Annotated in this window: 54 protein-coding genes, 1 tRNA gene and 2 pseudogenes (2 of these 57 only partly in view); 30 read left to right on the top strand and 27 right to left on the bottom strand. The window is 57.6% G+C overall.

Annotation, left to right across the window (positions count from 1 at the left end):
* On the bottom strand, positions 1–905 hold the 5' portion of the coding sequence (locus tag MKS11_RS10070) for a DMT family transporter (protein WP_101865453.1). The gene continues 34 nt to the left of window position 1, outside the view; 905 of the gene's 939 nt are visible here — the first part of the coding sequence; the start codon lies at positions 903–905; its stop codon lies beyond the left edge, outside the window.
* Between the two features lie 163 nt (positions 906–1,068).
* On the bottom strand, positions 1,069–1,242 hold the full coding sequence (locus MKS11_RS10075) for a general stress protein (RefSeq protein ID WP_002898708.1): 174 nt from the start codon (positions 1,240–1,242) through the stop codon (positions 1,069–1,071).
* A gap of 87 nt (positions 1,243–1,329) precedes the next feature.
* Here MKS11_RS10075 and MKS11_RS10080 point away from each other — a divergent pair, with 87 nt between their 5' ends.
* From MKS11_RS10080 to MKS11_RS10090, 3 genes are all read left to right on the top strand, one after another.
* The gene (locus tag MKS11_RS10080) at positions 1,330–1,551 is read left to right on the top strand and encodes a hypothetical protein (RefSeq protein ID WP_004204497.1); all 222 of its coding nucleotides are present in this window, start codon (positions 1,330–1,332) and stop codon (positions 1,549–1,551) included.
* A 127-nt stretch (positions 1,552–1,678) separates the two neighbouring features.
* Entirely contained in the window at positions 1,679–2,275 is a 597-nt protein-coding gene (wrbA, locus tag MKS11_RS10085) for an NAD(P)H:quinone oxidoreductase (protein WP_002898704.1), read from the top strand.
* A 20-nt stretch (positions 2,276–2,295) separates the two neighbouring features.
* The gene (locus MKS11_RS10090) at positions 2,296–2,523 is read left to right on the top strand and encodes a YccJ family protein (protein WP_008805934.1); all 228 of its coding nucleotides are present in this window, start codon (positions 2,296–2,298) and stop codon (positions 2,521–2,523) included.
* A gap of 65 nt (positions 2,524–2,588) precedes the next feature.
* Here the strand turns inward: MKS11_RS10090 and agp are convergent, their stop codons facing one another.
* Positions 2,589–3,836, bottom strand: coding sequence for a bifunctional glucose-1-phosphatase/inositol phosphatase (agp, locus tag MKS11_RS10095; RefSeq protein ID WP_023317888.1), 1,248 nt, complete (start codon positions 3,834–3,836; stop codon positions 2,589–2,591).
* 152 nt (positions 3,837–3,988) lie between these two features.
* Here agp and MKS11_RS10100 point away from each other — a divergent pair, with 152 nt between their 5' ends.
* Complete coding sequence (locus tag MKS11_RS10100; RefSeq protein ID WP_004201482.1) at positions 3,989–4,438, top strand: helix-turn-helix domain-containing protein; 450 nt, start codon at positions 3,989–3,991, stop codon at positions 4,436–4,438.
* Positions 4,439–4,553: 115 nt separating this feature from the next.
* A complete protein-coding gene (locus MKS11_RS10105) occupies positions 4,554–5,342 on the top strand; it encodes an SDR family oxidoreductase (RefSeq protein WP_064183046.1) in 789 nt (262 codons plus the stop codon).
* Between the two features lie 19 nt (positions 5,343–5,361).
* On the opposite strand, the gene MKS11_RS10110 is transcribed toward MKS11_RS10105, so the two are convergent.
* Complete coding sequence (locus tag MKS11_RS10110) at positions 5,362–5,583, bottom strand: hypothetical protein (RefSeq protein WP_004201478.1); 222 nt, start codon at positions 5,581–5,583, stop codon at positions 5,362–5,364.
* 256 nt (positions 5,584–5,839) lie between these two features.
* Here MKS11_RS10110 and MKS11_RS10115 point away from each other — a divergent pair, with 256 nt between their 5' ends.
* Positions 5,840–5,962, top strand: a complete 123-nt coding sequence (locus MKS11_RS10115; RefSeq protein WP_002898600.1) for a small membrane protein — start codon at positions 5,840–5,842, stop codon at positions 5,960–5,962.
* A 117-nt stretch (positions 5,963–6,079) separates the two neighbouring features.
* Here the strand turns inward: MKS11_RS10115 and MKS11_RS10120 are convergent, their stop codons facing one another.
* Both MKS11_RS10120 and MKS11_RS10125 read right to left on the bottom strand, forming a co-directional pair.
* Positions 6,080–7,471 (bottom strand): APC family permease, encoded by a 1,392-nt coding sequence (locus MKS11_RS10120; RefSeq protein ID WP_048294462.1) that lies wholly within the window; start codon positions 7,469–7,471, stop codon positions 6,080–6,082.
* 353 nt (positions 7,472–7,824) lie between these two features.
* Positions 7,825–9,246, bottom strand: coding sequence for a glutamine synthetase family protein (locus MKS11_RS10125; RefSeq protein ID WP_023317884.1), 1,422 nt, complete (start codon positions 9,244–9,246; stop codon positions 7,825–7,827).
* Positions 9,247–9,471: 225 nt separating this feature from the next.
* On the opposite strand from MKS11_RS10125, the gene puuD reads away from it, so the two are divergent.
* From puuD to MKS11_RS10145, 4 genes are all read left to right on the top strand, one after another.
* A complete protein-coding gene (gene puuD, locus MKS11_RS10130; RefSeq protein WP_025999163.1) occupies positions 9,472–10,224 on the top strand; it encodes a gamma-glutamyl-gamma-aminobutyrate hydrolase in 753 nt (250 codons plus the stop codon).
* Positions 10,225–10,249: 25 nt separating this feature from the next.
* Positions 10,250–10,807 (top strand): HTH-type transcriptional regulator PuuR, encoded by a 558-nt coding sequence (gene puuR / locus MKS11_RS10135; protein WP_002898590.1) that lies wholly within the window; start codon positions 10,250–10,252, stop codon positions 10,805–10,807.
* A 321-nt stretch (positions 10,808–11,128) separates the two neighbouring features.
* Complete coding sequence (gene puuC / locus MKS11_RS10140; protein ID WP_048294461.1) at positions 11,129–12,616, top strand: aldehyde dehydrogenase PuuC; 1,488 nt, start codon at positions 11,129–11,131, stop codon at positions 12,614–12,616.
* A 2-nt stretch (positions 12,617–12,618) separates the two neighbouring features.
* Positions 12,619–13,899, top strand: a complete 1,281-nt coding sequence (locus tag MKS11_RS10145; protein WP_004201473.1) for an FAD-binding oxidoreductase — start codon at positions 12,619–12,621, stop codon at positions 13,897–13,899.
* Here the strand turns inward: MKS11_RS10145 and MKS11_RS10150 are convergent.
* Positions 13,896–14,858, bottom strand: coding sequence for a LysR substrate-binding domain-containing protein (locus tag MKS11_RS10150; RefSeq protein WP_008805923.1), 963 nt, complete (start codon positions 14,856–14,858; stop codon positions 13,896–13,898). The genes MKS11_RS10145 and MKS11_RS10150 overlap by 4 nt on opposite strands.
* An 82-nt stretch (positions 14,859–14,940) precedes the next feature.
* Between MKS11_RS10150 and MKS11_RS10155 the strand changes: the two genes are divergently transcribed.
* Positions 14,941–16,026: a tartrate dehydrogenase gene (locus MKS11_RS10155; RefSeq protein WP_048294458.1), complete on the top strand. Its 1,086-nt coding sequence runs from the start codon at positions 14,941–14,943 to the stop codon at positions 16,024–16,026.
* A gap of 819 nt (positions 16,027–16,845) precedes the next feature.
* Here MKS11_RS10155 and ptsP read toward each other — a convergent pair.
* Positions 16,846–19,347 (bottom strand): phosphoenolpyruvate--protein phosphotransferase, encoded by a 2,502-nt coding sequence (gene ptsP, locus MKS11_RS10160; RefSeq protein WP_087771411.1) that lies wholly within the window; start codon positions 19,345–19,347, stop codon positions 16,846–16,848.
* Between the two features lie 309 nt (positions 19,348–19,656).
* Between ptsP and MKS11_RS10165 the strand changes: the two genes are divergently transcribed.
* The 5 genes from MKS11_RS10165 to MKS11_RS10185 are packed head-to-tail and all read left to right on the top strand — an operon-like array spanning position 19,657 to position 24,620.
* Positions 19,657–20,733, top strand: a complete 1,077-nt coding sequence (locus MKS11_RS10165; protein ID WP_004201464.1) for a PTS fructose transporter subunit EIIC — start codon at positions 19,657–19,659, stop codon at positions 20,731–20,733.
* Between the two features lie 20 nt (positions 20,734–20,753).
* Complete coding sequence (locus MKS11_RS10170; protein WP_004201463.1) at positions 20,754–21,074, top strand: PTS fructose-like transporter subunit IIB; 321 nt, start codon at positions 20,754–20,756, stop codon at positions 21,072–21,074.
* A 50-nt stretch (positions 21,075–21,124) separates the two neighbouring features.
* A complete protein-coding gene (locus MKS11_RS10175) occupies positions 21,125–23,422 on the top strand; it encodes a formate C-acetyltransferase (protein WP_087771410.1) in 2,298 nt (765 codons plus the stop codon).
* A complete protein-coding gene (locus tag MKS11_RS10180; RefSeq protein WP_049092231.1) occupies positions 23,388–24,263 on the top strand; it encodes a [formate-C-acetyltransferase]-activating enzyme in 876 nt (291 codons plus the stop codon). The genes MKS11_RS10175 and MKS11_RS10180 overlap by 35 nt, the downstream gene beginning before the upstream one ends.
* Before the next feature lie 15 nt (positions 24,264–24,278).
* The gene (locus tag MKS11_RS10185) at positions 24,279–24,620 is read left to right on the top strand and encodes a PTS fructose-like transporter subunit IIB (RefSeq protein WP_004201460.1); all 342 of its coding nucleotides are present in this window, start codon (positions 24,279–24,281) and stop codon (positions 24,618–24,620) included.
* Positions 24,621–24,633: 13 nt separating this feature from the next.
* On the opposite strand, the gene MKS11_RS10190 is transcribed toward MKS11_RS10185, so the two are convergent.
* The gene (locus tag MKS11_RS10190; protein WP_284109520.1) at positions 24,634–25,401 is read right to left on the bottom strand and encodes a phytanoyl-CoA dioxygenase family protein; all 768 of its coding nucleotides are present in this window, start codon (positions 25,399–25,401) and stop codon (positions 24,634–24,636) included.
* Between the two features lie 261 nt (positions 25,402–25,662).
* Between MKS11_RS10190 and MKS11_RS10195 the strand changes: the two genes are divergently transcribed.
* Positions 25,663–26,496 carry a helix-turn-helix transcriptional regulator gene (locus MKS11_RS10195; protein ID WP_032455802.1) on the top strand — a complete coding sequence of 278 codons (834 nt, stop codon included), beginning with the start codon at positions 25,663–25,665 and terminating at the stop codon, positions 26,494–26,496.
* A 17-nt stretch (positions 26,497–26,513) separates the two neighbouring features.
* Here the strand turns inward: MKS11_RS10195 and MKS11_RS10200 are convergent, their stop codons facing one another.
* The 4 genes from MKS11_RS10200 to MKS11_RS10215 form a co-directional block, all read right to left on the bottom strand.
* Entirely contained in the window at positions 26,514–27,413 is a 900-nt protein-coding gene (locus MKS11_RS10200) for a GGDEF domain-containing protein (protein WP_017899473.1), read from the bottom strand.
* Positions 27,414–27,657: 244 nt separating this feature from the next.
* Positions 27,658–28,686, bottom strand: a complete 1,029-nt coding sequence (locus MKS11_RS10205) for an ABC transporter ATP-binding protein (protein WP_087771407.1) — start codon at positions 28,684–28,686, stop codon at positions 27,658–27,660.
* A 1-nt stretch (position 28,687) separates the two neighbouring features.
* Positions 28,688–30,262, bottom strand: coding sequence for an iron ABC transporter permease (locus MKS11_RS10210; RefSeq protein WP_048294453.1), 1,575 nt, complete (start codon positions 30,260–30,262; stop codon positions 28,688–28,690).
* Positions 30,263–30,283: 21 nt separating this feature from the next.
* A complete protein-coding gene (locus MKS11_RS10215; RefSeq protein ID WP_023317875.1) occupies positions 30,284–31,300 on the bottom strand; it encodes an iron ABC transporter substrate-binding protein in 1,017 nt (338 codons plus the stop codon).
* Positions 31,301–31,700: 400 nt separating this feature from the next.
* Here MKS11_RS10215 and MKS11_RS10220 point away from each other — a divergent pair.
* Together MKS11_RS10220 and MKS11_RS10225 are read left to right on the top strand one after the other, a co-directional pair.
* Positions 31,701–32,312, top strand: a pseudogene (locus tag MKS11_RS10220) (CSS-motif domain-containing protein); the annotation flags it as partial.
* A 162-nt stretch (positions 32,313–32,474) separates the two neighbouring features.
* Positions 32,475–33,236, top strand: a pseudogene (locus MKS11_RS10225) (EAL domain-containing protein); the annotation flags it as partial.
* A 43-nt stretch (positions 33,237–33,279) separates the two neighbouring features.
* On the opposite strand, the gene MKS11_RS10230 reads toward MKS11_RS10225, so the two are convergent.
* The 4 genes from MKS11_RS10230 to MKS11_RS10245 all read right to left on the bottom strand — a co-directional run bounded on the left by MKS11_RS10230 (position 33,280) and on the right by MKS11_RS10245 (position 38,273).
* Complete coding sequence (locus tag MKS11_RS10230) at positions 33,280–33,621, bottom strand: STAS domain-containing protein (protein ID WP_048295782.1); 342 nt, start codon at positions 33,619–33,621, stop codon at positions 33,280–33,282.
* Positions 33,622–33,685: 64 nt separating this feature from the next.
* The gene (locus MKS11_RS10235) at positions 33,686–36,112 is read right to left on the bottom strand and encodes a glycogen/starch/alpha-glucan phosphorylase (RefSeq protein ID WP_101865449.1); all 2,427 of its coding nucleotides are present in this window, start codon (positions 36,110–36,112) and stop codon (positions 33,686–33,688) included.
* 301 nt (positions 36,113–36,413) lie between these two features.
* A tRNA-Ser gene (locus tag MKS11_RS10240) sits at positions 36,414–36,501 on the bottom strand.
* Between the two features lie 119 nt (positions 36,502–36,620).
* A complete protein-coding gene (locus MKS11_RS10245; RefSeq protein ID WP_048294450.1) occupies positions 36,621–38,273 on the bottom strand; it encodes an ABC transporter substrate-binding protein in 1,653 nt (550 codons plus the stop codon).
* Positions 38,274–38,541: 268 nt separating this feature from the next.
* Between MKS11_RS10245 and yccA the strand changes: the two genes are divergently transcribed.
* A complete protein-coding gene (gene yccA, locus MKS11_RS10250) occupies positions 38,542–39,201 on the top strand; it encodes an FtsH protease modulator YccA (RefSeq protein ID WP_002898458.1) in 660 nt (219 codons plus the stop codon).
* 87 nt (positions 39,202–39,288) lie between these two features.
* Positions 39,289–39,618, top strand: coding sequence for a sulfurtransferase TusE (tusE, locus tag MKS11_RS10255; protein ID WP_004201447.1), 330 nt, complete (start codon positions 39,289–39,291; stop codon positions 39,616–39,618).
* Here tusE and yccX read toward each other — a convergent pair.
* The 3 genes from yccX to MKS11_RS10270 are packed head-to-tail and all read right to left on the bottom strand — an operon-like array spanning position 39,615 to position 41,305.
* Positions 39,615–39,896 (bottom strand): acylphosphatase, encoded by a 282-nt coding sequence (gene yccX / locus MKS11_RS10260; RefSeq protein WP_004201446.1) that lies wholly within the window; start codon positions 39,894–39,896, stop codon positions 39,615–39,617. The genes tusE and yccX overlap by 4 nt on opposite strands.
* A gap of 48 nt (positions 39,897–39,944) precedes the next feature.
* On the bottom strand, positions 39,945–40,733 hold the full coding sequence (locus MKS11_RS10265) for an AraC family transcriptional regulator (RefSeq protein WP_004201445.1): 789 nt from the start codon (positions 40,731–40,733) through the stop codon (positions 39,945–39,947).
* Between the two features lie 17 nt (positions 40,734–40,750).
* Positions 40,751–41,305, bottom strand: a complete 555-nt coding sequence (locus MKS11_RS10270) for a YbhB/YbcL family Raf kinase inhibitor-like protein (protein ID WP_017899466.1) — start codon at positions 41,303–41,305, stop codon at positions 40,751–40,753.
* A 190-nt stretch (positions 41,306–41,495) separates the two neighbouring features.
* On the opposite strand from MKS11_RS10270, the gene rlmI reads away from it, so the two are divergent.
* Entirely contained in the window at positions 41,496–42,698 is a 1,203-nt protein-coding gene (gene rlmI, locus MKS11_RS10275) for a 23S rRNA (cytosine(1962)-C(5))-methyltransferase RlmI (RefSeq protein ID WP_017899465.1), read from the top strand.
* 59 nt (positions 42,699–42,757) lie between these two features.
* Positions 42,758–43,075 (top strand): heat shock protein HspQ, encoded by a 318-nt coding sequence (gene hspQ / locus MKS11_RS10280; RefSeq protein ID WP_017899464.1) that lies wholly within the window; start codon positions 42,758–42,760, stop codon positions 43,073–43,075.
* Between the two features lie 27 nt (positions 43,076–43,102).
* Here the strand turns inward: hspQ and MKS11_RS10285 are convergent, their stop codons facing one another.
* A complete protein-coding gene (locus MKS11_RS10285) occupies positions 43,103–43,516 on the bottom strand; it encodes a CoA-binding protein (protein WP_004201441.1) in 414 nt (137 codons plus the stop codon).
* Positions 43,517–43,670: 154 nt separating this feature from the next.
* Between MKS11_RS10285 and mgsA the strand changes: the two genes are divergently transcribed.
* Positions 43,671–44,129: a methylglyoxal synthase gene (gene mgsA / locus MKS11_RS10290; protein ID WP_004201439.1), complete on the top strand. Its 459-nt coding sequence runs from the start codon at positions 43,671–43,673 to the stop codon at positions 44,127–44,129.
* 11 nt (positions 44,130–44,140) lie between these two features.
* Here the strand turns inward: mgsA and helD are convergent, their stop codons facing one another.
* Positions 44,141–46,195 (bottom strand): DNA helicase IV, encoded by a 2,055-nt coding sequence (gene helD, locus MKS11_RS10295; RefSeq protein WP_087771555.1) that lies wholly within the window; start codon positions 46,193–46,195, stop codon positions 44,141–44,143.
* A gap of 124 nt (positions 46,196–46,319) precedes the next feature.
* On the opposite strand from helD, the gene MKS11_RS10300 reads away from it, so the two are divergent.
* Both MKS11_RS10300 and yccS read left to right on the top strand, forming a co-directional pair.
* Positions 46,320–46,766: a YccF domain-containing protein gene (locus MKS11_RS10300; RefSeq protein ID WP_004201437.1), complete on the top strand. Its 447-nt coding sequence runs from the start codon at positions 46,320–46,322 to the stop codon at positions 46,764–46,766.
* A 17-nt stretch (positions 46,767–46,783) separates the two neighbouring features.
* Positions 46,784–48,919, top strand: a complete 2,136-nt coding sequence (yccS, locus tag MKS11_RS10305; protein ID WP_004201435.1) for a YccS family putative transporter — start codon at positions 46,784–46,786, stop codon at positions 48,917–48,919.
* 10 nt (positions 48,920–48,929) lie between these two features.
* On the opposite strand, the gene MKS11_RS10310 is transcribed toward yccS, so the two are convergent.
* Entirely contained in the window at positions 48,930–49,526 is a 597-nt protein-coding gene (locus MKS11_RS10310; RefSeq protein WP_048323585.1) for a TfoX/Sxy family DNA transformation protein, read from the bottom strand.
* Between the two features lie 348 nt (positions 49,527–49,874).
* Between MKS11_RS10310 and sulA the strand changes: the two genes are divergently transcribed.
* Together sulA and ompA are read left to right on the top strand one after the other, a co-directional pair.
* The gene (gene sulA / locus MKS11_RS10315; RefSeq protein WP_017899460.1) at positions 49,875–50,384 is read left to right on the top strand and encodes an SOS-induced cell division inhibitor SulA; all 510 of its coding nucleotides are present in this window, start codon (positions 49,875–49,877) and stop codon (positions 50,382–50,384) included.
* Positions 50,385–50,736: 352 nt separating this feature from the next.
* Entirely contained in the window at positions 50,737–51,807 is a 1,071-nt protein-coding gene (gene ompA, locus MKS11_RS10320; protein ID WP_004201430.1) for a porin OmpA, read from the top strand.
* Positions 51,808–51,990: 183 nt separating this feature from the next.
* Here the strand turns inward: ompA and matP are convergent, their stop codons facing one another.
* On the bottom strand, positions 51,991–52,443 hold the full coding sequence (gene matP, locus MKS11_RS10325) for a macrodomain Ter protein MatP (RefSeq protein WP_002898404.1): 453 nt from the start codon (positions 52,441–52,443) through the stop codon (positions 51,991–51,993).
* Between the two features lie 185 nt (positions 52,444–52,628).
* Between matP and MKS11_RS10330 the strand changes: the two genes are divergently transcribed.
* Both MKS11_RS10330 and fabA read left to right on the top strand, forming a co-directional pair.
* Entirely contained in the window at positions 52,629–54,386 is a 1,758-nt protein-coding gene (locus MKS11_RS10330; protein ID WP_087771558.1) for a Lon protease family protein, read from the top strand.
* Positions 54,387–54,455: 69 nt separating this feature from the next.
* A complete protein-coding gene (gene fabA, locus MKS11_RS10335) occupies positions 54,456–54,974 on the top strand; it encodes a bifunctional 3-hydroxydecanoyl-ACP dehydratase/trans-2-decenoyl-ACP isomerase (RefSeq protein WP_004201428.1) in 519 nt (172 codons plus the stop codon).
* 68 nt (positions 54,975–55,042) lie between these two features.
* On the opposite strand, the gene rmf is transcribed toward fabA, so the two are convergent.
* The 3 genes from rmf to pqiB all read right to left on the bottom strand — a co-directional run.
* Positions 55,043–55,210: a ribosome modulation factor gene (rmf, locus tag MKS11_RS10340; protein WP_002898396.1), complete on the bottom strand. Its 168-nt coding sequence runs from the start codon at positions 55,208–55,210 to the stop codon at positions 55,043–55,045.
* A 252-nt stretch (positions 55,211–55,462) separates the two neighbouring features.
* Entirely contained in the window at positions 55,463–56,026 is a 564-nt protein-coding gene (pqiC, locus tag MKS11_RS10345) for a membrane integrity-associated transporter subunit PqiC (protein WP_004201425.1), read from the bottom strand.
* On the bottom strand, positions 56,026–56,444 hold the 3' end of the coding sequence (gene pqiB, locus MKS11_RS10350; protein WP_023320078.1) for an intermembrane transport protein PqiB. 1,219 nt of this gene lie beyond the right edge of the window; 419 of the gene's 1,638 nt are visible here — the last part of the coding sequence; its start codon lies beyond the right edge, outside the window; it ends in the stop codon at positions 56,026–56,028. The genes pqiC and pqiB overlap by 1 nt, the downstream gene beginning before the upstream one ends.

The following is a 56,444-nucleotide window of genomic DNA, read 5'->3' on the forward strand; positions in this document are numbered from 1 at the left end:
GGCTGCGCATCGTCATTCTTTGACATCTGCGGCGGCGGTTTGCGCTTCCACTTCAGCTCGCTCACCAGCACTCCCGCGAGGATAAAGACGCAGCCAAGGAGGGCCAGCAGCGGCAGACGCTCGCCGGCCAGCCGGCCAAAAATACCGGCCCATACCGGTTCGCCGGTATAGATCAGCGTGGCCCGCGTCGGCGAGACGCTGCGCTGCGCCCAGTTCATGGTCACCTGAATGATCGCGCTGAAAATGCCCAGCCCCAGCGCCACGCCGAGCAGCGTCGGCGTCAACGGCGGCACCGACTCACCGGCCGGCTTCATGGCAGCGAAAGCCACCAGCGACGCGGTCGCCAGCTGCACCACCGTCACCCGTCGGACATCCACTTTTCCGGCCCAGGCGCTGATAAGGATAATCTCCGCGGCGATCGCCAGCGCACTCGCCAGAGTGATCATCTCCCCCACGCCAAGCGCTAACAGATTGTTTTCCGGCCCGGCCAGCAGGATCAAACCGATAAAGGCCAGCACAATTCCCACGCAGGACATTACCCCCGGCATACGCCCCAGGCACAGCCACTGCAGCAGCGGCACCAGCGGCACATACATCGCCGTGATAAAGGCAGACTTGCTGCTGGAGATCGACTGCAGCCCCCAGGTCTGCAGGCCATACCCCAGCGCAATCGCCACGCCAATCGCCACCCCCGCCTTCACCTCCAGCCACGTCAGGCCGCGCAGGGTGCGGAGCGAGAGCAGGCCCACCGCCAGCGCGGCGGTCGCGAAACGCAGGCCGACAAAAAACAGCGGCCCACTGAGGCTGACCGCATACTGTACGGCAAGGAACGTCCCTCCCCAGAACATGGTGATCATGATAAGGAGCGCTTCCTGGCGGCTAACGGAGAATTTTAACGAAGACATAAGACAGCCATGACGATAAACGGGCGACCAGTGTGCAATCGGCCCGGCGGGAGCGCAACCTCCGACAGCTAAAAAAAACCGCCGGCAGATGCCGGCGGCGAGGGCGATGCGGTTGGGTCGGGGAGATTAACACCGCATCAAAGAGAACAGTGCCAGTCGCGCGTTAACTCTCACGACTTCCATGACTGTTTTTACCCCCTTTTTTGCCAGCCTCTGAGGCGCGCTGAGGGTCATTTTTAAAATTCCCCCCGCTATGCTGGCCACCTTTACGTCCTGCTTCTGATGCTCTTTCACGGTCTTCAGCAAAGTTGCCAGAACCGCCACGATGGTTTGCCATTACTGACCTCCATTAGGTTAGACATCATAGTGCATTACGCGGGAGCGGCGACGCCGCTGTTCTGCCGCGTATCTATAAGGTTAGTGAATGACTGCCGCTGACGATGGCAAATGTCACATTCAGAAACAAAGCCTGGCGAAAAAAATCCCCTCGCGCCGCCTGATGGCGCTAACCTGCTCTGCTGCCGAAGAAAAAATAGTCAGCAAAAAATGTATCCTGATGCTACATCCTCGCCGCACCGGCCAGTATAACGGAGGCATCGCTTCCCGCTTCTCAGCCGCTCAGGCCGCGCTGCGCAAGGAAAAGTAAATAATGTTTTGTCATTTTGTTATAAATCAAATAAATGCCCGTTGGATTTGCACTCTTCGGCAGAGGCTTTATCTTTAAAGGTACCAGCTATTTGGCTGGCTTATAATGCAACCGAGGAGTGATGGAAATGGCTAAAATTCTGGTGCTTTATTATTCCATGTATGGACACATTGAAACCATGGCTCACGCCGTCGCCGATGGGGCGAACCGGGTGGACGGCGTTGAGGTGGTTGTGAAGCGCGTGCCGGAAACCATGCAAGCAGAAGCGTTTGCCAAAGCAGGCGGGAAAACGCAAAACGCGCCTGTCGCCACGCCGCAGGAGCTGGCTGAGTATGACGCCATCATCTTTGGTACCCCGACTCGTTTCGGCAATATGTCCGGACAAATGCGCACCTTCCTCGATCAGACCGGCGGCCTGTGGGCATCCGGCGCGCTGTACGGTAAGATCGCCAGCGTATTCAGCTCAACCGGCACCGGTGGCGGCCAGGAACAAACCATTACCTCCACCTGGACGACGCTGGCCCACCACGGGATGATCATCGTCCCAATCGGCTACGGCGCACAGGAGCTGTTCGACATCTCCCAGGTCCGCGGCGGGACGCCTTATGGCGCCACCACTATTGCCGGCGGCGACGGTTCGCGTCAGCCAAGCGAGGAAGAGTTAGCCATCGCCCGCTATCAGGGTGAACATGTCGCCAAACTGGCCGTTAAACTGCACGGCTAATCTTCCGCAGGAGGAGCACTATGCCAACTCAAGAAGCAAAAGCACATCGCGTCGGCGAATGGGCAAGTTTACGTAACACCTCGCCGGAGATCGCCGAGGCGATTTTCGAAGTTGCCCACTACGATGAAAAACTGGCTGAGCAAATTTGGGAGGAAGGCAGCGACGAAGTGCTGGCGCTGGCCTTTGCCAAAACCGATAAAGATGCGCTGTTCTGGGGTGAACAGACGATTGAGCGTAAAAACGTATAGGGCGTTTATCCCTGCTGAGTCTCACCCTAACCTGCTAAAAACCCGGATTACTCCGGGTTTTTTCATTATTTCGCCGCCTCGTTGATCACCTTTTTAAAGGTCTCCAGCGGGCAGAATCCCTGGTCATCGACCGGGCAGCCGTTAAGCGCCAGCGTGACCCGCTGCGGCGGGGTCTGCAACGTCAACGGGTCGGCATTACGCAGCTGCTCAGTGCTCTGATAGACATACTCAATCTTCATCAGATCGCGGTTGCTGCCGCTGTCGTGCCAGCGCTGAAACAGCAGTTTGCCGCCGATAGGCGTGCGCTCGTACTGGCCAGGAAGTTGATAGGGCTTAAAGTCCAGCGCCGTCAGCAGTGAGGCGATATTCGAGTCGTGTCCCACCAGCAGGGTGACTTTCGCCTTGCTGGCTCCCTCACCCACCAGCGCGTTATCGATATATTTAACCAGCGGTTTGGCCACATTTTGCGCCACTGCCGTCGAGGTAAACAGACTATCCTGGTAGCCGTTTTTCAGCTTCGACAGCACCTGCCACTGCTTATCGCTGGTGATCTCCCCCCACGCCACCTGATCTTTCGGGAAGCCTTCATAGTATTGCAGGGTGAAGGCGTCCACCAGCGAGTTGCCCACCTTCAGCGGCCCGGATACCCCCGGCTCCTGCTGATAACCGGCGCTAAAGGTATCTTTACCCTCGCTCAGGGAACAGACCTGCTTCTCTTTGCAGGAGGGCGAGTTGCGGTAATCGATCATTGTCTCCAGCAGCTTGTAGCTCTCGGTCAACTGCATCCCCTGGCGCTCTTTTTCCATCGCCTGCAGCGCTTTCTCGCGAAACGCCGGGGAGTCGTCGGTGATAACCGGGTTGAAGGTCGGGTCCATGGTGCCCATCTGCGGCTGATGATGCACCGCAATGCCGCAGCCCGGGAACGCGCCGGTGATAAAGAACTGCGCAGTGGCGACGGTGCGCTGCAGGCTGTTAGCGTAGGCGTAAACGGCGTTTTCCGGCGGGCACTCCCCGCTGGTCACCAGCTTCTGTTGCGCCAGCCATTCGCGCATATAGTGGCCCATATACACCTCCAGCACGCCTCCCTTGGTGGTCAGCTGGCCGCCCGGCACATCCCACTGCGGCCAGGCTTTGGCGGTGGACTGCTCCAGCACGCTGCCGTTATTGGCCAGCGGCGCGCGAAGGTTGTGACGACTCATGATCAGCACCTGCTGCAGCTGATACCCCTCTGGGGCGGCCGTGTCCTGCGCCTGGGCGCCAGCGGATAACATGACCGCGCCGGCTACGGCGGCGGCGAGTAGACGTATTTTCATCCCTTCATCCTTAGTCATTTATTATCATCGGGTTAATTGTGACGGATTTAGGCCATTTTTCCTGGCATTCGCTCGCAAACTTAGACCGGAGCCGAAAATTTCCTCTGCCGACCAAATAGTTTTATAATGAAACAACTAACCTGGAGGCTTTCGTGAAACGTACCCGTCTGGAAAACAGCTGCTGTCCTGTCGCCCGCTCCCTCGACGTTATCGGCGACTGGTGGTCGCTGCTTATCGTCCGTGATGCCCTCCGCGGGGTACGCCGTTTTAGCGAATTCCAGAAAAACCTCGGCATTGCCAAAAATATGCTCGCCGGACGCCTGAAAATGCTGGTGGATGAAGGCATCCTGCATTTGCAGCCGGCCTCCGACGGCAGCGCCTGGCAGGAGTATGTCCTGACGGATAAGGGCCGCGCCCTGCAGACCGTGCTGGTCGCCCTCTCCCAGTGGGCGGACGACTATCTGTTCGACCCGGACGAACCGGCGACGCGGCTCATTGACCGCCAGCAGCGTCAGCCCCTGCGTAAACTGGTGCTGCAGGCGGCCGATGGCCGTGAGCTGTCCCCAGCGGATATCACCATCGCCCTCCCGCTGAACGACTAATCGCTCCCTGCGGCAGGCAGAAATAAAAAAAGCCCGGCAAAATGGTTGCATTATTAAACCAGATATCTCATGCTGAATTTGGTTTAATAATGCAACCTTTTAAGAGGCAATACTCATGTCCCAGTCATCGCACACTGCTTTTATCACCGGCGCTTCCTCAGGTATCGGCGCGATCTATGCCGAACGACTTGCCGCCCGCGGCTACGATCTGATCCTCGCCGCCCGTCGTGAAGATCGGCTGCAGGCGCTCGCCGGGCAACTGCAGGCGCGCTACGCCATCCGGGCCAGCATCCTCAAGGCCGACCTGAGCGAGGAGCAAGGCATTGAAGCCGTAGAGCAGCGTCTGCAGCAGGATCCCGCCGTTGACCTGTTCATCAACAACGCCGGAACGGCAAAAATGGCGGGCTTTCTCGCCAGCACGTCGCGCGAGCACCAGGCGATTCATACGCTCAACACCACCGCGCTTCTGCGCCTGAGCTATGCCGCACTGGCCGCTTTCACTCCCCGGGGCCGCGGAACGCTGATCAATATTGCCTCTATTCTTGCGCTGCATACGCTGCCGGGCAGCGCGGTCTACAGTGCCAGCAAAGCCTGGGTGTTGAGCTTTACCCGTGGCCTGCAGGATGAGTTCGCCGACAGCGGCGTGCGTATTCAGGCAGTATTGCCGGCGGCGACCGCCACCGATCTGTGGCCGACCTCCGGCGTGGCGCTCGACGCCCTGCCCACCGGTACGGTAATGACCACCGAGGATCTGGTTGACGCCGCTCTCAGGGGACTCGAAATGGGGGAAAAGGTCACCTTACCGCCAGTGCATGATCTGGGACTGTGGGAGGCTTTCGAGCAGACGCGACTGGCGCTGTTTACCAGCGCGCGAACCGGGCAACCGGCGCCGCGGTATCGCTAATTCGCCCCGGCGGCGGGCATTATTCCGGCAGCGGAACCGCCGCCAGGGTACAGATCGCCTCGTGCTCCCCGCCGCGGCGATCGGTGATCACTACCTTATCGCCCGCTTTTTTGCCTTCACAGGGTTTCAGGACCTGCTCCACGATCCGCTCGCGGCTCGCCTGACGTTCATTTTCAGCCTGACTGGCGAAGGCCGTCAGCGCCAGCGCCACGCCCAGCAGGCTGAGGGTTGTCTTATACATGTCTTACTCTCAGATCATTCTTATTCGCGGTCAGCGTAACCCGTTGCTGGCCGCACTTCTGTAAAATCACTTAACGGAGTGTTACGCCATTTCAGCTGAAAGCCAGGCTGTCACATTCCTGCGGGAAATATTTTATCACAACCCCGACAGCAGATATTCTCGCGATGAGGCGTCATCTTTCAGACATATCCCGATGTTATCTTCACACAGAGCCCTGTATCTTTTTCCCTTTCTAAACAGAATATTAGGTTGGTCTATGTCGGGTCTTATTCTCTTTATCGTCGCGGTGGCGCTGCTGGGCGTCGCCATCTACAGCCTGGTGTCGTACCTCAAAGAGCGGCGCGCCAGTCAGTTACCTGTCCATAAAAAGAAGAAATAATACCTTCCGTTCTCCGCCGTTTTCTGCTGATTGCTTTACCATCCTGTACTGTCCCTTACCGAACCAAAACAAAGGCAGGCCTGCGGGCCTGCCTTCGTTCGGTTTCAGCGTCAGGTTCTAGGACTCCCAGGCCTGCTCCGCCTTGGCGGCATCGAACTGCGGCGGCGGTTTACGGAAGCGTCGGGTCAGATAAGCCAGATACAGAAGACCAAGCGCCGCCCACACCAGGCCGAGCGTCAGGGAAGTGGCCTCGAGGTTGATCCACAGCACCCCTACCGTCAACGCCCCGATCATCGGCAGCAGCAGATAGTGCAGTCGATCCTTCCAGGTTTTGTTGTATCCCTTGCGCCGCCAGAAGTGGTTGAACACCGACAGGTTAACGAAGGTAAAGGCCACCAGCGCGCCGAAGTTAATCAACGCGGTGGCAGTCACCAGGTCGAAGAACAGCGCCGACAGCGCGACAATACCCACCATAATCACGTTCAACGCCGGGGTGCGCCATTTCGGATGCACATAGCCGAAAATGCGCTCCGGGAAGACGTTATCGCGGCCCATCACGTACAGCAGACGGGAGACGCTGGCATGGGACGCCAGGCCGGACGCCAGCGTGTTAACAAAGGTGGTGCAGAGGAAAATTGACTGGAACAGCTTGCCGCCCACGTACAGCGCAATCTCCGGCAGCGCGGCGTCCGGGTCTTTAAAGCGATGAATATCCGGGAAAAAGAGCTGCATAAAGAACGACGCGACGATGAAAATAATGCCGCCGTACATCGCGGTGAGAAAAATCGCCTTCGGGATCACCCGCGCGGCGTCAGGCGTCTCTTCCGACAGCGTGGTCACGGCGTCGAAGCCGAGAAACGAGAAGCAGACGATGGTCGCCCCGGTAATAATCGGGATCAGATGCGCATTCTGACTGATAAACGGCTGCAGCGACCAGACGGTCCCTACCCCCTCGCCTTTGTGCAGTCCCTGAACCACCAGAATGACGAATACCACCATAATCGAGATCTGCACCAGCACGAACAGGGTGTTGAAGTTCGCCACCAGATTAACGCTTTTCAGGTTTGCGGCGGTCAGAATGGCGACAAAGGTCACCACCCACACCCATGGCGGCACCTCCGGGAACAGCGCCGAGAGATAGATCTTCGCCAACAGGACGTTGATCATCGGCAGGAACAGATAATCCAGCAGCGAGGACCAGCCGACCATAAAGCCGACGTGCGGACTGATGGATTTTTGCGCGTAGGTGTAGGCGGAGCCGGCTTCCGGGAACTGGCGCACCAGTTTACCGTAGCTGATAGCGGTGAACAGCACGCCAGCCAGCGCCAGCAAATACGACGCCGGGACGTGGCCGTTGCTGATACCGGAGACGATGCCGAAGGTATCAAACACCGTCATCGGCGTCAGATAGGCCAGCCCCATCATCACCACTTGCCAGAGTTTGAGGGATTTACGCAGACGCGGTCTGCCCGCCTGAGCGGCGTTATGCGCAGGAAGATTAATAGCCATCGCCCATTCCCCCCTTGCGGATAACAGTTTGCGGACACAACGTTCGCGTGACAAACCTGCTTAGCAAGGGGATAAGGCATAAATAAAAGGGTAAGACGGACCGGTGAGCGGTTGCTGGCTGGCATCCAATGCGGCCTGAGCGGCCTCCCTCTCCCTGCGGATATTTGAACATCTGCATCATCTCATTTCCTCGTCACACACTGTGTCGTTAACTGAAGCCCCGTTGCCGCCTGCGCTCCTTAACGCGACATCCGGGAAATGGCTGGGCTCCCAGCAAAAAGGACGACCAGGCTCCGCTCAGGCCGTATGATGCTACTCATGACTCAACTCATGCGCCCCTTGCGGGGCGACCATCAGGCGTTTTTCAACATCCACTCAATTTCAGTTTCTGTGATAAGACGCTCAAACTGCAGTAATTCATCATGCTTGCAGGCATGGAAAACGTGGCAGAAACGCTCGCCGAGGCGCTCACGCAGGTGATCGTTCTGCATAAACTCCCACAGCGCGTCGCTCTGGCGGATCGGGAACGGCAGACCTTCTTGTTCGAGGCCGTTACCTTCCACCTCTTCCTGCAAAGGCAGCTGAGGGTTATCCAGCCCGTGCAGAATACCGGCGAAAATCGCCGCCATTACCAGATACGGGTTGGCGTCCGCCCCCGCCACGCGATACTCCACGCGGTGGTTCTGCCGCTCGCCGCACGGGATCCGCAGCGCCACGGTACGGTTGTTATGCCCCCAGGAAGCCTGCGTCGGGACATACATCCCTGGCTGGAAGCGGCGATACGAGTTCACGTTCGGCGCCAGCAGCGCCATCGAGGCCGGCATCAGATCGATCATCCCGGCCAGCGCGCGTTTAAGCAGCGCGGAGTCTTCCCCGTCGCTGTCCACCAGCACGTTTTCCCCTTTATTGTTCAGCATGCTGATGTGGATATGCATTCCGCTGCCCGCATGCTCTTCATAAGGCTTAGCCATAAAAGTGGCGTGCATCTTATGCTTCTCCGCCATTAAACGCACGAGACGTTTTAACGCCAGCGCATCATCGCAGGCGTCCAGCACGTTATCGGTATGGTGGAGGTTGATTTCAAACTGGCCCGGCGAGGCTTCGGCCACCGCGCCGTCGGCGGGGATCAGCTGCAGTTTCGCCAGCTCGTCGATGTCGTTGAGCACGTCGGCAAAGTGGTTCAGGTTATCGACCGAGTAGACCTGGCTTTGGGTGTTGCGATCGTCGGTGCCCGGCGCGCACGGCGGCTGCAGGTAGCCTTCGGCATCGCGTTTGCGGTCCAGTAAATAGAACTCCAGCTCTACCGCTACCACGGGGAACAGCCCGCGCTGGCGCAACTGCTGCCAGAGGCGGTTGAGTACGTTCCGCGGCTCAACGTCAAAGGGAGCGCCATCTTCATCAACCATGGTCAACTGTACCTGGGCTATCGACTGCGGATCGGCCGCTGAAGGCGTTAAGGTGCCGGGCACCGGAATGCAGCTGCGATCCGGCTCGCCCATCTCCTGGCCCAGACCGGCCTCTTCCACGACGTTGCCGAGAATATCCATCGCAAACACCGAAGCCGGGAAATAACAGCCTTTCTCCAGCTTGCTCAGGCCGGCAACCGGGATGCGCTTGCCGCGGAAGCAGCCGTTCAGGTCAGTGAGGAGGACATCAACATATTGGGTATCAGGGTAGGTTTCGAGGTAGCGCTTCACTTCTTTCGCGAACGCGCTGACCCGTCTCTCTTCCGTTTGCTGAACAAAATTCTCAACTTCTACGATATTGGTTTCCATGATTCACCGCCGTTGGTTTGGTTTCGGTCCTGCACTCAGACCGTTAAATATAATGTCCACCCCATCGACTGTGTATGCAAATAAATTGTTTGTCAAATGTTAAATTAAGTTTGCAAAGGGCTATTTCCACTGCTAGATTGAGAAAATATTGAACGATATGGCCGTTAAACCCGCTATAGCGGTCATAATTTAGTCCACTTTGTGAGGGCGATCATGGAAAATATAATGTACAAGCCAGTTATTGGCGTCGTGATGTGTAGAAACAGGCTTAAGGGTCACCAGACCCAAACCTTGCAAGAAAAGTACCTGAATGCAATTGTTAACGCCGGCGGACTGCCGATCGCCCTGCCACATGCGCTGGCAGAGCCGGATCTGCTGAACGCGTTAGTCGATAAACTGGATGGGATATACCTGCCAGGCAGCCCCAGTAACGTGCAGCCGCACCTTTATGGTGAAAACGGCGATGAGCCTGACGCCGACCCCGGGCGTGATCTTCTGAGCATGGCGCTGATTAACGCCGCACTCGAAAGGCGCATCCCCATTTTCGCCATCTGTCGTGGACTGCAGGAACTGGTTGTCGCCACCGGTGGGACTCTGTATCGTCGTCTGTTCGAGCAGCCTGAGCTGCTGGAGCATCGCGAAGATCCTGAACTGCCCGTCGAGCAGCAGTATGCGCCGTCCCATCAGGTTGAGGTTCAGGAAGGAGGATTGCTGTCGCAATTGATACCGGGCTGCAACACGTTTTGGGTAAACTCGCTACATGGGCAAGGGGCAAAAACCCTCAGTCCGCAGCTGCGCGTGGAGGCGCGAGCGCCGGATGGACTGGTGGAAGCGGTCAGCGTGAACGATCACCCTTTCGCGCTGGGCGTACAGTGGCATCCTGAATGGAACAGTAGCGAATACGCCCTGTCGCGTATGTTGTTTGATGGTTTTATCACCGCCTGTCAGGGCCATCATGCTGAAAAGCGGCGGCGCTGACCACTACCGTTAAGGAAATGCAAATATGAGCGATGACGGACTGGCGCCAGGGAAACGTCTGTCAGAGATCCGCCAACAGCTGGGTCTTTCGCAGCGTCGTGCCGCCGAACTGTCTGGGTTAACACATAGTGCCATCAGCACCATAGAGCAGGACAAAGTCAGTCCTGCCATCAGTACGCTGCAAAAGCTGCTGAAAGTCTATGGGCTGTCGCTCTCGGAATTCTTTTCTGAACCCGAAAAGCCGGACGAACCCCAGGTGGTCATTAATCAGGATGACCTTATCGAAATGGGCAGTCAGGGCGTTTCCATGAAGCTGGTTCATAACGGAAATCCGAACCGTACGCTGGCGATGATTTTTGAAACTTACCAGCCTGGAACCACGACCGGGGAGAGGATTAAGCATCAGGGTGAGGAGATAGGCACCATACTGGAGGGTGAGATTGTGCTGACGATTAACGGTCAGTCGTACCACCTGGTGGCTGGACAGAGCTATGCCATTAATACCGGCATCCCGCACAGCTTCAGCAACACCTCGGCAGGCATCTGCCGCATCATCAGTGCCCACACCCCCACCACATTCTGAATATTTAGCCTGAACGAGCTTCAGGCTTTCTTCAGACCTGCGGCGGCGGAAATTTTATTTTCGTCGCCGCGAAAAACTCGCAGTCATAACGTTGGTGCCGGAAGGGAATCTTATTTTCTGCTGGCCCTGAAATAATTAACGCCGTGAATGGCGACTCACCCCTGAATTATTCGGCATGCAGACAACCTGTCGAAATTTAGGGTGATAAAACGGTATTCAACTCCGGGGATACACTATGCCCTGCGCCTGGCGCAGCGCCCCCGTGCAGCCTGAAAACGCCGATGTGATTAATTTGCCGATAATGTTTTTTAAGGAGTCATGATGAATTTTCAGCACCTGGCTTACTGGCAGGAAAAAGCGAAAAGCCTGGCCATTGAAACACGATTATTTATTAACGGCGAATATTGCGCCGCGGTCGATAATACCACCTTTGAAACCATTGACCCTGCCGCGCAGCACACGTTAGCCCATGTCGCTCGCGGCAAAAAAGCCGACGTTGAGCTGGCGGTGAAGGCCGCGCGTCGGGTCTTTGATAACGGCGACTGGTCACAGGCCGCTCCCACGCAGCGTAAAGCGGTTCTCACACGCTTTGCCGACCTGATGGAGGCCCACTGCGAAGAGCTGGCGCTGCTGGAAACGCTGGATACCGGCAAGCCGATTCGCCACAGCCTGCGCGACGATATTCCCGGCGCCGCCCGCGCCATCCGCTGGTATGCCGAAGCGCTGGATAAAGTCTATGGCGAAGTGGCTCCTACCGGCAGCAACGAGCTGGCGATGATCGTCCGCGAACCGATTGGCGTCATCGCCGCGGTGGTGCCGTGGAACTTCCCGCTGCTGCTGGCCTGCTGGAAGCTCGGCCCGGCGCTGGCGGCGGGCAACAGCGTGATCCTTAAGCCCTCGGAAAAATCGCCGCTCACCGCGCTGCGCCTCGCCGGGCTGGCGAAAGAGGCGGGCCTGCCGGACGGCGTGCTGAACGTGGTCAGCGGCTTTGGTCACGAAGCCGGACAGGCGCTGGCCCTGCATCCAGACGTGGAGGTCCTTACCTTTACCGGCTCCACCCGCACCGGCAAGCAGCTGCTGAAAGACGCCGGCGACAGCAATATGAAGCGCGTGTGGCTGGAAGCGGGCGGCAAGAGCGCCAACATCGTCTTCGCCGACTGCCCGGATCTGCAAAAAGCGGTCAGCGCCACCGCCGGCGGCATCTTCTACAACCAGGGGCAGGTGTGCATCGCCGGCACTCGCCTGCTGCTGGAGGAGAGCATCGCCGACGAGTTCCTGGCACGACTGAAAACCGAAGCGCAACACTGGCAGCCGGGCAACCCGCTCGACCCAAACACCACCATGGGCATGCTGATTGACAACACCCATGCCGACAGCGTGCACAGTTTTATTCGCGGCGGCGAAAGCAAAAGCACGCTGTTCCTCGACGGGCGGAAAAATCCGTGGCCTGCCGCCGTCGGCCCGACCATTTTTGTTGACGTCGACCCGGCCTCCACCCTCAGCCGGGAAGAGATCTTCGGCCCGGTGCTGGTGGTGACTCGCTTCAAAAGCGAAGACGAGGCGCTGCGGCTTGCCAACGACAGCGACTACGGCCTCGGCGCTGCGGTATGGACCCGCGATCTCTCACGCGCCCACCGCATGAGCCGCCGCCTGAAGGCCGGTTCGGTCTTCGTCAACAACTATAACGATGGTGATATGACCGTCCCCTTCGGCGGTTACAAACAGAGCGGCAACGGACGCGATAAGTCGCTGCACGCGCTGGAAAAATTCACCGAACTGAAAACCATCTGGATTGCCCTGGAGTCTTAATCATGACCGAACATACCACCAGCTATTACGCCGCCAGCGCCAACAAATATGAACCCTTTCCGACGCTGGACGAATCGATAAGCTGCGACGTCTGCGTCGTCGGCGGCGGCTACACCGGACTCTCGTCTGCCCTGCATCTGGCCGAAATGGGCTACGACGTGGTGGTGCTGGAAGGGGCGCGCATCGGCTTCGGCGCCAGCGGCCGCAATGGCGGTCAGCTGGTTAACTCCTACAGCCGCGATATCGACGTGATTGAAAAAAACTACGGCCCGGATGCCGCTAAAATGCTCGGCAGCATGATGTTCGAAGGCGGCGATATTATTCGCGAACGTATCCAGCGCTACCAGATCCAGTGCGATTATCGCCCGGGCGGCCTGTTCGTGGCGATGAATCACAAACAGCTGGAGACGCTGGAAGAACAGAAAGCCAACTGGGAGCGCTACGGCAACACGCAGCTGGAGCTGCTGGACAGAGAGGCGATTCGTCGCGAAGTGGACAGCGACCGCTACGTCGGCGCCCTGCTCGACCACAGCGGCGGCCATATTCATCCGCTCAACCTCGCCATCGGCGAAGCGGACGCCATTCGCCTGAACGGCGGCCGGGTCTATGAGCAGTCGCCGGTCACCCGCATTCAGCACTCCACTCCGGCAGTGGTCAGCACCGCCCGCGGCCAGGTCACTGCCCGCTATGTGATCGTCGCCGGCAACGCCTATCTCGGCGACAAACTGGAGCCGGAGCTGGCGAAGCGCAGCATGCCTTGCGGCACCCAGGTGGTCACCACCGCTCCGCTGTCGGAGGAGGTCGCTCGCTCGCTGATCCCGAAAAACTACTGTGTGGAAGACTGTAACTATCTGTTGGATTACTACCGCCTCACCGGCGACAACCGCCTGCTGTATGGCGGCGGCGTGGTCTACGGCGCCCGCGACCCGGACGATGTGGAACGGCTGATTATGCCGAAGCTGCTGAAAACCTTCCCGCAGCTGAAAGGGGTGAAAATCGACTACCGCTGGACCGGCAACTTCCTGTTGACCCTCTCAAGGATGCCGCAGTTTGGTCGCCTCGATACCAACATCTACTACATGCAGGGCTACAGCGGGCATGGGGTCACCTGTACCCACCTCGCCGGACGGTTGATTTCGGAACTGCTGCGCGGTGACGCTGAGCGTTTCGACGCCTTTGCCAAACTGCCGCACTACCCGTTCCCGGGCGGCCGCAGCCTGCGCATTCCCTTCACCGCCATGGGCGCCGCCTACTACAGTCTGCGCGACCGCCTGGGGGTTTAATCGCCTCTGCCGACGGCGCTGGCCGTCGGCTCATGCTGCGGATAGTGCTGCTGAAAGTAGTGGCGCAGAAACTCCACAGTGGTGCGAATTTTAGCCGACGTCGCCAGCCGGGAAACATAGACTGCCCAGACGTTGGCAGGCTGAAAGAATTCCGGCAGCACATGCACCAGATGGCCGCTGGCGATATTCTCCCGGACGTCCCACCATGAACGTAACGCAATTCCTTGCCCGTCCAGACACCACTGATGCACAATTTCACCATGGTTGGACGACAGCGGCCCGGTCACCTTGATCGCATGCTGCCCCTCTTTGCTGTGCAACTGCCAGATGCCAAACGGATGATCGCGTTCTTTAATCACCAGGCAGGGTAAGGCGGCCAGATCGCTCAGCTGTTTCGGCGGTGGATGGCGGGCAAGGAATTGCGGCGAGGCGCAGAGCACGCGGTGGTTGGCCGCCAGCTGGCGGGCAATCAGATTCGGCGCGATATCATCGCCCACGCGAATATCGAGATCCACCCCTTCATTGACTAAATCCACCAGCCGGTCCTGGACATCGAAACGCAGTTCCAGCTGCGGGTACTGAAGGGCCAGCGCCGACAGCGCCGGGGCCACCACCCGGCGGCCAAAGCCGAAGCTACTGATAATACGCAGCGTTCCCTGCGGCACCTGGCGCACGTCGGAAAGCTCGTCCATCATCTCATCGACATCCTGCAAAATGCGCTGCGCCCATTCGTAGATCCGCTCCCCCTCCTCGGTAATGGTGACCCGGCGGGTGGTCCGGTGCAACAACACCACATTCAGGGTTTGCTCCAGCAGCGAAACCCGCTTGCTGACGAACGCCGGTGATACGCCAAGCTCTTCGGCGGCGGCGGCGAACCCGGCCCGGCGAGCGACCAGCATAAAGACGCGTAAATCATTTAGCAGCGGCAGATTATTCATGATCTGTGTTTTATGTTTCACCAGTTAGCGTGATTAATTATGAACCAGTCAATTATAGGATAAGCAGGTGGTCAAACATCATCGCTTAAAAGTGAGAACCGGAATGAAAAAAACCTATCGTATTGCCGCCATCCCGGGTGACGGAATTGGCAAAGAAGTTCTGCCTGAAGGGATTCGCGTGCTGCAAGCCGCCGCACAGCGTTGGGATCTGTCATTGAGCTTCGAGCAGATGGAGTGGGCAAGCTGCGAATATTATGCCCATCACGGCAAGATGATGCCGGACGACTGGCGCGAGCAGCTGCAGGGCTTCGATGCCATCTACTTCGGCGCCGTCGGCTGGCCAGATACCGTTCCCGACCACATTTCGCTGTGGGGGTCGCTGCTGAAGTTCCGCCGTGAGTTTGACCAATACGTCAACCTGCGTCCGGTGCGTCTGTTCCCCGGCGTCCCCTGCCCGCTGGCGGGCAAAAAGGCCGGCGATATCGATTTTTACGTGGTGCGCGAAAATACCGAAGGCGAATATTCCGCCCTCGGCGGGCGCGCCAATGAAGGCACCGAGCATGAAGTGGTGATTCAGGAGTCGGTCTTTACCCGCCGCGGCGTGGACCGGATCCTGCGCTACGCCTTCGAACTGGCGCAAAGCCGCCCACGCAAAACGCTGACCTCCGCAACCAAATCCAACGGTCTGGCGATCAGCATGCCCTACTGGGATGAGCGGGTGGAAGAGATGGCCAAAAACTATCCGGATATTCGCTGGGACAAGCAGCATATCGATATCCTGTGCGCCCGCTTCGTGCTGCAGCCGGAGCGTTTTGACGTGGTCGTCGGCTCCAATCTGTTCGGTGATATTCTCTCCGATCTCGGCCCGGCCTGTACCGGCACCATCGGTATTGCGCCATCGGCGAATCTCAACCCGGAGCGCACCTTCCCGTCGCTGTTCGAACCGGTTCACGGGTCGGCGCCGGATATCTATGGTAAAAATATCGCCAACCCGATCGCCACCATATGGGCCGGGGCGATGATGCTCGATTTTCTCGGCAACGGCGATGAGCGCTATCACGCCGCGCACAACGGCATTCTGGCGGCGATTGAGCAGGTGATTGCCAGCGGGCCGAAAACCCCGGATATGAAAGGCAGCGCGTCAACGCAACAGGTCAGCGACGCTATCTGCCAGGCCATTTTGTCTTAACCCTGTCGGCCGCTCCCGTGAGCCACCTGTAGCCGGGTCAGCCGCAGCCGCCACCCGGCAACACCACGGGTACCATGCCTGATATCTTGCCCGGCGGCGCTGCGCTTGCGCGGGCCTAAACGCCAGCCGGACGGTTCCCTCTCCCTCCGGGAGAGGGCCAGGGTGAGGGGAAGCACTGCAGTGTGGTTGTTTATGTTATCGGTGGCTTCAGCGTAGTTTGCGCTCCCGGTTAATCGTCTGCGCTATGTCATTCATGGCGCAGGGAGCGCACAGGGGGCGGCCAGTCGCCGCCGCCCCCTGTACCCCCGGGCTCCGGCCAGCAAAATCGCCGCTGCGCGGTCCCTTCGACTTATCCCTGCAGGCTTCGGGTCGGGCCGAGGCAGCATCCCTGCAAAACACGGCCCTCAGCCCGCATCCATGCGGGCTGCCCCGGCCTTCCGGGAACGTCTCAGCGATTTTGAGGCCGCCAGCACCGGCAGTTTCAGCAACAATGGTGAATAAATTAACGGCAGGCCGCACGAACCCCTGGCCGGGTAAGGCGACAGCCGCCACCCGGCAAGAATACAGGTACCGTGCCTGATATCTTGCCCGGCGGCGCTGCGCTTGCGCGGGCCGACAGACAGTCAGAGCCGGATGATCGGTTTGCCACGGTTTCGCCCCGGAAAAACGGCTGTTCTGCGTTATTTCCGGGCAGATGGCGCTCCCGGTTAATCTTCTGCGTTATGTCTGGCATAGCGCAGTGAGCGCACAGGGGGCGGCCCGTCGCCACCTTCCCCTTTACCCTCGCGCTCCGGTCAGCGCCGCTGGCCGGAAAACCGATCATAGCTCCAGCTCGCGGCGCAGCAGTTGCGCGATATCTTCGCGGCTCTCTGCGGATACCAGAGATTGACGGAACTCCGCGTGCATAATGCGCCGCGCCAGCCGCGAGAAGATGCGCATATGCTGATCGCCCGCCGAGTGCTTATTCAGCGTCAGCATAATCACAAACTGCGCCTCTTCATCGCCCCACATCACCGGCTGCGCCAGCCGGGCGACGCTGATGGTCGACTGCTCAATATGCTCGGATTTACTGTGCGGTATGGCGAAGCTAAAGCCAAGCCCGGTGGAGAACACCGCCTCACGGGCCCACAGGTCAGCCTCCAGCTTGCGTGGGTAGCGGCAGCGACCGGCCAGCAGCAGGTTATCCGTCATCCCCTTCAGCACTTCTTCCTTACTACGCCAGTCGCTGTTGAGCGTAATGCACTCGGCGCTCACCAGCGGCACCTCCTGCTGGCGCATACGGAACTGGGCCAGCAGATGCTCCACTTCCAGCGAGGTACGGCACTGCATCGCCTGATTCAGCAGCTGACGGCAGGCGCGGCTGTCCAGCTGCGCCAGACGCGCTTTGGTCGCCGGGATCGCCGGCGCGCTCATACTCAGTTCATCCAGGCCGAGGCCGACCAGCAGCGGCAGCACCGAACCTTTGGCCCCCAGCTCGCCGCACAAGCCGATCCATTTCCCCTGCCGGTGCGCCGCCTGCACGGCATAGTCCAGCGCACGCAGGAAGGCCGGGTTGAGACTGTTGTAATGGCGCGTCACTTTCGCGTTATCGCGGTCGACCGCCAGAAGATACTGCGTTAAGTCATTGCTACCAATGCTAAAGAAGTCCACCTCTTCGCAGCACTGATCGATGATGAACATCACCGACGGCACCTCCAGCATGATGCCCAGCGGGATTTTTTCATCAAACGGGATCTGTTCAACGCGCAGCGACTGTTTGGCCTCCGCCAGCCGCTCTTTCACCCACAGGATCTCTTCCATGGAGGAAATCATCGGGATCATGATCTTCAGCGCGCCGTGCGCCGAGGCGCGTAGAATCGCCCGCAGCTGAGTATGAAACAGCGCCTGGTACTCTTCATAGATGCGCACCGCGCGGTAGCCGAGGAAGGGGTTATTTTCCGCAGGAATGTTGAGATAGGCCACCGGCTTATCACCGCCGATATCCATAGTCCGCACAATAATGCTGCGCCCGGCGGCAGGCTCCAGCGCCTGACAGAAGATGTTGTAAAGCTCATCTTCCGATGGCGCGCCGGGCCGGTCCATATACAGCATCTCTGTGCGGAACAGGCCAACCGACTGCGCACCATTGTTGAATGCCGCCACCGCCTCTACCGAATGGGCGATGTTCGCCGCGATCTCGACGCGGATACCGTCTTCCGTCTGCCCTGGCTTATCCAGCCATACCTGCTGCTGTTGCTGGATCTGCGCCTGAACCCACGCCTCCTGCTGATAGTAGCGCGCCACCGCCGGACTCGGATCCACCACCAGCAGTCCGGCGGTGCCGTCGATCTGCACCTGGGTACCCTCCCACGGCAACAGTGCGTCGAGGTCAACCCCCACCAGGGTCGGAATATTGAACGAGCGGGCGAGGATCACGGTGTGCGACGTGGTGCCGCCGCCGCGCAGCAGCAGCCCTTTGAGATGCGCTTTATCCAGTTCGAGAAACTGGCTGGGGGTCAGCTCGTCGGCAAGGCAAATGGCGGCCTCCCGCAGCTGGCCCGGGGGCGGAAAGCGGGCTTCGCCATAGATATGTTGCAACAGCTGGAAGCAGACATCGCGCACATCGAGCACCCGCTCCTGTAGATAAGTGTTGCCGGAGTCGCGGAACCGTGCGCAGAAGTGGTCGCTGGTGGCGACAATCGCCTGCGCGCAGCTGAGGCCGGTAAGAATGCCGTCGAGCAGGTGCTGGCGCAGCGAGGCATCCGTCGCCAGCGAGCGGTGGGCATCGAGGATTGCGCTGGCGGTGCCGTCGTTGTCCAGCAGCCGCAGCTCAATATCTTTTACCAGCAGGCGCAGGCCATTATCCAGCGCCGCCTGCTCCTGTTCAGGAGCGACGGCGCCCGGCAGTTCCCCCAGCTCATGCAGATCGCGGGATTTCAGGTGTATTAGCCTGCCCCCCGCGCTGCCGGCGCACACCGGGCGGGCATGAAACAGCGTCGGGTTCAGCCGCGAGAGCGACGCAGGCACCGGCTGGATCTCCAGCGCATGCGCAGCGGGCAGCGGCGCGTCGCACTGCGGGAATTCATTTTCGATAAAGGCGCTTAAGGCGGCGAACGCGTCGGCTTCATCTTCGCCATGAATGACCAGCTGGCAGGCGTCGCCCTTCAGGGTATTGCTGCCGATGATCGCCAGCGCGCTCTTGGCATTTCCGCTGGTCTCGCGGCGCAGATTGCGCCACTCAATCGCCGATGAAAAACGGTTACACAGCGTTTCGACCAGACTGGCCGGACGCGCATGCACGCCGTTTGGCAAATCACATGTAAATTCAATGACCAGAGCCATCGTCTTCCTCCTGAGCAATCCACTATTTACCCAAAAGGTAATGAATGAAGGGGCCGGGGACTAGGTGATAAAACTGGCAATTACTGGACTATTGTACACACGATACTTTTTTATGCCCGCCATCACAATTCCATCCATTTAGCGCCCATCCTTCCTGCCATCACTAAGATTTGAGGTGGATCGCAATTCCTTTCTAACCTTACAAATGTCCAGTAAATGCACTTTTTCTCTACTGTTTTATGCGGCGACCTTTTTCTAATGTTGAGCCATCAATACTGTCACGGGCCCTACAGCGCTCAGGAGCAAACAATGAACGAACTGGTGCAAATACTAAAAAATACCCGCCAGCATCTGATGACCGGCGTGTCACACATGATCCCCTTTGTGGTCTCCGGTGGGATCCTGCTGGCGGTGTCCGTCATGTTGTATGGCAAAGGCGCAGTTCCCGATGCCGCCACCGATCCCAACCTGAAGAAGCTGTTTGACATCGGGGTCGCCGGGCTAACGCTGATGGTCCCTTTTCTCGCCGCCTACATCGGGTACTCCATCGCTGACCGCGCCGCGCTGGCGCCCTGCGCCATCGGCGCCTGGGTGGGCAACAGCTTCGGCGCCGGCTTCTTCGGCGCGCTGATCGCCGGCATGATCGGCGGCCTGGTGGTCTACTACCTGAAAAAAATACCGGTCCACAAGGTGCTGCGCTCGGTGATGCCGATTTTCATTATTCCCATCATTGGCACCTTTATTACTGCCGGGATCATGATGTGGGGGCTCGGCGAACCGGTGGGCGCGCTAACCGCTAACCTGACCGGCTGGCTGCAGGGTATGCGTGAAGGCAGCATCGTGGTGCTGGCCATCATTATGGGCCTGATGCTGGCCTTTGATATGGGCGGCCCGGTGAACAAAGTGGCCTACGCCTTCATGTTGATCTGCGTCTCGCAGGGGATCTACAGCGTGGTGGCTATCGCCGCCGTCGGCATCGCCGTGCCGCCGCTGGGGATGGGGTTGGCGACGCTGATCGGCCGTAAATATTTCACCGCCGAAGAGCGGGAAACCGGCAAAGCGGCGCTGGTGATGGGCTGCGTCGGGGTCACTGAAGGGGCGATTCCCTTTGCCGCTGCCGACCCGCTGCGCGTTATTCCGGCCAATATGATTGGCGCTGCCAGCGGCTGCGTCACCGCGGCGCTGTTGGGGGCCCAGTGTTACGCCGGCTGGGGCGGGCTCATCGTGCTGCCGGTGGTCCAGGGCAAACTTGGCTTTATCGCCGCGCTGTTGGTCGGTGCCTGCGTCAGCGCCGCCTGCGTCATTGTGCTGAAAGCGCTGGCTAAAAAGAAATCGTCTGACGCTAAAGCCGACGACGAATTAGATCTTGATTTCGAAATTAACTAACAGACTGGAAGGAACAGATTATGACCCACATTATCGCTGTCACCGCCTGCCCGTCGGGCGTGGCTCACACCTACATGGCCGCCGAGTCGCTGGAAAGCGCCGCCAAAGCCAAAGGCTGGCAGGTTAAAGTCGAAACCCAGGGCTCAATCGGCATTGAAAACGAACTGACCGCCGAAGAGATCGCCGCCGCCGATATGGTCATCCTGACCAAAGATATCGGTATCAAATTCGAAGAGCGTTTTGCCGGGAAAACTATCGTGCGCGTCAATATCAGCGATGCAGTCAAGCGCGCCGACGCCATCATGAACAAGATAGACAGCCATCTTTCTCAGCGTACCTGAAGCCTTACAAGGGGCGCCCTCGCGCCCTTCGCCACCACATGGAGTTTGTCATGACGAATCGTACTCAACGCCTGAAAGCCAGCCTGTTCGCCCAGCCGCGCGAAATCTCCCTGGAGCGCGCTCTGCTGTATACCGCCAGTCATCAGCAAACGGAGGGCGAACCGGTGATTATTCGCCGGGCGAAGGCCACCGCCTGGATCCTCGATAAGGTAGACATTTCGATTCGTGATGATGAACTGATTGCCGGCAACCGGACCATCAAACCGCGGGCAGGCATTATGTCGCCGGAGATGGATCCCTACTGGCTGCTCAACGAACTCGACGCCTTTCCGACCCGGCCGCAGGACCGCTTCGCGATAAGCGAAGAAGATAAGCAAATATACCGCGAAACGCTGTTCCCCTACTGGGAAAAGCGCTCAATGAAGGATTTTATCAACGGCCAGATGACCGACGAGGTCAAGGCCGCCGTCAGCACCCAGATATTCAGCGTGAACCAGACCGATAAGGGCCAGGGCCATATCATCATCGACTATCCGCGTCTGCTCAATCATGGCCTCGGGGCGCTGGTGGCGGAGCTAAAAGCCCACTGCGAGCAGCAACCCGGGAACCACTTTTATCAGGCGGTGCTGATCCTGCTAGAAGCCTCCCGGCGCCATATTCTGCGCTACGCCGCGCTGGCCGAGGAGATGGCTGGGCACTGTCAGGACCCGCAGCGTCAGCAGGAGCTGTTAACCATCGCCGCTATTTCGCGCCACAACGCGGAGCACCGGCCAACGGACTTCCCCCAGGCCTGCCAGCTGTTCTGGTATATAAACATCATTCTGCAGTACGAATCCAACGCCAGCTCAATTTCACTGGGGCGTTTTGATCAGTATATGCTGCCGTTTTATCAGGCGTCGCTGAATCAGGGTCAGGATCCGGCGTATCTCAGGGAGCTCCTGGAGTCGCTGTGGGTGAAATGCAACGATATCGTGCTGCTGCGCTCCTCCAGCAGCGCGCGCTATTTCGCTGGTTTTCCCACCGGCTACACCGCTCTGCTCGGCGGACTGACGGAAACCGGACGCAGCGCGGTCAACGCGCTGTCGTTTTTATGCCTCGATACCTATCAGAACGTGCAATTGCCGCAGCCGAATCTTGGCGTGCGGGTCAACGAGCTGATTGACCGCCCGTTCCTGCGTAAAACCGCTGAAACCATCCGCCTGGGCACCGGCATTCCACAGATTTTCAACGACGAGGTGGTGGTCCCCGCCTTCCTCAATCGCGGCGTGTCGCTGGAAGACGCCCGCGACTACGCGGTGGTCGGCTGCGTCGAGTTGTCGATCCCTGGCCGCACCTACGGCCTGCATGATATCGCCATGTTCAACTTGCTGAAGGTTATGGAACTGGTCCTGCAGGAAAATGAAGGGCAACCTGATGTCAGCTGGGAAGGACTTATCAGTCAGATCCGTGACAAAATTCGTTATTACATCAAGCTGATGGTCGAGGGCAGCAATATCTGCGATATCGGCCATCGCGACTGGGCGCCGGTCCCCCTGCTCTCCTCGTTCATTGAAGATTGCGTCCGGCACGGCAAAGATATCACCGCCGGCGGCGCGCGCTATAACTTTTCCGGCGTCCAGGGCATCGGGATCGCCAACCTGAGCGATTCACTGCACGCCCTGAAGGGGATGGTTTTCGATCAGCAGCGTCTCAGTTTTGACCAACTGATGGCGGTCCTGAAGGCCAACTTCCGCACGCCGGAGGGGGAAAAGATCCGCGCCCGGTTGATTAACCGTTTTGAGAAGTACGGTAACGACATCGACGAAGTCGATAATATTAGCGCCGATCTGCTGCGCTTTTACTGCAAAGAGGTGGAGCAGTACCTGAACCCGCGCGGCGGCCATTTTACTCCCGGCTCCTATACCGTCTCGGCGCATGTGCCGCTGGGCTCGGTAGTGGGGGCTACCCCGGACGGGCGGCTGGCCGGCGAACAACTGGCGGACGGCGGCCTGTCGCCGATGGTCGGTCAGGATGCTCAGGGGCCGACGGCGGTGCTGAAATCGGTCAGCAAGCTGGATAACTATCTGCTGTCGAACGGTACGCTGCTTAACGTCAAATTCACCCCGGCAACGCTGGCCGGCGACGGCGGGCTGAACAAGCTGGCAGACTTTTTACAGGCTTTCTGCAAGCTCAAGCTGCAGCATATTCAGTTTAACGTGGTCAATGCCGACACCCTGCGTGAAGCGCAGCAGCGGCCGCAGGACTTTGCCGGCCTGGTGGTGCGCGTCGCGGGCTACAGCGCCTTCTTTGTTGAGCTGTCGAAGGAGATTCAGGATGACATCATCCGCCGCACCGCGCATCAGCTGTGAGGTGATCGAGACGCGCGCCGATCGGGCGCGTATTTTTAACCTGCAGCGCTACTCGCTCAACGATGGTCAGGGGATCCGCACGGTGGTCTTTTTCAAAGGCTGCCCCCACACCTGCCCGTGGTGCGCCAACCCGGAGTCAATGTCGCCGAAGATCCAGACCCTGCGCCGGCAGAGCAAATGTCTGGGCTGCACCCGCTGTCTGCAGGACGTCGCCGAGTGTCCCTCCGGGGCATGGGAGCAGATCGGTCGCGACGTGACGCTGGAGAACCTCCTTCAGGAGGTGCTCAAAGATGAAGTCTTCTTCCGCGCCTCCGGCGGCGGTGTCACCCTCTCCGGCGGGGAGGTGCTCATGCAGGCCGGGTTTGCCGCCCGTTTTCTTCAGTGCCTGCGCCAGTGGGGGATCCGCACCGCCATCGAGACCGCCGGCGACGGCGCCTTTGACCGTTTGCTGCCGGTGGCTGAATCCAGCGACGAAGTGCTGTTTGATTTTAAAATCATGGATCCTGAGCTGGCGCGGTCGCTGCTGCGAATGAATCAGCCGCGGGTACTGGACAATTTTCGCCAGCTGGCGACAAGAAACATCAATCTGATCCCGCGGGTGCCGCTGATCCCGGGTTACACCATGAGCGTGGATAATTTTCGCCAGATACTGGCGTTTCTCGCGCCGTTCGCGCTAAAAGAAATGCACCTGTTGCCGTTTCATCAATATGGCGAGCCAAAATACCGTCTGCTGGGCAAACCCTGGGCGCTGGCCAGCGTGAAAGCGCCTGGCGAAGCGGACATTCAACCTTATCGGATAATGGCCGAAGCGGCCGGATTCCACGTCACTATCGGCGGTTAACGCCAGGAGGATGTTATGGACTTCAATATTGTCGCCGTCACCGCCTGCGTCAGCGGGGTGGCGCACACCTATATGGCTGCCGAACGGCTGGAAAAGGTCGGTCATCATGAAAAATGGCACCTGAAGGTGGAAACCCAGGGCGCGCTCGGCGTTGAAAATCGCATTACCGCAGAAGATATCGCCCGCGCCGAAGTGGTGCTGCTGGTGACGGATATCGAAATTGACGACGCCCAGCGCTTTAGCGGCCTGCGGACGATTAAAACCAGCATCAAGAGCTTCCTGCTGCAGCCGCAGCAGATCGTCGAGGCCGTGAAAAGCATCATGAAAAAGCCGGTCGTCTATGTAGAACTTCCCTGACCGGCGACGAGTCTTACTCTACATCCAGCAGCCACTTTTGCGCTGGCGTCAGGCGGCTTGCCGTTTCCGGCGTCAGCCAGCGCCGCTGGTCCTGCTGCGGCGTATCCGCGCGATCGGTATATAACCCATGCAGCACGCGTCGTCGGCTACCCTCACGATTACGGGTACCGCCGTGCCAGGCGTGGGCGTTGTAGATCATCACGCTGCCGGCCGGCGCAGCAAACACAATCTCGTCTGGGTGGGCCTGTTCCGGGTCGTCCAAGACTTCTTCCGGCAACTCCGGCCGCAGGTGGGTTCCAGGGATAATCCGCGGCGCGCCGTTAGCGCCGCTTAAATCGTCTATCGCCCAGATGGTATTCACCAGGTGGACTTTGGGAAAATCCGGGCGCGGCTTTTTCCAGTCGGCGTGCAGCGGCTGGTGACCGCCGTTATACAGCGCCTCACGCGCATTAAGGCTGGAGACTTTAAAATCACCGTTGAAGATATAGCGGCAGGCGGAGAGGATCAGCGGGTGGGACCAGACTTTCTCCCAGATAACCCCCTTATTCACCAGGTTGGCGATCCGCGTCGCAGTCGCTTCCTGATGGTGTTCCATCGCCAGATTGTCGCCTTCACGCTCAACCAGGGTATCAATTAGCCGGCGCATTTCGCTCAGCCACTGGGCGTCAACGACGTTATGCACGACGGTGTAGCCGAGGGTGTCGAGTTCATGTTTCATTTGCGCACTAAGCGCCTGACTGGCGCCTAACGCATCGAGAAAACTAGCCGATGGTGAGTTCATTTTGCGTTCCTTTTTAACGTTCCGATAACACAAACAAACTCTACTGGTCCATCCGCGGCATGACAGGAGGCGAGCGCTACGAAAAACTGGACATACGTACGCGAGCCACCGAAGTGTGATGGGCATCAACAATCTCCTCTCCGGCGATGCATGCGCGGCGCCTGGCAGGGAATTCGCTGCGCAAATTGACGAAACAAACGCTGTCTGGGGATAAAAAATAGATTACCATCAACAGGATAATGCGCATGCTGAGGGCAAAGAATGATTGAAGATCTGCCAGATATTCTGCATCGGTTAATCAGTCAAAAAGATCATTTACAGGTGAGATTTCCTGAGCCGGATATCTCCGTCCCTGCCCTCGCCCTCAACGTGCCGTTTCCGCGTCTGGAAATAGTGCTGGAGGGCCAGCTCAGTGAACAGGGGCTGCCACTGGCCGCCTCGACGTTAACCACTTTACAGGTGCTGTACGTGCAGGCGGGAAAATGGACGCTGCCGCAGTGGACCGGCCCGGCCACCACCCTGAGTATTCTGTTTGGTCGACAGAAGCTGGGGTTCAGTATTCAGCGCTGGGACGGGAAAAGCCTGCACACGGAAAAGCAAAGCGTTGCCCGCCTTGGACCGCGCGTGGGCTCTTACCTGTTGCTGAGCCTGAACGAAGTCAGCCTGCAGCCCGATCCGCTGACCGCGCGGTTGGTGGTCGCCGCGCTGCTGAGTCACTGTCGCGAACAGCTGGTTGGGCTGGAAATGCGCGTCAGTCGCAGCCGGGATCTGTTTCTCGCCGTTCAGGACTACCTCGAGGAAAATCTGAGCCTGCCGCTGACGCGGGAATCGGTGGCCAGACGTTTTCACATCACGCCCAACTATCTTTCGCATATTTTTCAGAAATCAGGCTCGGTGGGATTTAACGAATATCTGACCCGGGTGCGTCTGGAAAAGGCAAAACAGCTGCTGCGCGGCTACGACCTGAAGGTGAAAGAGATCGCCCATAACTGCGGCTTTGTCGACAGCAACTATTTTTGCCGGGTCTTCAAACGCTACACCGAGCGTTCGCCGTCAGAGTATCGGCGACACTGCCGCAGCACGCAGCAGACCTAACCTGCCGTGTCGGAATATTACGCCCACTCCACGCGCCCACGCCCGTTGTGCTTGGCCTTGTACAGTGCCTCGTCGACTTTGCGGATAAACGTCTCCTGCGCTTCACCCGGCCGCCAGGTTCCCACGCCAATGCTGATCGACAGCGGCGCCTGATGATTGATCAGGATGGTGCGGGCATTGTCGAGGATCGACTGCGCCAGGGCGTGCAGCTCAGGCTCCGACAGGCCATCGACGATAATGGCAAACTCTTCCCCACCAATACGCGCCGGCAGGACCTGCTCGCTGGTCAGTTTCGCCAGCTGTTTCCCCAGGGAAAATAACACTTCATCCCCCACCAGGTGGCCCCAGGTATCATTGATTTTCTTGAAAAAATCGATATCCAGAATCATGAGCCCCAGCGCATGCCCGGACTTTTCGCGAATGGTATCGATGAAAAAACGGCGATTGGGCAACTGGGTGAGCTCATCCTTCAGTGATTGCGAGCGCGCGTCAACGTACAACAGGTTGATGCGCTCAATAATTTTGTAGACGCCCACAACGGTCAGCAGCATCCCGGAGAGGCGCAGCAGATCTTCGCAGTAATAACCCATCCAGCGCGGCTGAACCACTATCTCATCCATCACATCGAACGTGCCGCCAGCAATCCACAGCAGCAGCCCATAGCGCACCCAGTTGACGGCGATATGGCTCATCCGCACCTTTGCTGAGCTCCACAGCATAAACACTAGAAACAGCAGCGCCAGCAAATCGATATAGAGCCCGGGGTTGGCCAGGATCTCACGCCACGTGCCGATCGGCGGCGACACCAGCGCACAGCCGACAGCGACGGCGACGATGACCAGCAGCGCAGGCAGCAACGTACCCCGCGCCAAAGCGGACGGAATGGAGCGATTCGCAGGAGTATGGCATTCAGGCATAACGATGTCTCACGGTAACAACAGGGCCGATCGCGGGACAGGATAGCAGTTAAGCGCAGCGGGACGAATGAAAAAGCGACGCGCCGACAAAACGGCGGTGAGGTAGACTGACCCCGCGGAATTGTTCCAACGTACTACCACTCCATGGCGACGAGGTCAGTGGCGCGGATACTATCGGCTAAATCCGTCAGTTGATTAGCTTTCCGTGCGGCGCCACCGTTATCCGGCGGCGCCTGCTCAGAGATTAGCCGCTGAACACGCGCGCCTTGCCGCTGACCGTCAGTCGCACCGTCGCGCCTGGCTGCCACGCCGGCTGGCTTACGGTTCGCAGAACAATCGGCCGATCGTGCCCGGGCATCGACAGCGTCAGCGTGGAGAGCTGGCCGGAGAAATCAACATCGCGGATGGTGGCGGTACTTTCCTGTGGTCCGCTCACGCTGACGCTCAGCTGCTCCGGACGCAACATCACCTTACCTTCACCAGCAGGATGCGCTGCGTCTGTCGCCAGGTCGCCCAGCGCGCAGCTGGCCCGCCCGGGGCTCAGCCGTGCGGGGAGGATCAGGGCATCGCCGAGAAACAGCGCCGTCTCTTCGTCCACCGGCTGCGAGTAAACCGTCAGCGGGGTACCCACCTGGGCGAAACGTCCCTGGCGCATCACCGCCACCTGTGTGGCGAACGACAGCGCTTCGGTCTGGTCATGAGTCACCAGAATCGAGGCGATGCCGGTCTCCGCCAGCAGATCGGCGGTCGCTTTGCGTGTGCTGGCGCGCAGTCCGGTGTCCAGGGCAGAAAAGGGCTCATCGAGCAGCATCAGCGCCGGCTGCTGGGCCAGGGCGCGAGCCAGGGCCACACGCTGCTGCTGGCCGCCGGAGATCTCATGCGGCCAGTGGCGCGCCAGGCTATGGTCAAGGGCGACCATCTCCATCAGTGCGCTCACCCGGCGACGTTTTTCCTCGCGGCTGGCGTCCAGCCCCCAGGCGATATTGTCCGCGACATTGAGGTGAGGAAATAGCGCCCCCTCCTGCGGAACGTAGCCGATCCGTCGCTGGTGGGCAGGAACAAACACGCCCTCGGCAAACAGAGGCGCGCCGTGCATCACGATGCGTCCGCTGTCGGGCGTTTCGAAACCGGCAAGGATGCGCAGCAGCGTGGTTTTTCCCGAACCCGACGGACCCACAATTGCCGTCCGGCTACCCGGAGCCACCTGAAGATGAATATTATCGAGGACCTGCGCATCGGCGAAGGATTTCGAAACAGAAGACAATTCCAGCATGTTACAACCCTGCCATTTTTTTCGACTGCATATAGAGAACCGCCGTCAGCGGCAGCGAAATGATGATCATCAACAGCGCGTAGGGCGCCGCCGCCACATAGTCGATCTCGCTGGTTAACGCCCAGAAGCCGGTCGACAACGTGCGGGTGCCTAACGGCGAGAGCAGCAGCGTGGCGGTAAGCTCATTGCTGACGCCAAGGAACACCAGCGCGGCGCCGGCGGCCGCCCCCGGGGCGGCAAGTCGCATGGTGATACTCCACAGGGCGCGGGCCGGGCTGCGTCCGAGACTGCGGGCGACGTTTTCCAGCTCCACCGGCGCCTGGGCGATACCGGCGCGCAGGTTAATCAGCGCCCGCGGCATAAACATTAACAAATAGGCCAGAAACAGCGTCACTTCGGTCTGGTACACCGGACGGGCATAGTGGATGGTGACGGTGACCAGCGCCAGCGCGGTCACAATGCCGGGCAGCGAGCTGGTGATGTAATTACACCCCTCCAGCAGGCGGAACAGCGGACGCGGATAGCGCACGCCGAGCCAGGCGATGGGGATCGCGCAGACCGTCGTCAGCAGCGCCCCGCCCGCCCCCAGCAACAGAGTCTGGCGCAGGGAATGCCACAGATCGGCATGTAGCCAGTTATCGATACCGCCCAGCCACAGCCAGCGCCCCAGGACCAGCAACGGCACCCCCATCGCCAGCAGCACCAGCAGCAGAAACAGCAGCTGCGCGCCGAAGGCGGCCCCTTTACCCAGCACCAGGCGCTTCTGCTCGCGCGCCGCCCCGGCGCCGATACGCGCATAGCGCGCTTTACCACGCGAAGCGCTCTCCAGCAGCAGGATCGCCAGACAGCACAGAGCCAGCACGCCCGCCAGCATATTGGCGGCCGGACCGCTGAAGGTCGACTGGAACTGATCGTAAATGGCGGTAGTGAAAGTATCGAAGCGGATCATCACATACAGACCATATTCCGCCAGCAGATGCAGGGCCACCAGCAGCGCACCGCCGCAGACGGCCAGCCGCAGCTGCGGAAGCACCACCCGGAAAAACACTTTCCACGGCGGCGTGCCCAGCGACGCGGCGACATCCTCAAGGGTGGGATCGAGTCGGCGCAGCACGGCCGCCACCGGCATATAGATAAACGGATAGTAGGCCAGCACCGAGAGAAACACCCCAGCGCCCAGGCCATGCAGCGAGGGCACAGCGCTGATCCAGGCGTAGCTCTGGACAAAGGCCGGAATGGCCAGCGGGGCTACCGCCAGCGCCGACCACAGCTGCCGCCCGGCAAGCGCGGTACGTTCCGTCAGCCAGGCCAGCGTCACGCCAAGCACAATGCTGATGGGGACAGTCAGCACCGTCAGCCACAGGGTATTGCTGAGCAGTTCGCCTACCCGCGGGCGAAAGACCAGCGCTTTGATTGTCGGCCAGCCGGTATCGAATCCGACCACCACCACAAACCCTAACGGCAACAGCGCCAGCAATGAAAACAGGAGCGCTAAGGCAACCATCGGAAATGCAGGACGCCTGCGCTCAGGCAGGCGTCCTGTTTTCTTTCCGAGCGACAGACTCAGAACAGACATAGCAACATCACTTCCTCAGGATCAGAGCAGGCCAGCCTGCGTCATCAGTTCAATGACCTTTTTACTGTTCAGCGAGGAAGGTTCCACCTTCGGGGCATCCAGATCTTTCAGCGGGGTCAGTTTCGGGTTAGAGGCCGCGTCTACCCCCACCGCATATTCGAAGGCGTTATTGGTGCGCAGCGCATCCTGTCCCTGCTTACCGGTGATCCATTTAATAAAGGCCTGCGCCTGTGCTTTATGTTTGCTGGAGGCCAGCACGCCGCCGCCGGAAATGCTGACGAAGGCCCCCGGATCCTGGTGTTTGAAGTAATACAGTTGGGTGTTTTTGCTGTTCTCGCCGGTTTTTGACTGGTCAACGAAGCGATAGTAATGATAGATCACTCCGCCGTCGATCTGCCCGGCGTTGACCGCTTTCATCACCGTGCTGTTGCCTTTATAGGCGACAAAGTTGGTTTTCATCGCCTTCAGCCAGTCGAGGGTCGCCTGCTCACCCTTCAGCGCCAGCATCGCGCTGACGATAGCCTGGAAATCAGCCCCCGATGGCGAAGCCGCCCAGCGGCCCTTCCACTCCGGTTTTGCCAGATCCATCAGCGAGTGCGGCAGCTGCGCCTCGCTGATTTTTGCCGGGTTATAGACGAACACGGTGCTACGCGCGGCGATGCCAATCCAGCGACCGTGCTGAGGGCGATATTGTGCCGGAACCTGCTGCAGGGTGGCCGCATCCAGCGGGGCAAAAAGTTTGGCGTTATCAACCAGCACCATCGACGGTGAGTTCTCGGTCAGAAACACATCGGCTGGCGACGCGGCGCCTTCCTGAACCAGCTGATTACCCAGCTCGCTGTCATCGCCATTGCGCAGCGTGACTTTAATACCGGTCTCTTTCGTAAATCCATCCACCCACGACTTCACCAGATTTTCGTGTTGGGCGTTGTAGACCACAATCCCGTCCTGACCGTCAGCCGCCATCCCCTGCGGCGCCAGAAACAGAGAAGCGGCAACCAGCGCTGCCGTACAGAGGGGCGATAAGCGAGATTTCATGAACGCATCCTTAATGAACCAGGGAAATTAATGGTAAATAGCCTGAGCGGAGAGGATTAAATCACAGCAAAAAAAGAATGATAATGAAAACAATTATCATAAACTTAAAAAAGCAAAAAATAGCGCAAGCACGCCACTACGGACTGGAAAATGCTAATAACCAGCCGGCCCAGAAAAATATATTAAGAAAACATTAATTTTTTATTTTTATTACCGGCAGAAGAGGTACGTAGCGTCAACGCGATATAACCGGCCTTTGTCGGCAGGTATTGTGATAGCGATCATATTTTTATGATGCACCGTCATCGCGGAAGTTATCTCCCTTCTACGATCATAGAAAAGCCTTTACTGCCAGAGAGATGGTTCACTTTATGCACAAACACCATTGCATGCCCAACAAATGAAAGAGATAAAGCGACGAAACGCATGGATTGCCTTTTCCCTGGCGCTGGTGGTATTTCTGGCTGGCGTGTTCGTAATAAACTGGCAACTGTGGCATTCCGATCAGGCCTCGCATGTCGCCACCGCCCGTCAGGCGGCAAAGAAAATCGCCGTTATTCTGGATGAGGCCCGCGCAGCAACGATGACGGCGATGAACGTTAGCCGCGGCGGTTGCTCCGTGCAGGGCCAGTTTCAGCTCGGGACCGAGGCCGCCCTGCAGCCGCATCTGCGCACAATTGTGCTGGTAAAACAGGGCCAGGTGTGGTGCTCGTCGCTGCCGGGCAATCGGGTACTGATGCTCCATCCTGAGTCTTTACCCGATGAGCCACTGCAGCTGCTGCCCGCCAGAATGATGGTGAATAAGCGGCCAGTGCTGATCTATCACACTCGTTCGGCGCAGGTAAGAGTCATTGTCAGCATCAGCGATATCCATTTGCGCGATGCCTTGTATAGCGATGAGGATAACGGCGGGCTGGCACTTTTGGTTCAAAATCAAATGATTGCCAGATATGGCGATGTGAAGCCACTCAACGCTGGTCCGAACCAGGATATTTTTAGCTCACCAGACTATCCATTTCATATTGCCTATCCTGAGTCGCCTTTTTTTAGCCCCGGCCGCTTATTTCATAATGGGTCCGGGCTGCTGATTTTTATTTTCTCTGTTTCGTTGCTGTTTTATTTTCTGTTGCGCAAATACCTCAATGTCTATACCTCAGAAGAGGAGAGGCTGCGCTACGCCATCGCTCAGGGCGCTATCGTTCCCTACTATCAACCGCTGGTGAACGGCAAAACCGGAGAGATCTATGGCGTGGAAATCCTCGCCCGCTGGCCAAACACCACGGCGCAGTGGCGTTCGCCCGCTGAATTTATTCCGCTGGCCGAGCGTACTGGGTTGATTATCCCACTCACTTGTAGCCTGATGGCGCAGGTCGCCGCCCAGATGAGGCCGATCTTCAGTAAGCTGCCGGACGGGTTTCATATCGGCGTCAATATCAGCGCATCACATATCAACGCTCCGTCGTTTATCGATGACTGCCTGCACTTTCAGCGCGGCTTTGAGGGCACAGCGGTGAAGCTGATGCTGGAGATCACCGAACAGGAGCCGCTGTTGCTCAACGAGGCGGTTGTCGACAAGCTCAACGCGTTACACTCCTGCGGGTTTTCCATCGCGCTGGACGACTTTGGCACCGGCTATTCCGGGCTTTCCTATCTGCATGAGCTGGTTTTCGACTATATCAAAATCGATCAGAGTTTTGTCGGCCGGGTGACTGACGAGGCGCCGTCAAGCAAACTGCTGGACTGCGTGATAGAGATGGCGCGGACGCTGTCACTGCGCATCATTGCCGAGGGCGTCGAAACTCAGGCTCAGCTTGAGTATCTCAATCGCCAGAATATTCATCTGTTGCAGGGCTACTTTTTCTGGAAGCCGATGCCCTACGTCGCGCTGGTGATGCTTCTGCTGAGCAAACCAAAGGCGCGGATTATCGAAGAATGAACGGGCGATCGATAATCCGCGGCCTTCCAGGCCTGCCTGAGCGTCATTTCGCAGTCAACAGGTTCAGTGCATCCTGACGAGTCTCTTTAATCGAAAAGACGCGATCCATGCGGGTGAGCTTGAACAGGTTTTGGATTGTCCCATTGACCGAGCAGAGCACCAGCTCTCCCTGCCCACTGACGCTCTTGAGAATGGATACCAGGGCGCCCAGGCAGCTACTGTCTATGAAATCGACGTGGCTCAGGTCCAGCACCAGGTTTTTCGTCTGACCGTCAAGGGCCACAAGAACCTGCTGCTTAAACGCTGATGCGACGGAAGCATCCAGCCGGCGAACCAGGGGGACAATGACCTTGACGCCCTGCTCAGTATGTAATTCAACGTTCATGTTCATCCTCAATGTTGGCTGATAACCGTCGACGCGTCCCTGCTCTGTTCGGCATGTGTTCTCTTTAGCACCTGATACCCCAAATATCCCTGGCGTAGCCGCGGATGGTTCGGTCGCTGGAAAATTCCCCCATCCGGCAAATATTGAGCAAGGCCCGGCGGTGCCACTGATCCGGCTGTTCAAAATCGGCCATTGCCTGCCGTTGCACCAGACAATAACTGTCGAAATCCAGCAGATGGCAGTAATGATCGGCCCCTGTCAGCATCTGATGCAGTGGCGCAAACAGCTCGCGATCGGCTGAAAACAGCCCGGACACCAGGCTATCGACAACACGCGCGATAGCCGGGTTGTCATGATAGAACCCATGATGCCGCCCAAGGCGTCGGCTCTCTTCAATCTCTTCCGCCACCGCGCCAAACAGATAAAAATTCTCGCTCCCCACCGCCTCGCGGATTTCGATGTTCGCCCCATCATAGGTGCCAATAGTTAACGCCCCGTTCATGGCAAACTTCATATTGCTGGTGCCGGACGCCTCGGTGCCGGCGGTGGAAATTTGCTCAGAGAGATCCGTGGCGGGAATGATTTTTTCCGCCAGCGAGACTTTATAATCTTCGAGGAATACCACTTTAAGCTGCCCGGCAACCTGCGGGTCACTGTTAATTTTTCGGGCAACGGTATTAATCAACTGAATAATCAGCTTTGCCATCCGATAGCCTGGCGCCGCTTTACCCGCAAACAGATGCACCTTTGGCGCGATAGTACGCCCGTTCTCTTTGATATCCAGATACAGCGCGATCACGTGCAGAATATTGAGCAACTGGCGCTTGTATTCATGAATACGTTTGACCTGACAGTCAAACATCGCCAGCGGATCCAGCGCGATGCCGTAGCGTTGAGCCACCAGCTCGCTGAGTGCGGTTTTATTGGCAAATTTTATGCCCCGGATACGCTCAATCACGGCTGGCTCGCTGGCCAGATCCTCCAGGCGGGAAAGCAGGGGTAAATCAGTTGGCCACCCTTCCCCCAGTTGTTGCTGTAAAAATTCTGCCAGGCCCGGGTTAGCCTGCTGCACCCAACGACGCGGCGTGACGCCGTTGGTCTGATTAATGAATTTCTCCGGGGTCATAAAATAGAAGTCGGGCACCAACTGTTTTTTGACCAGTTCCGAATGCAGCCACGCTACTCCGTTGACGCGGTGGCTACCGACAATGGCCAGATTAGCCATGCGAATTTGCTTATCGTGATGCTCGTCAATTAAAGACAGTGAAGATAACAGATGAGGTTTATCCGGCCAGCGCCGGGCTACTTCTTCAAGGAAACGATGGTTAATCTCAAAGATAATCTGCAAATGACGCGGCAGTAGTTTCTCAAACAACGACACCGGCCAGGTCTCCAGCGCTTCCGGCATCAGCGTATGATTGGTATAGGCGCAGGTATTTTGCGTTATCTCCCACGCCTGCTCCCATGGCAGTCGGTATTCATCGACCAGGATCCGCATCAGCTCCACCACCGCTAATGCCGGATGGGTGTCATTAAGCTGTATAGCCACATGCTGCGCTAGCAAAGTAATGTCGTCATTAACCTCGGCATAGTCACGAAAAATATCCCGTAGCGTACAGGCCACCAAAAAATACTCCTGCGTCAGACGCAGCTCTTTTCCGGTCAGGACCTCATCGGAAGGATAGAGTATTTTTGAAATATTCTCCGAGGCGATTTTCTCACTTACTGCCTTAATATAATCCCCGCGATTAAAAATATGGATATTAAAGGAGTCAGAGGCCACCGCGCTGTAAAGGCGCAGCGTGTTAGTTGATGTATCCCGGTAGCCGGAAACAAAATAATCATGGGGAATACCGATGATGGTTTTCCAACCGAGCCACATCGGATTGTAGTTGCCATCAATATCTTCGCTGTGCTCAATATATCCCCCCAGCGGGATCAGAATTTGCTGAGCGTGATGCTCCACCAGCCATGGGGAATGCATGGAGTGCCAGTCATCAGGATGCTCGACCTGCTGATCGTTTTGAAAGGACTGGCGAAAAAGCCCATATTCGTATTTGATGCCATGCCCGGATGCAGCAATATCAAGGGTGGCCATCGAGTCGATAAAGCAAGCGGCTAAACGGCCTAACCCGCCGTTACCCAGCGCGGCGTCAGGCTCCTCGTCAAGGATCAGTTCAAGATCAAACCCCAGGTCATTGACCACCAGGCGCATCTCGTCCAGTAAATTCATATTCACCAGGTTATTACGCAGCGACTGGCCGAGTAAAAATTCCATCGACAGGTAGTAAACGCGCTTTTTTCGCTCTTCGCGCTGCCGCGCCTGGCTCGTCAGAAAATGGTCCTGCTGAAAATGACGAATGGCTAGCGCCACCGCGTTAAAAATATCGCCATTTGTCGCTTTATTTAAGCTAACACACAGCGTGTATTTTAATTTCTGTTCAACCAACGCCCGTAATGCTTTGATATCTTGCGGGTTAATGACAGGCATGCTGACCTCACTGGTCTCTGTTTCTGCGAAAGCACCATGGCAGGTAAATCATCGTTTTCCAAGTATAGACGAAGATATTTTGCACCAGGTTTTTTATTCCTGAGCACCATTTCCGTTTATAATGTGAGACTGAATAATTAAAATAACAACAATTTGAAATGGATTAATCGTCACATTTTCACCAGCGATAACGCTGCAGGCAGGGTGGGTTTGCGCAGTCGTGACGTGAAGATGACGCGCCGTCAGAACGGCCAGGGGAAAAGTAAAAAGGGGTTACCTTTCGGTAACCCCTTCTTTTATATGGCGGAAGCGCAGAGATTCGAACTCTGGAACCCTTTCGGGTCGCCGGTTTTCAAGACCGGTGCCTTCAACCGCTCGGCCACACTTCCGGTGTGAGGCGCACTATAAACACCTCGGCGGATGCTGTAAAGCACCATTTTGTTCAACTGCCTTAAAAACAAACAATTTTGTGTTATTCGTCTGAATTTCAGGCAGTTCGCGCAGAAAATCAGCGCCCGTCGCCGCTAGCGGATGGGTGTTTTTTAATGTACATGTCTTTGGTGTAGTAATACCCCAGCTTATCCGGCGTGAAGCCTCCCACCCAGGGTTTCACTAAATGGGTACGCACATAGTGATAGACCGGAATGGCGGGAACATCCTGCGCCAGCAGATCTTCCGCCTGTTGATAGTATTTGCCCCGGCTCGCCACGTCGGAGGCTTTCGCCGCATTGCGCAGCGCCTCATCGTAAGTCGGGTTGCTGTACTGACTGGTGTTCTCGCTATCCCCGGTACGGAAAGTGTTGAGGAAGGTGGCGGCATCGTCGTAGTCGGCGGTCCAGGCATAGCGGACAGCGTCAAAGTTATGCGTATGCATGGTATCCAGCATCGTCTTCCACTCCTGGTTCTGCAGCTTCACCTCGACGCCGAGGTTTTTCTTCCACATAGAGCTGGCGGCGATGGCGATACGCTGGTGCGACTCATAGGTGTTATACAGCAGGGTAAAGACCAATGGGTGACTGTCATCATACCCCGCCTGCGCCAGCAGTTTTTTCGCCTCGGCAATCCGCTTCTCGCGCGGCCAGCTGGCGTAATCCGGGTTGTGCAGCGTCACACCGCCGATATCCGGCTGGCTGATCACCCAGGCCGGGCGCTGCCCCTGGCCAAGTACTTTTCCGGCAATGATATCTTTATCAAGCGCCATATTCAGCGCGCGACGCACTCGGGCGTCGTTAAACGGCGGCCGGGTAGTATTGAATTCGTAGTAATAGGTCGCCAGCTGCGGCGAAACGTCCAGCTGGTCGCCCATGGTTTTCTGCAACTGCGCAAACTGATTGATCGGCACCGTATAAACAATATCGATCTCCCCCGCTTTGTAGCGGTTGACATCGGCAGCCTCGGAAGAGATGGGCAGGTAAGTCACTTTATTAATAACGGTGTGCGCATTATCCCAGTACTTCGCATTACGTTCAGCCACCAACCGCTCATTCACCACCCATTGGGTCAGCTTATACGGGCCGCTGGTAACGATATGCTCTGGGCGGGTCCATTTATCGGCAAAACGCTCCACCAGCACTTTGTCGATCGGTACCAGCGAAGGGTGCGCCAGCATCGCCAGGAAGGCGGCATTCGGCTGGTTCAGAGTGACCTGCAGCGTGGTGTCGTCCAGCGCTTTCACCCCCAGCGTCTCCGGTCCCTTTTGCCCCAGGGCAATTTCACGGGCGTTGGCGATATGCATATTGCCGGGATAGCTCGCATAGGGGGAGGCGGTGGTTGGCGAGACCAGCCGTTGCCAGCTCCAGACGATATCCTGCGCCGTGATGGCCGTGCCGTCGGACCAGGTCAGACCAGGGCGTAAATGGAAGGTCCATAACAGGTTGTCCTTGTTTTCCCAGCGTTCCGCCAGTCGGGGCTGGATCGCCCCCGCAGGCGTCACGCTGACCAGCCCTTCAAAGAGATCGCTAATGATGTTGAATTCAATGTCGCTCTCGACTTTATGCGGATCGAGTGAGGCAGGTTCACTGCCGTTATTTCTGACCAGTTCCTGCTTTTCTGCCAGCTGAGTCCCCGGCGGCACCTGCGCCGCCTGCGCCCCGCCGAACATTGCTATCATACTTACGGCCAGGAGCGTTCGCGTGATGTGATTGTTTTTATGTAATGTCATTTCCCTTTGCCTTTAACGTACGGAGTTATTCCCCCTTCCACACTTAGTCGCAGAATTTCAATAAAGCAATATTTTTCAGCAACCTATAAGATTTCGATCGGCTCACCGAAGCGAAACGCGAAAACATATCGCTTTTTCCAATCCATGTAGAATTTTATGCTTGTCAAACGCGGCAAAAACTAAGTAAAGATGGGTAAAAGCATTAGGGCTTCACGCTTGTTTTTCTTATTCTTTATCCCTAATTACATCTGTCATAAGAGAGTGACTCATGGATCGCATAATTACATCATCGCGTGACCGTTCCTCGCTGCTCAGCACGCACAAGGTTCTGCGTAACACTTACTTCCTGCTCAGCCTGACGCTGGCGTTTTCCGCCATCACCGCTACCGCCAGCACGGTGCTGATGCTGCCTTCCCCGGGGCTGATTTTGACCCTCGTGGGGATGTACGGTCTGATGTTCCTGACCTATAAAACGGCGAATAAGCCCACCGGGATTATTTCCGCCTTCGCCTTCACCGGCTTTCTCGGCTATATCCTTGGGCCGATGCTGAACGCGTACCTTTCTGCCGGCATGGGCGATTTAATCGGCCTGGCGCTGGGCGGTACGGCGCTGGTCTTCTTCTGCTGCTCGGCCTACGTGCTGACGACGCGCAAAGACATGTCTTTCCTCGGCGGTATGCTGATGGCCGGCGTCGTGGTGGTGCTGATTGGTATGGTCGCTAACCTGTTCCTGCAGCTGCCGGCGCTGCACCTGGCGATTAGCGCGGTGTTCATCCTGATCTCTTCGGGCGCCATCCTGTTCGAGACCAGCAACATCATCCGCGGTGGTGAAACCAACTACATTCGCGCCACGGTCAGCCTGTATGTCTCGCTGTACAACATCTTTGTCAGCCTGCTGAGCATCCTGGGCTTCGCCAGCCGGGACTAACCGCTCCCCTGCTACCAGAGGCCTCGCTTATGCGGGGCCTTTTTTTTTGCTACACTGCGGCCAGTTTCAGGCGGTATGTGAAAAATTATGTTTATTTTTGAAGGCAACGAAATTGAGACGGATAGCGAAGGCTATCTGAAGGATACTACCCAGTGGAGCGAGGCGATGGCCGACGTTATCGCCGCACAGGAAGGGATAACGCTCGCCGTTGAGCACTGGGAAGTGGTGCGCTTTGTGCGCGAGTTTTACCTTGAATTCAACACATCACCGGCGATCCGCATGCTGGTCAAGGCGATGGCCAACAAGTTTGGTGAAGAGAAAGGCAACAGCCGCTATCTCTATCGCCTGTTCCCGAAAGGCCCCGCCAAACAGGCGACCAAAATCGCCGGGCTGCCGAAGCCGGTGAAGTGCATCTAATAGAGGATCGCGAATTTGTCCCAGCTGCGGGTGGGTTGATGGGGTTCAGTCAACACCCGGTCAACCCGCGCGCTGCGCGGCCCGCCGGCTTTCAGCCAGGCGATGAGTTTCTCCACCTGCTCCGCCTCGCCGCAGGCAAGGACTTCTACGCCGCCGTCGTCCAGATTACGGGCATAGCCGGTCAACCCCAGCTGCAGCGCTTCCCGCTGCGTGGAATAGCGAAACCCTACGCCCTGAACGGAACCGTATACCCATGCCATGGTGCAGATACTGGCCATTAACCTCTCCTTTTGACTTACCCTTTACGCTGAGGATAGCAAATTCGCTCAGCGTACGTGCTTTGGTAGTAAACCATAGTGCTGGCGAAAGCGCGCGGTAAAGCGCGATCCCGACTGATATCCGCTGTTCTGCGCGATTTCGCCTATTGGCCGCGAGGTGGTCTGCAGCTGTCCCAGGGCGTGGGCCATCCGCACCTCCTCGACGATCTGGCGAAAACTCTGCGATTCCTGCTGCAGACGACGGCGCAGCGTGGACTCTCCGAGAAAGAGCATTTTCGCCACCCGCGACACGCTCCATGCCTGCGCCGGCGATAGCATGACCAGCTGCCGAACCTGCGCCGACAGATCCTGCTGCCGCTCGACGAGCAGCGGGCCGGCATACCCCGCCTCGTGGAGCGCCAGCAGCAGACCCATGGTCTGGTGCTGCTGCAAAGCAGTGGATAATCCTTCCCGCACCGCCTGCAGAACGCTTTGCCACATAAAAGCCAGCTCACTGGTCACCGGGGCGCAGAGCGAAGTCAGACGCCCCGGTGGTTTTTCGCTGAGATAGCGGGTCTTAAACGCCGTCAGCAGCTCAGGCGTCAGCGACAGCAGATCGGAGCAAAAGAGGCCGTTGTCCGGCTGGTTAATCACTTCCAGCTCAACGTCAGCCGGCAACACAATCAGCTGTTGCGGTGTCGCCAGCACACGGCTCTCCCCTTGCACAATCACTTTGCTGCCGCGTTTCACCCGACAGAGCGCCGGGGAAAACAGACGCACGCGGTGCAGCCTGCACAGCCGTCGGGTGGTAATCTCCGCGGCGGTCAGGGCGTTATGCTGAAAATGGATACTCTCCATCAGACCGACCTTTTGTTTTAGCGCCCGGCCGTCGCCGTCAATTGCGCGCTGGCGAGAGCATGGCTGTGTAACAGATACCCGACCAGCGCCCCGCTGGCCTCGGCATTCACCGGCAGCGTGGGGACATCCAGCGCCCACACCGTAAAACGGTAGCGGTGCGGTTTATCTCCCGCCGGCGGGCAGGCGCCGCCGAAGCCGGCATAGCCAAAATCATTGCGCCCCTGCACCGCTCCGTCCGGCAGTGTAGCGCTGTTTTTATCTCCCGCACCAGCGGGTAACGAAAAGACGCTGCTGGCGATATTGACCACCGTCCAGTGCCACCAGCCGCTGCCGGTAGGCGCATCAGGATCCCGGACGGTGACCGCGAAGCTGCGCGTCCCCGCTGGGGCATTTTTCCATGCCAGCTGCGGAGAGACATTGCCTCCGGTACAGCCGAAACCGGCAAACCAGTGCTGCTGGGCCAGCGCTTGCCCGTCATGCATATCATCGCTGCTTACGCTAAACGGCGCTGCCATCGCGCCACTGCTCACTGCCGCGACCATCGCCACGGTCATCCGCATTCCTGTTTTCATCGTCTTCTCCTCCTGGGGGTGAGAAGACAGGGTATGACAGTCCATGCACGGTGAATGTGCCGATGCGCCTGCGTTTTGTGCCGAAACGCTCACCTGCGCCTGCCGGAGGAAAGATGCTTGCGTGCGCCAGGTGTGCTAATCTACGCGCCATTTTTCGGTGCCGACATTCCCGTTGCTTAAAGGTAGCTCCATGACAGATTCCCTATTCCCCCGCTTAGTGTTAGCCAAAGGACGCGAGAAATCCCTGCTGCGTCGCCATCCGTGGATTTTCTCCGGCGGCGTCGCCCGTATGGAAGGTAAAGCCCGCAGCGGTGAAACCATCGATATCGTTGACCATCAGGGAAAATGGCTGGCCCGCGGCGCTTACTCGCCCTCGTCACAGATCCGTGCCCGCGTGTGGACATTCGACCGCAACGAAGCCATCGATAACGCCTTCTTTGAACGCCGCCTGCAGCAAGCGCAAACCTGGCGTGCCTGGCTAGCCGAGCGCGATGGCCTCGACAGCTACCGTCTGATCGCCGGCGAGTCTGATGGGCTGCCGGGCGTGACGATCGACCGCTTTGGCAACTTTTTCGTGCTGCAGCTCCTCAGCGCAGGCGCCGAATACCAGCGCGCCGCCATCATCAGCGCCCTGCAGACCCTGTTCCCGGACTGCGCCATTTACGACCGCAGCGATGTCGCGGTGCGTAAAAAAGAGGGTCTGGAGCTGGCCCAGGGGCCGGTGGTGGGAGAACTGCCGCCAGCGCTGCTGCCGATTACCGAGCACGGTATGAAGCTGTTGGTTGATATTCAGGGCGGGCACAAAACCGGCTACTACCTCGACCAGCGCGACAGTCGCCTGGCGACCCGTCGCTACGTGGCGGACAAACGGGTGTTGAACTGCTTCTCCTACACCGGCGGCTTTGCGGTGTCGGCGCTGATGGGCGGCTGCCGCAAGGTCACCAGCGTGGATACCTCGCAGGAGGCGCTCGACGTTGCGCGCCAGAACGTGGAGCTCAACGGACTGGATCTGTCCAAAGCGGAGTTTGTACGCGACGACGTGTTCAAACTGCTGCGTAAGTACCGGGATCAGGGAGAGAAATTCGACGTCATCGTGATGGATCCGCCGAAGTTCGTGGAAAACAAAAGCCAGCTTATGGGCGCCTGCCGCGGCTATAAAGACATCAATATGCTGGCGATCCAGCTGCTGAACCCCGGCGGCGTGCTGCTGACCTTCTCCTGTTCCGGCCTGATGACCACCGATTTATTTCAGAAAATCATCGCGGATGCCGCAATTGATGCCGGGCGTGATGTACAATTTATAGAACAGTTCCGTCAGGCTGCAGACCACCCGGTGATCGCAACCTACCCGGAAGGGCTGTATCTGAAGGGGTTTGCCTGTCGCGTCATGTAACTTGAAAAACGAAACATGAGCCTCATATAGGGAGTATTCATGTTTCCCAGGAGGTGCCTATGATAGCCAGCAAATTCGGTATCGGCCAACAGGTCCGCCATACGCTCTTGGGCTACCTGGGCGTCATCGTCGATGTCGATCCCGAGTACTCGCTCGCGGAGCCGGAAGAGGATGAAATTGCCGCTAATGACGAACTGCGTGCGGCGCCCTGGTACCATGTAGTGATGGAAGATGATGACGGTCAGCCGATCCACACCTATCTGGCTGAAGCGCAGCTGAGCAGCGAACTCCGCGACGAACACCCGGAGCAGCCGTCCCTCGACGAGCTGGCCAAAACGATTCGCCAGCAGCTGCAGGCTCCGCGCCTTCGCAACTAAACAAAACCCCGCCTGGCGGGGTTTTTGTTATTTTGCTAATCCCAGTCTCGGCAGCTCTATGGCCGGGCAGCGATCCATCACCACGTTTAACCCGGCTTCTCTGGCCAGCACTGCGGCCTGCTCATTGATCACTCCCAGCTGCAGCCACAGCGTTTTCGCGCCGATAGCAATCGCCTCCTGCGCCACGCCCCATGCCGCTTCTGAATTACGGAAGACATCAACCATGTCGACCTTTTCCGGAACATCGGCAAGCGTTCCATATCCCTGCTGCCCCAGCAGCGTCTTGCCCGCCACCTTCGGCGAAACCGGGATAACGTGATACCCCTGATCCAGCAGATACTTCATGACCCGGTAGCTCGGACGGTCAGGTTTGTCGCTGGCTCCGACCAGCGCAATCGTCCGTGTCGAGGTCAGGATGTCAGCAATATCATTCTCTTTCATGGTTTCCTCCTGCTATTTCACCTAAGTGTATGCTAATCCGCAGCAGGGGGCCATCCAGGCTAACCCACAGATCCAGCAAAATTTTCATCCGCGATGCTTGCAGCGACAGCCACATTCAGTAATCTGTCAACAGGTCAAAATGTGGAATGAAAATATGGAACTGACAACACGTACCCTGCCCGCGCAAAAACATATCGCGCTGGTGGCTCACGATCACTGCAAAGATATGCTGATGAAATGGGTTGCTCGCCATCAGGCGCTGCTGGCGCAACATGTTTTGTACGCCACCGGCACTACCGGCAACCTGGTCTCCCGGGCTACCGGGCTGGAGGTCAATGCCATGCTGAGCGGCCCGATGGGCGGCGACCAGCAGGTGGGCGCTCTCATTTCAGAAGGCAAAATCGACGTGCTGATCTTCTTCTGGGATCCGCTGAACGCGGTTCCTCACGACCCGGATGTCAAAGCCTTGCTGCGCCTGGCTACGGTCTGGAACATTCCGGTCGCCACTAACGTCTCCACCGCTGACTTTATTATCCAGTCGCCGCACTTCGCTCAACCGCTCGATATTCTGATCCCGGATTATCCACGCTATCTTGCCGAGCGCCTGAAATAATCGAGCCGCGATTACGGCTTCCTGGCCACAGGCACATCCAGCGCCTGCAGGATCTCAACAAACGGCGACGGTTGCGCCTTGTTAAATAACAGCCACACCCGGTGACGGGCGCGGGTTATGGCCACGTACAGCAGTCGACGCTCCTCCGCATCCGGAAAATCTTCCGGCTGCGGCAGGAGCGCCTCCTCGATGATCGACTCGCGCGCCGGGGCCGGAAACGCATCCACGCCCTCCTGCAGTCCCAGCACAATGACATAGTCGGCCTGCTGACCTTTGCTGGCATGAATGGTCATAAAATCAAGCTGCAGGTGCGGCCAGCGCGTCGCCGCCTTATCGAGCGCCTCGGGCTTAAGATGGTGATAGCGGGCAAGCAGCAGGATCCGCTGCTCGGGCTTAACGTAACCGCTCAGCTTATCCAGAAGATCGTCCAGCTTATCGTCGGCTAACAGCGTGACGGCCTTTTTATCTCCCGCCGTCAGGCTATTCAGCGGTTTGCTTAACTGATGCGGATTCTGCTGGATAAAACCATTGGCTATTTCGCCGATTCGCCCGTTAAAGCGATAGGTGGTATCCAGCGCACAGCAGTCCCCTTCGCCAAAGTAGTGGTTGAACGCGGTGGTCAGGGAGAGCTGCGCCCCGCTGAACCGATAAATCGCCTGCCAGTCATCGCCAACGGCAAAGAGCGTAGTTTGGCTATTTTGCCGGCGTAGCGCGGCCAGCAGCGAGGCTCGCTGCGGCGAAATATCCTGAAATTCATCCACCAGAATGTGTTTCCACGGGCTGACAAAGCGGCCTTTATCGAGAATATTGACCGCCTGATGGATCAGGCCGGAAAAATCGACCGCATTCTCCGCCTTCAGCGCCGCCTTCCACTCTTTCAGTAGCGGCGACATCAGCTTCACCCGTTTACTGAACAGATCGCGTACCGTTTCCGGCGCGCCGGCGATCATCTCCGCCTGGGAGCCGCCGTGCATGCGCATCAGGCTGATCCAGCGGTCAAGCCGGCTGGCCATCCGCCGCTGCACTTTTTTATCCTGCCAGAAGTCCCCCTCCGGCAGTTGCCAGCCCATCTCCTCTTCCAGCCACAGACGCCAGCCTTTCGCCTGCGCTTTTTTCTCATGGCACTGCTTTTGCCAGCTTTTCAGCAGCAATGCGTGACGGGCCGCAGTATCGCTTTCCAGCTTACTGATGGTGGGCACTTTTTTGCTGCCCTGCTGGATAATATGCAGCGCCAGCGAGTGGAAGGTGCGGGCGGTAATATCGTCTGAAGCCAGACGCTCGCGGATCCGCTCATCCATCTCCTGCGCCGCCTGGCGGCCGAACGCCAGCAGCAGTATTTGCTCTGCCGCCGCTTCTCCCCGCGCCAGCAGCCAGCCCGCTCGCGCCACCAGCACCGAAGTTTTACCGCTGCCCGCTCCCGCCAGCACCAGCAGGGAGCGCTCGCCGTTCACCACCGCTCGCGCCTGCGACGGATTGAGCGGGGAGGATTCCACGCCGTCAAAAAAGCCGCGATACTGTTCCAGCATCGCCTCGGTAAAGGCCTGGTTATGGGCCTGACGCGCCGCTTCAATATCCCCTAACCAGCGCTGACACTCCCGCCACAGTTCCCGGCAGTTATCAAAGGCGTCAAGCCGGCTGGTGGGCATCGGCAGCCCGGTTAACGCTTGGCGAATATTATCCTGAACGTCCGCTACCTGCTGACGCGTCAGCCACTTACCTTCTGCCCGGGTTCGTTCGATGGCTGCCAGCTGCTGCTTCAGCACCCCCGCGGCGATATCGCTCATTTCCGTGCTCCACTGCTGCCAGAGCGTATGCAAATGGTGATAAAAGCGCTGCGTTTCGCTCCATTCGGTACCGTGCAAACGCACGACTTTATCGTCCGGCAGCACAAACTCCAGTTCGCCCCAGACCAGACCGCGCTTACAATGCACTGACAATAACTGATTGAAAGGGATAAGATACTCATGACGATCGCCGGAAACCTTTACCCCGGCGTTCAGTAACTGCACCCTGTCATAAGGATGCTGAGCCATGCGTTTGCCCAATGTTGTCGCTTTAAGTTCCATATAATGTCGATTTTCAATCAGGGTGGATTGTTTTTCAGTTTAACCGCCCCGGACCAGGTGCTCCAGCGCAAAAAAACGTTACAATTGTCAGGTCTTCTTATCCACAGGGCAAAACCGAGGGTTTATGCGTACCATTCTGAATATTCTGAACTTTATTCTTGGCGGTTTCGCCACCACTTTAGGCTGGCTGCTCGCCACCCTGGTCAGCATTATGCTGATCGTCACGCTGCCGCTGACTCGTTCCTGCTGGGAAATCACTCGCCTTTCGTTATTCCCCTACGGTAACGAGGCGATTCATGTTGATGAGCTCGAGCCTGGTCGACAAAACAGTCTGCTGAACGCCGGCGGCACCATCCTGAACATTTTGTGGTTTATTTTTTTCGGCTGGTGGTTGTGCCTGATGCATATTTTCAGCGGCATCGCCCAGTGCCTGACTATCATAGGCATCCCGGTGGGGATCGCTAATTTTAAAATCGCCGCCATCGCCCTCTGGCCAGTGGGGCGCCGGGTCGTCTCTGTGGAAACCGCGCGCGCCGCGCGTGAAGCCAATGCGCGTCGTCGCTTTCAGTAACCGAACGGAACACGGACATGATTAGCCCCCTGCTACGCCGCTACACCTGGAACAGCGCCTGGCTTTATAACGTACGCATTTTTATCGCGCTCTGCGGCACGACGCTGTTTCCCTGGTGGATCGGCGAAGTCAAACTGACCATCCCCCTCACCCTCGGCGTCGTGGCCGCGGCGCTGACCGACCTTGACGACCGTCTGGCGGGCCGTCTGCGCAACCTCGCCATTACTCTGGTTTGCTTTTTCATCGCCTCCGCCTCTGTGGAGCTGCTGTTTCCGTGGCCGCCGCTGTTTGCCCTTGGTCTGACCGTGTCTACGATCGGCTTTATTTTGCTCGGCGGCCTCGGCCAGCGCTATGCGACCATTGCCTTCGGCGCCCTGCTTATCGCCATCTACACCATGCTTGGCGTTACGCTGTACGATCACTGGTATCTGCAGCCGTTGTTCCTGCTGGCGGGTGCCGTGTGGTACAACCTGCTGACGCTGTCCGGCCACCTGATCTTTCCGATTCGTCCACTGCAGGACAACCTGGCGCGTAGCTATGAGCAACTGGCCCGCTATCTGGAGCTCAAATCACGGCTGTTTGATCCAGACCTTGAGGATGAGAGCCAGGCGCCGCTGTACGATCTGGCCCTCGCCAACGGCCAGCTGGTGGCGACCCTTAACCAAACCAAGGTTTCACTGTTGACCCGTCTACGAGGCGACCGTGGGCAGCGCGGTACTCGTCGCACGCTGCAGTATTACTTTGTGGCCCAGGATATTCATGAACGCGCCAGCTCATCGCATATCCAATATCAGACCCTGCGCGATCAATTCCGCTACAGCGATGTGATGTTCCGTTTCCAGCGCATGCTGTCGATGCAGGCGCAGGCCTGTCAGAAACTCTCGCGGGCGATTCTGCTGCGCGAACCCTATCAGCATGATGCCCATTTCGAACGGGCGTTTATGCATCTCGATGCAGCACTCGAGCGCGTGCGCGCCGGCGGCGCATCCGACGAGCAGCTCAACGCCCTCGGCTATTTACTCAATAACCTGCGCGCCATTGATGCGCAGCTGGCCACGATTGAATCGGTGCAAACCACCGCGCCCGCCGGGAGTAATACCGAGACGCTGCTGGCCGACGACAGGCTCGGCGGGCTGAACGATATCTGGCTGCGCCTGCAGCGCAATATGTCGCCAGAGTCAGCCCTCTTTCGCCACGCGGTGCGTATGTCGCTGGTGCTTTGCGCCGGCTACGCTTTTATCCAGTTTACCGGGCTTCAGCATGGCTACTGGATCCTGCTGACCAGCTTGTTCGTCTGTCAGCCGAACTATAACGCCACCCGCCATCGCCTGGCGTTGCGGATCATCGGCACCCTGGTCGGGGTGGCGATCGGCCTGCCGGTCCTCCTGCTGGTACCGTCGGTTGAAGGACAGCTGCTGCTGATCGTTCTCACCGGCGTGCTGTTCTTTGCCTTCCGTAACGTGCAGTACGCCCATGCCACGATGTTTATTACGCTGCTGGTGCTGCTGTGCTTTAACCTGCTTGGCGAAGGTTTTGAAGTCGCCCTGCCGCGCATCATTGATACGCTGATCGGCTGCGCCATCGCCTGGGCGGCGGTGAGCTTCATCTGGCCGGACTGGAAATTCCGCAACCTGCCACGGGTGTTGGATCGCGCGATGAACGCGAACTGCCGTTATCTGGATGCCATCCTGGAGCAGTACCACCAGGGCCGCGACAACCGGCTGGCCTACCGTGTCGCACGCCGTGACGCCTACAACCGCGATGCTGAGCTGGCTTCCGTCGTCTCGAACTTGTCGACGGAACCACGGGCGGATGCCGCCCAGCGCGAGACCGCCTTTCGCCTGCTGTGTCTCAATCATACCTTCACCAGCTACATCTCCGCCCTCGGCGCGCATCGGGAAAAACTGTCCACGCCGGACATCCTCGCCCTGCTGGATGATGCGGTCTGCTATGTGGATGATGCCTTACATCATACCCCAGCGGATGAACAGCGAGTGCAGAAGGCGTTGGCCAGCCTGCAAGACCGGATCCACCATCTGGAGCCGCGCGCGGACAGTAAAGAGCCCCTTGTGTTACAGCAGATTGGCCTGCTGCTGGCGCTGTTGCCTGAAATCTGCCGCCTGCAGCAGCGGGTACACGCTCAAACGGAATAACCGTTGTTCACTAGCGGGCAGCCGCCCATTCCAGAAGCTCCTGACGCCGTGGCGTCGGGAGCGCGGCGGCATGGACGCCAACGATAGCCCCCTCCAGCGCCAGCAAGACGTTGTGTGATAGGGAAGCATTGTTCTCACGCAGCTTTAGCCAGGCCTGGCGGGCGCCCACCTGCCGTAGTGCTAACACGTCTGGTATGCCCGAGTGAATCAGCTGCAATTCCATATGAAAGCTGATATTAGGTAAATCCTTCAGGCGTGCCGACGACCGGCGGCGACATTTTTCACGCTGGGCGCTCTGCCACGACATCAGCGATAAGCGGAAAAGCTGTTTCTCATCGCGCCACAAGGCATCGTCAATTTGATAATACTTTAGCGGCACGATGCGCCCATGTCGGCGCAGCATCAATAAAGGATTATGGTGTTCTACCCGATAGGCAGCGCTCTGCTCGCAGGCTTTCAGATAAATATTTCCCTCTGCCACCATCGCAAACACGGTATCTTCGATAGCCAGGCTGTAGCCGCCAAACAGGGGGCGAGAGTGAAGTTGACCCAGCGGTGAGACGCAGGCCTGAAATTGCGGGAGCCGCGGACATACAAGTTTTTTCATGATCATTCCTTTGTGAATCATGTAATTAAACTTAAGTTGTTAACGGATCCGCTAAGAGAAAACATAAGGGACTTCCCTGACAGCAGCAAGATGATTTTTGCCTGCTTTTCCACCAGAGTGCGGTTTTGCGAGACGCTTTCAGAAAATTGCAGCTGTTGCTGCAACTGGAAGACAGGAGAGAAAGGATTAGCCGGCGTTAAGGATAGTGTTGAGGTCAGCCGCAAAGCCGGACAGTCAGGGTGGCTGAAAGTGATTAAATTTCCATCAGCAAAATGACAAATTGCGGTTGATCTTTTCCCCTGGTGGATATACTGTATATGCATACAGTAACTACAGGCGGGATAGACTATGTTTACTTCAGCTCACGCAAACCGTTCAGCACAGGCTTCTGCTCCGGCAGGCCACTACGCTCATCGTTCTGGCGAACAGGCCGCCAATGGGCTGATCAGTGAAATTGTCTATCGTGAAGATCAACCCATGATGACACAGTTGTTGTTGCTACCTTTATTACAGCAGCTGGGTCAACAGTCTCGCTGGCAGCTGTGGCTTACGCCGCAACAAAAGCTAAGCCGCGAGTGGGTTCAGTCTGCCGGTCTGCCGCTGTCTAAAGTCATGCAAATTAGCCAGCTCTCTCCTTGCCATACCGTAGACTCTATGATCCGCGCCCTGCGCACCGGTAATTATAGTGTGGTTATCTGCTGGCTGGCGGAGGAGTTAACCGCTGACGAACATGAGCGTCTGGTCAATGCCGCCCAGGAAGGCTGCGCAATGGGGTTCATCATGCGCCCGGTCCGAAATCAGGGCACGCTCGGCAGACAACTCAGCGGGCTAAAAATTCACTCAAATTTGTATCATTGAGTGAAATTAGGATTATTCCTGGAATTTTTTTTACCGGTGGTAAAGGCGTTGTGTTTTTTAGGGTCTTTTTCGCGGAATGCCTGCCACACGGGGATTTGTGCCTTTTTTTCGTGTACGAAAATCAACCATATTTGTTAAATATTGTGTACACAACCCTTTTTTTTCATATGCCTGACAGAGTTCACACTTGTAAGTTTTGAACTAAGTTGTAGACTTTACATCGCCAGGGGTGATCGGCTTACGCTGCATGTATCAGCATAGTTAACAACAAGTCACGCCCCCGGTGAAGGATTTAACCGTGAGGTCTTTTGTAACTTCATGGCGAATTTTGGATGATAATGAGGCGCAAAAAATGAAAAAGACAGCTATCGCGATTGCAGTGGCACTGGCTGGCTTCGCTACCGTAGCGCAGGCCGCTCCGAAAGATAACACCTGGTATGCAGGTGGTAAACTGGGTTGGTCCCAGTATCACGACACCGGTTTCTACGGTAACGGTTTCCAGAACAACAATGGTCCGACCCGTAACGATCAGCTTGGTGCTGGTGCGTTCGGTGGTTACCAGGTTAACCCGTACCTCGGTTTCGAAATGGGTTATGACTGGCTGGGCCGTATGGCATATAAAGGCAGCGTTGATAACGGTGCTTTCAAAGCTCAGGGCGTTCAGCTGACCGCTAAACTGGGTTACCCGATCACTGACGATCTGGATATCTACACCCGTCTGGGCGGCATGGTTTGGCGCGCTGACTCCAAAGGCAACTACGCTTCCACCGGCGTTTCCCGTAGCGAACACGACACTGGCGTATCCCCAGTATTTGCTGGCGGCGTAGAGTGGGCTGTTACTCGTGACATCGCTACCCGTCTGGAATACCAGTGGGTTAACAACATCGGCGACGCTGGCACTGTTGGTACCCGTCCTGATAACGGCATGCTGAGCCTGGGTGTTTCCTACCGTTTCGGTCAGGAAGATGCTGCACCGGTTGTAGCTCCGGCTCCGGCTCCGGCTCCGGAAGTGGCTACCAAGCACTTCACCCTGAAGTCTGACGTACTGTTCAACTTCAACAAAGCGACCCTGAAACCGGAAGGTCAGCAGGCTCTGGATCAGCTGTACACTCAGCTGAGCAACATGGATCCGAAAGACGGTTCCGCAGTTGTTATGGGCTTCACCGACCGTATCGGTTCCGAAGCTTACAACCAGCAGCTGTCTGAGAAACGTGCTCAGTCCGTTGTTGACTACCTGGTTGCTAAAGGCATCCCGGCTGGCAAAATCTCCGCTCGCGGCATGGGTAAATCCAATCCGGTTACTGGCAACACCTGTGACAACGTGAAAGCTCGCGCTGCCCTGATCGACTGCCTGGCTCCGGATCGTCGTGTAGAGATCGAAGTTAAAGGCTACAAAGAAGTTGTAACTCAGCCTGCGGCTTAAGTTATCACTGATGAAAAAACCCGCTTCGGCGGGTTTTTTTATGCCTTCTCGCTCGCTTTAGCGGCTGAGGGCTGATAGCTGATAGCTGATAGCTGATAGCTAAAGACCGTGAGCGATGGATTTGTGCATTGTCGACCGTGCGCTGCGACCTGCGCCTTAGCAACCGCTGATCGGGCATGCCGGTTACTCTTTACCCAGCAGTACCTGCAGATCGTGCTTCAGGCTCGACATTTTACTGGCATATTTCTCTTTATGCTCAGCATCCTCAATCAGCTGGACAATGGTTTCGGACAAGGTTTTCCCCCGCCGCTGCGCCAGACCGGCAAGGCGCTGCCAGACGACAAACTCAAGGTCGATTGACTTCTTACGCGTATGCTGATGCTCGGCGTTAAAATGGCGTTTCCGTCGCGCGCGGATAGTCTGCTTCATGCGGTTCATCAGCGCCGGATTCATATGCTGCTCAATCCAGGCATGCACCAGCACAGGTTCATTCTCGAGCGTCAGCAAGTCATCTACCGCAGCTTGCGCAGCGCTGGCCTCAATGTAGCGGGTAATCAGCTCACCTTCCCGGTGCTTCTTTACCAGATATTTCCATTTCCAGCCGCTTTCAAGATTTTCCAGTTGTTGATATTTCATTGCGATCTCAATGTGACCGTGTAACTCATTTCAGGATATCAGTTTTTTCCTGATGTGCTGAATATAAATCATTATTCGTGATGTGGATGGCCGGGTAATCATCGGGGTACTAATAATCCTCCGTGTGCTCTGACGCGGCATCAGGTATAATTGCGCGCTTTACATCTAACTAAAAAACAGCGACTTTGACCATTACGAAACTGACCCGAACCGACCTTGCGCCTGATCTGGAACCTTACCAGGCGCTGTTTGCTCAAGCTGAACTCTCTCATCCGGCCCCCTCCCTCTCGGGCGATCTGCAGCCGCGTTTGTTCTATGCGCTTGAGCAGCTGCTGTGCACCCCGGCAGTCTCCTCCTTCATGCTGGTGAAAGCCCCTGAGGAGCCGGAATATCTGCAATGGCTGGCGGCTGAAACTCGTACGCTGCACGAACCTGCCGCACCGCTTCACGGAGTCCGCTATGAGGTTAACGGCGCTCACGTGACGCTCGCGCCGGCGCAACGCGCTGAAGATAATTTTGCCAGTACCGCTCCGGTCGTGGCGGCCGATTGGCTGGAGGCGGAACAGCTGTTTGGCTGCGTACGCCAGTTTAACGGTGAAATCACACTTCAGCCTGGCCTGGTCCATCAGGCCAACGGCGGCGTGCTGGTGCTTTCACTACGCACACTACTGGCACAACCGCTACTGTGGGTGCGCCTGAAAAATATGGTGACCCGTCAACGCTTTGACTGGCTCTCCATCGATGAATCACGGCCGCTGCCGGTCAGCATCCCTTCCATGCCGCTGAGCCTGAAAGTCATGCTGGTGGGCGAACGCGAATCTCTGGCCGATTTCCAGGAAATGGAGCCAGAGCTCTCTGCCCAGGCCATCTATAGTGAGTATGAAGACACCCTGCAGTTTGCAGACGCCGATACGCTGAAGGCCTGGTGCCAGTGGGTATGGCAGAATGCACAGCAGCTGGAACTACCGGGCCTGGCGAGCGATGCCTGGCCACTGCTGATCGATGAAGGGACGCGCTACACCGGCGACCAGGAGACCCTGCCGCTCAGCCCGCTATGGATAGCCCGCCAGCTGCGTGAGTCTGCCGCCTTCTGCGAAGGCGAAGAGATTACCGGCGAAGCGATGCAGACGATGCTGGCGCGTCGTGAGTGGCGTGAGGGCTACCTGGCGGAGCGTATGCAGGAGGAAATCCTGCAGGAACAGATCCTGATTGAAACCGAAGGCGAATGCGTCGGGCAGATTAACGCCCTCTCGGTCATTGAATTCCCCGGTCATCCACGCGCCTTCGGCGAACCTTCGCGCATCAGCTGCGTCGTGCACATTGGCGACGGCGAGTTTATCGACGTCGAGCGTAAAGCCGAGCTGGGCGGCAACATTCATGCGAAAGGCATGATGATCATGCAGGCTTTTCTGATGTCCGAGCTGGAGCTGGAGCAACAACTCCCCTTCTCCGCTTCGCTGACCTTTGAGCAGTCCTACAGTGAAGTGGATGGCGACAGCGCCTCCATGGCTGAACTCTGCGCCTTAATCAGCGCTCTGGCCAACGTGCCGATTAATCAAAGCATCGCGATCACCGGCTCTGTCGACCAGTTTGGTCGTGTGCAGCCGGTCGGTGGTCTGAACGAGAAAATTGAAGGCTTCTTCACTATCTGCCAGCAGCGCGGTTTAACCGGCAAACAGGGAGTGATTATCCCTGCCGCCAACGTTCGCCATCTTAGCCTGAGCCACGAGCTACGTCAGGCCGTTGCCGACAACCAGTTTGCTATCTGGGCAATAGACGATATTAGCGAAGCGCTGCCGATGTTGACCCAGCTGATGTGGGACGGTGAAGGACAGACGCTGCGACAAACCATTCAGGAGCGGATAGCGCAGGCGACCCAGCAGGAGACTCGCCATCGTTTTCCGTGGCCGCTACGCTGGTTAGGTGGGACAAGTTCTAACTGATCGGACTTGTTCAGCTTACACGTGTTAGCTATCCTGCGTCCCGAACTTAAAATAAGGCTTACTGAAAACATGGTAGATAAACGCGAATCCTATACAAAAGAAGATCTTCTTGCCTCTGGTCGTGGTGAACTGTTCGGCGCGAAAGGCCCGCAGTTGCCGGCGCCAAACATGCTGATGATGGACCGCGTCATCAAAATGACCGAAACCGGTGGTAACTACGACAAAGGTTATGTTGAGGCCGAACTCGACATCAACCCGGACCTGTGGTTCTTCGGTTGCCACTTTATCGGCGATCCGGTGATGCCGGGCTGCCTGGGCCTGGATGCCATGTGGCAGCTGGTGGGTTTCTATCTCGGCTGGCTCGGTGGCGAAGGCAAAGGCCGCGCGCTGGGCGTTGGCGAAGTGAAATTCACGGGTCAGGTTCTGCCGACCGCGAAAAAAGTGACCTACCGCATCCACTTCAAGCGCATCGTTAACCGTCGTCTGATTATGGGCCTTGCGGATGGTGAAGTGCTGGTTGACGATCGCCTTATCTACACCGCAAGCGATCTGAAAGTGGGTCTGTTCCAGGATACTTCCGCTTTCTGATAACGTTCAGCAGCGATTAAAAGGCGAAGCCCCCGCTATGCGGAGGCTTCTTTTTTAAAGAGACAGTGTCAGGCCGTTAGTACCCTGTCCTCCATGGCTTCTCGCCAGCCTCCCAGCCACCATGAGCGTTGATTCAGGCTCTGGTATGGACACATTTCTTTCGATCTTCCTGCGATACCCGCCTGATATCCGCGTTGATGTGCCCGTTCCAGGCGATCTCGTTTTTGTCTCTTCATGCCTCGTTTCCCTCATTCTTTGATCTGGTGGAAAAGAAAACAGTGGTCGCAAATTATGCAGCCACGGGTTACGAATACCGCGAAATGAAGGCAACGTCAATGCGCAAAATTCACGCCATTGTCATATTTGTGACCTATATAAGAGTTCATTTTTTGTTCACCTGACACACCGGCCGGTAACGAACTGACCTGACAAAAAAAAGCCGTGCGGCTCAGACGAACCGCACGGCAGATCAGCGTGATGAATTTTACTTATGGCAGACGGTTAAGCTCGCTGGCAATGGCCGCCGCCTCCTGGCTCCACGCCTGCGCCAGGGTCTTGACCATCGCGTCATAACCATCCTGATCCTGCTTAAGCACGATGTTGAACGGGCGCTTGATCAGCTGTCCCTGATGCTTCAGCAGCCACTCACCGCTGACGATAACCCGCCCGTCGTAGCGTCCGTGAAAGCCATTGACCGCGACGTTGAGCGTATCCTGCTCGCTACCCAGCGGCTGGGATGACACCACCCAGCCCGGCAGCTGTTGGCTCAGGTTCGCCACCAGCGTGGTGCGCAGCTGCTGGTCCAGTGGGCTGGCCCACAGATTATTATTGGCGATCACATACTGCACGTCGGTGGTCTGATAGACCACCCCGTTACCCGCCAGGTAATCCGGGATGCTGACCTGCTCAACCCACAGCAGACGCGCCCCCTGGCTGGCGGCGCTCTGTGCGCCGCCCTGCGCCACCGGCAGCTGGTAATACGTTTTGCTTTCGCCGCCGCTACTGCACGCCGTCAGCACGCATACGGCTGCCGCCAGTAACCATTTTTTCATTATTTCGCTCCCTTCGGCTGTGGGTCTTTTTTATCCTTCGCCTCAAATACCAGCGCATTGCTCTTATCATTGAGCGTTTTCAGGACCGGCTGCAATTCACGCAGCACCTGATCCAGACGCTGCATATCGGCCACCATCTTATTGTAGGCCGCGGAGCCCGGCTGGAAGCCCTGCATGCTGCGGTTCAGCTCGCGCAGCGTCGTCTGCATATCCGCAGGCAACTGCTGCATCGACTGGCTGGAGGTGATCTTATTCAGACTATCCAGCGTGGTCTGCACGTGCTGCATGGTCTTCTCGCTCTGCGCCAGGGTGCTGGTCGCCTGCTCCAGCAACGGATTGAGCGGCAGGTTATTAATCTTATCCAGCGCATCCATCAGACGCTGCTGGATCTGCGCCAGACCACCGCTGATGGTCGGGA

The organism is Klebsiella sp. K5-45, assembly GCF_030128605.1.
Classification (GTDB): domain Bacteria; phylum Pseudomonadota; class Gammaproteobacteria; order Enterobacterales; family Enterobacteriaceae; genus Klebsiella; species Klebsiella quasipneumoniae.

Excerpts from the sequence above, each read along its gene's own strand:
- MKS11_RS10075 (WP_002898708.1), bottom strand. The coding sequence starts at position 1,242 with ATGGCAAACCATCGTGGCGGTTCTGGCAACTTTGCTGAAGACCGTGAA.
- MKS11_RS10080 (WP_004204497.1), top strand. The coding sequence starts at position 1,330 with ATGACTGCCGCTGACGATGGCAAATGTCACATTCAGAAACAAAGCCTG.
- wrbA (WP_002898704.1), top strand. The coding sequence starts at position 1,679 with ATGGCTAAAATTCTGGTGCTTTATTATTCCATGTATGGACACATTGAA.
- MKS11_RS10090 (WP_008805934.1), top strand. The coding sequence starts at position 2,296 with ATGCCAACTCAAGAAGCAAAAGCACATCGCGTCGGCGAATGGGCAAGT.
- agp (WP_023317888.1), bottom strand. The coding sequence starts at position 3,836 with ATGAAAATACGTCTACTCGCCGCCGCCGTAGCCGGCGCGGTCATGTTA.
- MKS11_RS10105 (WP_064183046.1), top strand. The coding sequence starts at position 4,554 with ATGTCCCAGTCATCGCACACTGCTTTTATCACCGGCGCTTCCTCAGGT.
- MKS11_RS10110 (WP_004201478.1), bottom strand. The coding sequence starts at position 5,583 with ATGTATAAGACAACCCTCAGCCTGCTGGGCGTGGCGCTGGCGCTGACG.
- MKS11_RS10115 (WP_002898600.1), top strand. The coding sequence starts at position 5,840 with ATGTCGGGTCTTATTCTCTTTATCGTCGCGGTGGCGCTGCTGGGCGTC.
- MKS11_RS10120 (WP_048294462.1), bottom strand. The coding sequence starts at position 7,471 with ATGGCTATTAATCTTCCTGCGCATAACGCCGCTCAGGCGGGCAGACCG.
- MKS11_RS10125 (WP_023317884.1), bottom strand. The coding sequence starts at position 9,246 with ATGGAAACCAATATCGTAGAAGTTGAGAATTTTGTTCAGCAAACGGAA.
- puuD (WP_025999163.1), top strand. The coding sequence starts at position 9,472 with ATGTACAAGCCAGTTATTGGCGTCGTGATGTGTAGAAACAGGCTTAAG.
- puuR (WP_002898590.1), top strand. The coding sequence starts at position 10,250 with ATGAGCGATGACGGACTGGCGCCAGGGAAACGTCTGTCAGAGATCCGC.
- puuC (WP_048294461.1), top strand. The coding sequence starts at position 11,129 with ATGAATTTTCAGCACCTGGCTTACTGGCAGGAAAAAGCGAAAAGCCTG.
- MKS11_RS10145 (WP_004201473.1), top strand. The coding sequence starts at position 12,619 with ATGACCGAACATACCACCAGCTATTACGCCGCCAGCGCCAACAAATAT.
- MKS11_RS10155 (WP_048294458.1), top strand. The coding sequence starts at position 14,941 with ATGAAAAAAACCTATCGTATTGCCGCCATCCCGGGTGACGGAATTGGC.
- ptsP (WP_087771411.1), bottom strand. The coding sequence starts at position 19,347 with ATGGCTCTGGTCATTGAATTTACATGTGATTTGCCAAACGGCGTGCAT.
- MKS11_RS10165 (WP_004201464.1), top strand. The coding sequence starts at position 19,657 with ATGAACGAACTGGTGCAAATACTAAAAAATACCCGCCAGCATCTGATG.
- MKS11_RS10170 (WP_004201463.1), top strand. The coding sequence starts at position 20,754 with ATGACCCACATTATCGCTGTCACCGCCTGCCCGTCGGGCGTGGCTCAC.
- MKS11_RS10175 (WP_087771410.1), top strand. The coding sequence starts at position 21,125 with ATGACGAATCGTACTCAACGCCTGAAAGCCAGCCTGTTCGCCCAGCCG.
- MKS11_RS10180 (WP_049092231.1), top strand. The coding sequence starts at position 23,388 with ATGACATCATCCGCCGCACCGCGCATCAGCTGTGAGGTGATCGAGACG.
- MKS11_RS10185 (WP_004201460.1), top strand. The coding sequence starts at position 24,279 with ATGGACTTCAATATTGTCGCCGTCACCGCCTGCGTCAGCGGGGTGGCG.
- MKS11_RS10190 (WP_284109520.1), bottom strand. The coding sequence starts at position 25,401 with ATGAACTCACCATCGGCTAGTTTTCTCGATGCGTTAGGCGCCAGTCAG.
- MKS11_RS10195 (WP_032455802.1), top strand. The coding sequence starts at position 25,663 with ATGATTGAAGATCTGCCAGATATTCTGCATCGGTTAATCAGTCAAAAA.
- MKS11_RS10200 (WP_017899473.1), bottom strand. The coding sequence starts at position 27,413 with ATGCCTGAATGCCATACTCCTGCGAATCGCTCCATTCCGTCCGCTTTG.
- MKS11_RS10205 (WP_087771407.1), bottom strand. The coding sequence starts at position 28,686 with ATGCTGGAATTGTCTTCTGTTTCGAAATCCTTCGCCGATGCGCAGGTC.
- MKS11_RS10210 (WP_048294453.1), bottom strand. The coding sequence starts at position 30,262 with ATGTCTGTTCTGAGTCTGTCGCTCGGAAAGAAAACAGGACGCCTGCCT.
- MKS11_RS10215 (WP_023317875.1), bottom strand. The coding sequence starts at position 31,300 with ATGAAATCTCGCTTATCGCCCCTCTGTACGGCAGCGCTGGTTGCCGCT.
- MKS11_RS10230 (WP_048295782.1), bottom strand. The coding sequence starts at position 33,621 with ATGAACGTTGAATTACATACTGAGCAGGGCGTCAAGGTCATTGTCCCC.
- MKS11_RS10235 (WP_101865449.1), bottom strand. The coding sequence starts at position 36,112 with ATGCCTGTCATTAACCCGCAAGATATCAAAGCATTACGGGCGTTGGTT.
- MKS11_RS10245 (WP_048294450.1), bottom strand. The coding sequence starts at position 38,273 with ATGACATTACATAAAAACAATCACATCACGCGAACGCTCCTGGCCGTA.
- yccA (WP_002898458.1), top strand. The coding sequence starts at position 38,542 with ATGGATCGCATAATTACATCATCGCGTGACCGTTCCTCGCTGCTCAGC.
- tusE (WP_004201447.1), top strand. The coding sequence starts at position 39,289 with ATGTTTATTTTTGAAGGCAACGAAATTGAGACGGATAGCGAAGGCTAT.
- yccX (WP_004201446.1), bottom strand. The coding sequence starts at position 39,896 with ATGGCCAGTATCTGCACCATGGCATGGGTATACGGTTCCGTTCAGGGC.
- MKS11_RS10265 (WP_004201445.1), bottom strand. The coding sequence starts at position 40,733 with ATGGAGAGTATCCATTTTCAGCATAACGCCCTGACCGCCGCGGAGATT.
- MKS11_RS10270 (WP_017899466.1), bottom strand. The coding sequence starts at position 41,305 with ATGAAAACAGGAATGCGGATGACCGTGGCGATGGTCGCGGCAGTGAGC.
- rlmI (WP_017899465.1), top strand. The coding sequence starts at position 41,496 with ATGACAGATTCCCTATTCCCCCGCTTAGTGTTAGCCAAAGGACGCGAG.
- hspQ (WP_017899464.1), top strand. The coding sequence starts at position 42,758 with ATGATAGCCAGCAAATTCGGTATCGGCCAACAGGTCCGCCATACGCTC.
- MKS11_RS10285 (WP_004201441.1), bottom strand. The coding sequence starts at position 43,516 with ATGAAAGAGAATGATATTGCTGACATCCTGACCTCGACACGGACGATT.
- mgsA (WP_004201439.1), top strand. The coding sequence starts at position 43,671 with ATGGAACTGACAACACGTACCCTGCCCGCGCAAAAACATATCGCGCTG.
- helD (WP_087771555.1), bottom strand. The coding sequence starts at position 46,195 with ATGGAACTTAAAGCGACAACATTGGGCAAACGCATGGCTCAGCATCCT.
- MKS11_RS10300 (WP_004201437.1), top strand. The coding sequence starts at position 46,320 with ATGCGTACCATTCTGAATATTCTGAACTTTATTCTTGGCGGTTTCGCC.
- yccS (WP_004201435.1), top strand. The coding sequence starts at position 46,784 with ATGATTAGCCCCCTGCTACGCCGCTACACCTGGAACAGCGCCTGGCTT.
- MKS11_RS10310 (WP_048323585.1), bottom strand. The coding sequence starts at position 49,526 with ATGAAAAAACTTGTATGTCCGCGGCTCCCGCAATTTCAGGCCTGCGTC.
- sulA (WP_017899460.1), top strand. The coding sequence starts at position 49,875 with ATGTTTACTTCAGCTCACGCAAACCGTTCAGCACAGGCTTCTGCTCCG.
- ompA (WP_004201430.1), top strand. The coding sequence starts at position 50,737 with ATGAAAAAGACAGCTATCGCGATTGCAGTGGCACTGGCTGGCTTCGCT.
- matP (WP_002898404.1), bottom strand. The coding sequence starts at position 52,443 with ATGAAATATCAACAACTGGAAAATCTTGAAAGCGGCTGGAAATGGAAA.
- fabA (WP_004201428.1), top strand. The coding sequence starts at position 54,456 with ATGGTAGATAAACGCGAATCCTATACAAAAGAAGATCTTCTTGCCTCT.
- rmf (WP_002898396.1), bottom strand. The coding sequence starts at position 55,210 with ATGAAGAGACAAAAACGAGATCGCCTGGAACGGGCACATCAACGCGGA.
- pqiC (WP_004201425.1), bottom strand. The coding sequence starts at position 56,026 with ATGAAAAAATGGTTACTGGCGGCAGCCGTATGCGTGCTGACGGCGTGC.